43 protein-coding genes and 1 pseudogene (1 of these 44 running past the window's edge) are annotated in these 57,671 nt (G+C 44.8%); 29 read left to right on the forward strand and 15 right to left on the reverse strand.

What is annotated here, in order from left to right:
- Positions 1-25: 25 nt before the first annotated feature.
- The 9 genes and pseudogenes from B4G81_RS13500 to B4G81_RS13540 all read left to right on the forward strand — a co-directional run.
- A pseudogene (locus B4G81_RS13500) lies at positions 26-162 on the forward strand (IS1595 family transposase); the annotation flags it as partial.
- A 247-nt stretch (positions 163-409) separates the two neighbouring features.
- Positions 410-985, forward strand: a complete 576-nt coding sequence (locus B4G81_RS13505; RefSeq protein ID WP_294083360.1) for a C2 family cysteine protease — start codon at positions 410-412, stop codon at positions 983-985.
- A gap of 308 nt (positions 986-1,293) precedes the next feature.
- Positions 1,294-2,217 (forward strand): glycerophosphodiester phosphodiesterase family protein, encoded by a 924-nt coding sequence (locus B4G81_RS13510; RefSeq protein WP_414703208.1) that lies wholly within the window; start codon positions 1,294-1,296, stop codon positions 2,215-2,217.
- Positions 2,218-2,279: 62 nt separating this feature from the next.
- The gene (locus tag B4G81_RS13515; RefSeq protein ID WP_294083364.1) at positions 2,280-4,262 is read left to right on the forward strand and encodes a urocanate hydratase; all 1,983 of its coding nucleotides are present in this window, start codon (positions 2,280-2,282) and stop codon (positions 4,260-4,262) included.
- Positions 4,263-4,340: 78 nt separating this feature from the next.
- Entirely contained in the window at positions 4,341-5,237 is an 897-nt protein-coding gene (gene ftcD / locus B4G81_RS13520; protein WP_294083366.1) for a glutamate formimidoyltransferase, read from the forward strand.
- A 9-nt stretch (positions 5,238-5,246) separates the two neighbouring features.
- A complete protein-coding gene (hutI, locus tag B4G81_RS13525; RefSeq protein ID WP_294083368.1) occupies positions 5,247-6,497 on the forward strand; it encodes an imidazolonepropionase in 1,251 nt (416 codons plus the stop codon).
- A gap of 28 nt (positions 6,498-6,525) precedes the next feature.
- Positions 6,526-7,152, forward strand: coding sequence for a cyclodeaminase/cyclohydrolase family protein (locus tag B4G81_RS13530; RefSeq protein ID WP_294083370.1), 627 nt, complete (start codon positions 6,526-6,528; stop codon positions 7,150-7,152).
- Between the two features lie 9 nt (positions 7,153-7,161).
- Positions 7,162-8,661 (forward strand): histidine ammonia-lyase, encoded by a 1,500-nt coding sequence (hutH, locus tag B4G81_RS13535; RefSeq protein ID WP_294083374.1) that lies wholly within the window; start codon positions 7,162-7,164, stop codon positions 8,659-8,661.
- A gap of 144 nt (positions 8,662-8,805) precedes the next feature.
- Complete coding sequence (locus B4G81_RS13540) at positions 8,806-10,191, forward strand: MFS transporter (RefSeq protein WP_294083376.1); 1,386 nt, start codon at positions 8,806-8,808, stop codon at positions 10,189-10,191.
- A gap of 128 nt (positions 10,192-10,319) precedes the next feature.
- On the opposite strand, the gene B4G81_RS13545 is transcribed toward B4G81_RS13540, so the two are convergent.
- The 3 genes from B4G81_RS13545 to B4G81_RS13555 form a co-directional block, all read right to left on the reverse strand.
- Positions 10,320-11,858: a tetratricopeptide repeat protein gene (locus B4G81_RS13545; protein ID WP_294083378.1), complete on the reverse strand. Its 1,539-nt coding sequence runs from the start codon at positions 11,856-11,858 to the stop codon at positions 10,320-10,322.
- A gap of 194 nt (positions 11,859-12,052) precedes the next feature.
- Positions 12,053-13,306, reverse strand: a complete 1,254-nt coding sequence (locus B4G81_RS13550) for a carboxypeptidase-like regulatory domain-containing protein (protein WP_294083380.1) — start codon at positions 13,304-13,306, stop codon at positions 12,053-12,055.
- Positions 13,307-13,377: 71 nt separating this feature from the next.
- Positions 13,378-13,965, reverse strand: a complete 588-nt coding sequence (locus B4G81_RS13555) for an RNA polymerase sigma factor (RefSeq protein ID WP_294083385.1) — start codon at positions 13,963-13,965, stop codon at positions 13,378-13,380.
- 178 nt (positions 13,966-14,143) lie between these two features.
- On the opposite strand from B4G81_RS13555, the gene B4G81_RS13560 reads away from it, so the two are divergent.
- Entirely contained in the window at positions 14,144-16,039 is a 1,896-nt protein-coding gene (locus B4G81_RS13560) for a vWA domain-containing protein (RefSeq protein ID WP_294083386.1), read from the forward strand.
- On the opposite strand, the gene B4G81_RS13565 is transcribed toward B4G81_RS13560, so the two are convergent.
- Positions 15,999-16,901, reverse strand: a complete 903-nt coding sequence (locus B4G81_RS13565) for an aldo/keto reductase (protein WP_294083388.1) — start codon at positions 16,899-16,901, stop codon at positions 15,999-16,001. The genes B4G81_RS13560 and B4G81_RS13565 overlap by 41 nt on opposite strands.
- A 219-nt stretch (positions 16,902-17,120) precedes the next feature.
- On the opposite strand from B4G81_RS13565, the gene B4G81_RS13570 reads away from it, so the two are divergent.
- Positions 17,121-17,696: a DUF4256 domain-containing protein gene (locus B4G81_RS13570; RefSeq protein WP_294083390.1), complete on the forward strand. Its 576-nt coding sequence runs from the start codon at positions 17,121-17,123 to the stop codon at positions 17,694-17,696.
- 42 nt (positions 17,697-17,738) lie between these two features.
- Here B4G81_RS13570 and B4G81_RS13575 read toward each other — a convergent pair whose 3' ends face one another.
- The gene (locus B4G81_RS13575; protein ID WP_294083392.1) at positions 17,739-18,032 is read right to left on the reverse strand and encodes a hypothetical protein; all 294 of its coding nucleotides are present in this window, start codon (positions 18,030-18,032) and stop codon (positions 17,739-17,741) included.
- Positions 18,033-18,149: 117 nt separating this feature from the next.
- Between B4G81_RS13575 and istA the strand changes: the two genes are divergently transcribed.
- Entirely contained in the window at positions 18,150-19,745 is a 1,596-nt protein-coding gene (istA, locus tag B4G81_RS13580; RefSeq protein ID WP_294083394.1) for an IS21 family transposase, read from the forward strand.
- Positions 19,742-19,897, forward strand: coding sequence for an ATP-binding protein (locus B4G81_RS13585; RefSeq protein WP_294083396.1), 156 nt, complete (start codon positions 19,742-19,744; stop codon positions 19,895-19,897). Before istA ends, B4G81_RS13585 begins: the two co-directional genes overlap by 4 nt.
- A gap of 680 nt (positions 19,898-20,577) precedes the next feature.
- Here the strand turns inward: B4G81_RS13585 and B4G81_RS13590 are convergent.
- From B4G81_RS13590 to B4G81_RS13600, 3 genes are all read right to left on the reverse strand, one after another.
- A complete protein-coding gene (locus B4G81_RS13590; protein ID WP_294083398.1) occupies positions 20,578-21,711 on the reverse strand; it encodes a hypothetical protein in 1,134 nt (377 codons plus the stop codon).
- A gap of 169 nt (positions 21,712-21,880) precedes the next feature.
- Complete coding sequence (locus B4G81_RS13595) at positions 21,881-22,696, reverse strand: N-acyl homoserine lactonase family protein (RefSeq protein WP_294083400.1); 816 nt, start codon at positions 22,694-22,696, stop codon at positions 21,881-21,883.
- A gap of 197 nt (positions 22,697-22,893) precedes the next feature.
- A complete protein-coding gene (locus B4G81_RS13600; RefSeq protein WP_294083402.1) occupies positions 22,894-23,955 on the reverse strand; it encodes a linear amide C-N hydrolase in 1,062 nt (353 codons plus the stop codon).
- A 248-nt stretch (positions 23,956-24,203) separates the two neighbouring features.
- Between B4G81_RS13600 and B4G81_RS13605 the strand changes: the two genes are divergently transcribed.
- Both B4G81_RS13605 and clpB read left to right on the forward strand, forming a co-directional pair.
- Complete coding sequence (locus tag B4G81_RS13605; protein ID WP_294083405.1) at positions 24,204-25,274, forward strand: tyrosine-type recombinase/integrase; 1,071 nt, start codon at positions 24,204-24,206, stop codon at positions 25,272-25,274.
- Between the two features lie 274 nt (positions 25,275-25,548).
- Positions 25,549-28,137, forward strand: a complete 2,589-nt coding sequence (gene clpB, locus B4G81_RS13610) for an ATP-dependent chaperone ClpB (protein ID WP_294083407.1) — start codon at positions 25,549-25,551, stop codon at positions 28,135-28,137.
- A gap of 133 nt (positions 28,138-28,270) precedes the next feature.
- On the opposite strand, the gene B4G81_RS13615 is transcribed toward clpB, so the two are convergent.
- The 7 genes from B4G81_RS13615 to tig form a co-directional block, all read right to left on the reverse strand.
- Positions 28,271-29,737 (reverse strand): TrkH family potassium uptake protein, encoded by a 1,467-nt coding sequence (locus B4G81_RS13615; protein ID WP_294083409.1) that lies wholly within the window; start codon positions 29,735-29,737, stop codon positions 28,271-28,273.
- 46 nt (positions 29,738-29,783) lie between these two features.
- Positions 29,784-31,121: a Trk system potassium transporter TrkA gene (gene trkA / locus B4G81_RS13620; protein ID WP_294083411.1), complete on the reverse strand. Its 1,338-nt coding sequence runs from the start codon at positions 31,119-31,121 to the stop codon at positions 29,784-29,786.
- Between the two features lie 30 nt (positions 31,122-31,151).
- Positions 31,152-33,110 carry a 1-deoxy-D-xylulose-5-phosphate synthase gene (dxs, locus tag B4G81_RS13625; protein ID WP_294083413.1) on the reverse strand — a complete coding sequence of 653 codons (1,959 nt, stop codon included), beginning with the start codon at positions 33,108-33,110 and terminating at the stop codon, positions 31,152-31,154.
- A 98-nt stretch (positions 33,111-33,208) separates the two neighbouring features.
- A complete protein-coding gene (recQ, locus tag B4G81_RS13630; protein ID WP_294083415.1) occupies positions 33,209-35,407 on the reverse strand; it encodes a DNA helicase RecQ in 2,199 nt (732 codons plus the stop codon).
- Positions 35,408-35,664: 257 nt separating this feature from the next.
- Entirely contained in the window at positions 35,665-36,909 is a 1,245-nt protein-coding gene (clpX, locus tag B4G81_RS13635; RefSeq protein ID WP_294083418.1) for an ATP-dependent Clp protease ATP-binding subunit ClpX, read from the reverse strand.
- Positions 36,910-36,912: 3 nt separating this feature from the next.
- On the reverse strand, positions 36,913-37,587 hold the full coding sequence (gene clpP / locus B4G81_RS13640; RefSeq protein WP_294083420.1) for an ATP-dependent Clp endopeptidase proteolytic subunit ClpP: 675 nt from the start codon (positions 37,585-37,587) through the stop codon (positions 36,913-36,915).
- A 175-nt stretch (positions 37,588-37,762) separates the two neighbouring features.
- Entirely contained in the window at positions 37,763-39,265 is a 1,503-nt protein-coding gene (gene tig, locus B4G81_RS13645) for a trigger factor (protein ID WP_294083422.1), read from the reverse strand.
- Positions 39,266-39,451: 186 nt separating this feature from the next.
- Between tig and B4G81_RS13650 the strand changes: the two genes are divergently transcribed.
- From B4G81_RS13650 to carB (B4G81_RS13715), 14 genes are all read left to right on the forward strand, one after another.
- The gene (locus B4G81_RS13650) at positions 39,452-40,348 is read left to right on the forward strand and encodes a CPBP family intramembrane glutamic endopeptidase (protein ID WP_294083424.1); all 897 of its coding nucleotides are present in this window, start codon (positions 39,452-39,454) and stop codon (positions 40,346-40,348) included.
- A gap of 6 nt (positions 40,349-40,354) precedes the next feature.
- The gene (locus tag B4G81_RS13655) at positions 40,355-40,930 is read left to right on the forward strand and encodes a DUF3109 family protein (RefSeq protein ID WP_294083426.1); all 576 of its coding nucleotides are present in this window, start codon (positions 40,355-40,357) and stop codon (positions 40,928-40,930) included.
- Positions 40,931-41,028: 98 nt separating this feature from the next.
- Complete coding sequence (locus B4G81_RS13660; protein WP_294083428.1) at positions 41,029-41,661, forward strand: TetR/AcrR family transcriptional regulator; 633 nt, start codon at positions 41,029-41,031, stop codon at positions 41,659-41,661.
- 74 nt (positions 41,662-41,735) lie between these two features.
- Complete coding sequence (fabG, locus tag B4G81_RS13665) at positions 41,736-42,482, forward strand: 3-oxoacyl-[acyl-carrier-protein] reductase (protein ID WP_294083429.1); 747 nt, start codon at positions 41,736-41,738, stop codon at positions 42,480-42,482.
- A 4-nt stretch (positions 42,483-42,486) separates the two neighbouring features.
- Positions 42,487-43,155 carry an RluA family pseudouridine synthase gene (locus B4G81_RS13670; RefSeq protein ID WP_294083431.1) on the forward strand — a complete coding sequence of 223 codons (669 nt, stop codon included), beginning with the start codon at positions 42,487-42,489 and terminating at the stop codon, positions 43,153-43,155.
- A gap of 154 nt (positions 43,156-43,309) precedes the next feature.
- On the forward strand, positions 43,310-44,293 hold the full coding sequence (locus B4G81_RS13675) for an aldo/keto reductase (protein WP_294083433.1): 984 nt from the start codon (positions 43,310-43,312) through the stop codon (positions 44,291-44,293).
- A gap of 96 nt (positions 44,294-44,389) precedes the next feature.
- Positions 44,390-45,292 carry a nucleotidyltransferase gene (locus B4G81_RS13680; protein WP_294083435.1) on the forward strand — a complete coding sequence of 301 codons (903 nt, stop codon included), beginning with the start codon at positions 44,390-44,392 and terminating at the stop codon, positions 45,290-45,292.
- 7 nt (positions 45,293-45,299) lie between these two features.
- A complete protein-coding gene (locus B4G81_RS13685; RefSeq protein WP_294083437.1) occupies positions 45,300-46,619 on the forward strand; it encodes a hemolysin family protein in 1,320 nt (439 codons plus the stop codon).
- A 124-nt stretch (positions 46,620-46,743) separates the two neighbouring features.
- Positions 46,744-47,823: an aldose epimerase family protein gene (locus tag B4G81_RS13690; RefSeq protein ID WP_294083438.1), complete on the forward strand. Its 1,080-nt coding sequence runs from the start codon at positions 46,744-46,746 to the stop codon at positions 47,821-47,823.
- Positions 47,824-47,873: 50 nt separating this feature from the next.
- A complete protein-coding gene (locus B4G81_RS13695) occupies positions 47,874-49,199 on the forward strand; it encodes an MFS transporter (RefSeq protein ID WP_294083440.1) in 1,326 nt (441 codons plus the stop codon).
- Between the two features lie 97 nt (positions 49,200-49,296).
- Complete coding sequence (galK, locus tag B4G81_RS13700; RefSeq protein ID WP_294083442.1) at positions 49,297-50,445, forward strand: galactokinase; 1,149 nt, start codon at positions 49,297-49,299, stop codon at positions 50,443-50,445.
- 257 nt (positions 50,446-50,702) lie between these two features.
- The gene (gene carA, locus B4G81_RS13705; protein ID WP_294083446.1) at positions 50,703-51,773 is read left to right on the forward strand and encodes a glutamine-hydrolyzing carbamoyl-phosphate synthase small subunit; all 1,071 of its coding nucleotides are present in this window, start codon (positions 50,703-50,705) and stop codon (positions 51,771-51,773) included.
- Between the two features lie 15 nt (positions 51,774-51,788).
- Complete coding sequence (gene carB, locus B4G81_RS13710; protein ID WP_294083448.1) at positions 51,789-55,091, forward strand: carbamoyl-phosphate synthase (glutamine-hydrolyzing) large subunit; 3,303 nt, start codon at positions 51,789-51,791, stop codon at positions 55,089-55,091.
- Positions 55,092-55,167: 76 nt separating this feature from the next.
- Positions 55,168-57,671, forward strand: the 5' portion of a protein-coding gene (carB, locus tag B4G81_RS13715; RefSeq protein ID WP_294083449.1) for a carbamoyl-phosphate synthase (glutamine-hydrolyzing) large subunit. The gene runs 709 nt beyond the window's last position; the window shows 2,504 of its 3,213 coding nt (coding positions 1-2,504); its start codon is at positions 55,168-55,170; the stop codon falls past the right edge of the window.

Here is a 57,671-nt window from a genome sequence, read left to right on the forward strand (position 1 = left end):
AAAACATTAGTAGCTGTTGCCACCCTATTATTTGGATGAATTTGCTTTCCGCTTTAACAGGAAAATGTCAACATTCAGGGTAAATTATTCTATCGGTTAATACAACAGGCTGTTGAAACAGAACCGATCTCTCGAAATGAGCTTGTAAAATCAGCAACTTGACCGAAGGGGATAAGCAGTTAAATAAATATAGGAGAGAAAAGAGAGCTTACATTACTTACTTTTTGGGATATAACTTGTAAGCCGTGTATTGAAGAACTAATTGTATTTAATATTTTAGCCAACGAATATCCGGAAGTGAATTTCGTAGCAATAACTTCTACTCCAAAACAAAATGTCAATAAGTTTTTTCGAGAAAAAAGTTTTGAATGAAAGAATTTAATCGTTATCCCTGATTGTCTGGAATATTTTGAAAATCTCAAAATACATAGTGTCCAGCAAAAGCGACAAAGCATGCTGGAGCACTTTACTGGAGAAAGCGATTATCAAATATAATGCAATTTACGAAGTGGATACTGAGATTGGAGGAATTGGAAGTCATGTTGTTCCCCCACTTTTTACAGGTGAGGGCGAAAGTTTTGGTTTTCCCGCCAATGTATTGAATGCTGATCAACTTAAAGTAATGGTAGAAAATTCTTTAATGGAAGGCAAATTTGTAGTTGGAGGGTTTAATCAAGTAAAGCCTATTGGTAATACCAATACAGTAATTGGTCACGCTTATACATATTTGTTGTCTACTGATCCAAATGCACTTTTTTCCATGCGCAATCCCTGGGGAGGAAATCCCGGCACAAATGGTAAAGAGGATGGTGTATTGAATATACCCGATGATGGTATTATTCCAACTTTGATAGATATTGGAGTTACGGGCCCGGGAAAAGCAGCCCCCATGAAAAGAGATATCAAACCGTATACTCCTCCCACATACTCATTCACTACACATAAGATGCGTGTTAGTGCTGTTCTAATGAAGTCTGGAATGTAAATATGAAATCACTAGGCAGTATGGACGCACATATTCCTCATCCGGGATGCTGCAGAAGTCCATGCCGGCCAAGGTGTCGCTGATCTGTGGAGAACTTTTGATCGGCCCGGTGGGCTTTGTTTTTCAGTATCCACTTTTCTTGACTGACAGTTTCATAATATGGTAAATATAATATCGCCTAATTTTATTCTGTACCTTAAAAATCCTTGTTTTTTATCAGTTTAATAGGCCAAATATTAGTTTTTTCTATCAATATGTTATACTTTTGGGATGAGAATTTTTTAAGATAAAACTTGAATAATCCATCAATCGTTATGCTGAAAATCAACAACAATCTGTTTTTTACGATTTCTCTCTTATTGGTTTCGCTGTTTTTTTTACAAGGATGTAAGAGTCGGAAAGGTGAAGAGAATTATATTAAATTCAAGAAGCTCAAGGATACGCATCAGTATTTTGCCTACAAAGGGGATAGTTCGATACTGGTAAGTGGACATAGGGGAGGCCGTGAGGTTGGATTTCCCGAAAACAGCATCGAAGGATTCCAGCAAGTGCTGACACAAATGCCTGCATTCTTCGAGATAGACCCCCGCCTGACCAAAGACAGTGTTATTGTGCTTATGCATGATGCTACATTGGACAGGACTACGACGGCGAAGGGAAATCTCTCCGATTATACCTACGCCGAACTGCAGTCGTTGCGGTTGAAAGACCTTGAAGGGAATATTACAGCCGCTGAAATACCCACACTTGAAGAGGTGATCCAATGGAGTAAAGGTAAGACGGTTGTCAATCTCGATAAAAAAGATGTGCCGTTTGATATGATCGTGGATTTGATCAAGAAGAACAAGGCGGAAAAACATGTGATGCTTACCGTACATACAGGAGCACAGGCCAGATATTATTCCGACAGGTTGCCGGGAATTATGTTGTCTGTCTTCGCAAGGAATGACGAGGAATTTGAAGATATCGCCTTTTCCGGCGTTCCCTGGGAAAATATGATCGCTTATGTGGGACAAACCATTAACGATAAAAATGGGCATATTGTGGAACAACTGCGGGCCAAAGGTGTCAGGTGCATGGTGTCATATGCTCCATCGATCGACCGGTTGAGAACGCCGGAGGAAAGAGCGTCGGCCTATAAGGAAGCAATCACGATTAATCCGGATATCATTGAATCGGACTATCCGGCGGAAGTATGGAGAGTCCTGATGCCGGGCGATTCTATCCGGTGATATTTTGTACCGCTTTGGCTTTTGTGTTGTGCTGAATAACCTTACGACTAAAAAATATTCGTATGCAAATAACCTTATCCGATCAATTGCCCCCATATCCCACATTCCGCGAGGGAATCCGTCGTGCGCCTGACCGCGGGTACAGTCTCACGCCCGGCCAGACAAAAACGGCTTTGAAAAATGCATTGCGCTATATTCCCGCCGGATTACATGCAGAATTGGCTCCCGAATTTCTCGAAGAACTGAAAACACGTGGACGTATCTATGGCTATCGTTATCGTCCTGAAGGTGACCTGAATGCTAAACCGATCGACCAATATAAGGGTAAATGTGTGGAAGGAAAAGCTTTTCAGGTGATGATCGACAATAATCTCTGTTTTGATATCGCGCTGTATCCCTATGAGCTGGTCACCTATGGTGAAACGGGACAAGTGTGTCAGAACTGGATGCAGTACCGGCTGATCAAGATGTATCTGGAAGAGTTGACACAGGAGCAGACATTGGTAGTTGAGAGCGGGCATCCGCTGGGATTGTTCAAATCGAAACCGGATGCCCCAAGGGTAATTATCACCAATTCGATGATGGTAGGTATGTTCGATAATCTGCCGGATTGGGAAATCGCCGCACAGATGGGGGTCGCCAACTACGGACAGATGACTGCAGGCGGATGGATGTATATTGGGCCGCAGGGCATTGTACATGGTACGTTCAATACGCTGTTGAATGCGGGACGGTTGAAACTGGGTATTCCACAGGACGGTGATTTACGAGGACGGTTGTTTGTCTCTTCCGGTTTGGGGGGGATGAGTGGCGCGCAACCCAAAGCGGCTGATATTGCCGGTGCGGTGTCCCTAATTGCCGAGGTGGATGCGTCGCGTATCGAAACACGTCACTCGCAGGGGTGGATACAACGGGTCACAGGGGATCTGACGAAAGCATTCCACTGGGCAGACGAAGCGAGAAAACGTCACGAACCGCTCTCCATTGCCTATCATGGAAATATTGTCGACCTATTGGAATATGCCGTGGAACAGCATATCCATATAGAGTTATTGAGCGACCAGACTTCCTGTCATGAACCGTATACAGGTGGGTATTGCCCTGCCGGCATCACCTTTGAAGAGCGTACCCGTTTGTTGCATGAAGACAGGCCGACATTCAGTAAGTTGGTAGATGTATCACTGCGACGCCATTTTGAGGTGATCCGGAAGTTGGTGGAGAAAGGTACTTACTTTTTTGACTATGGGAACTCTTTTATGAAAGCAATATATGATGCCGGAGTAAAGGAGATATCGAAGAATGGTAGGGACGAGAAGGATGGTTTTATCTGGCCTTCGTATGTGGAAGATATCATGGGACCCGAATTGTTCGACTATGGTTATGGCCCTTTCCGCTGGATTTGTCTGAGCGGTAAGCCGGAAGACCTGGCGCTGACCGACCGGGCAGCGATGGAATGTATCGATCCTACCCGGCGGGGACAGGACCGTGATAACTGGATTTGGATCCGTGATGCGGAGAAAAACAAGTTAGTAGTCGGTACGCAGGCCCGTATCCTTTATCAGGATGCGGAAGGACGGTTGAAAATTGCATTGAAATTCAATGAGATGGTGCGTGACGGAGAGATTGGCCCTGTGATGTTGGGACGTGATCACCATGATGTGAGTGGCACCGATTCTCCCTTCAGGGAGACCGCCAATATCAAGGATGGCAGTAACGTGATGGCCGATATGGCGGTGCAATGCTTTGCCGGCAATGCTGCCCGGGGTATGAGCCTGGTTGCGCTGCATAACGGCGGTGGAGTAGGTATCGGAAAAGCAATCAACGGCGGGTTCGGCATGGTATGCAACGGTAGCGAGCGGGTGGATGAGATCTTGCGTTCTGCCATGCTGTGGGATGTGATGGGAGGTGTGGCACGCCGATCATGGGCACGTAACCCCAATGCTATAAGTACCGTGAATACCTTCAACCGTTCACATGCGGATGGATATCATATCACCGAACCTTATCTGGTGGATGATGAGATGCTGAATGATATTATTGCATAAATAAACCGAGATAGCTGAAATTATCACTATTTTTGTTTAAATATATTGGATGAAAAAAATTCAGATCAGTACCAAATTATGAACAAAATCATGGAATGTGTGCCCAACTTCAGCGAGGGGCGCGACAAACAGAAAATCGAGAAGATTGCGGATGCATTCCGCGGTAAAGAGGGTGTCAAACTCTTGGATTACAGTGGTGATGCCGATCATCACCGGTCGGTAATTACTGTGGCAGGCGAACCGGAAGCGTTGAAAAATGCGGTGGTCGAAGCAATAGGAACTGCGGTGGAGTTGATCGACCTTACCCGACATCAGGGGCAACATCCCCGCATGGGAGCGGTGGATGTGGTACCGTTCATCCCGATTAAAAATGTGACGATGGAAGAAGCGGTAGCCTTATCGAAAGAGGTGGCACAAACGGTGGGAAAGAGATTCGGACTTCCGGTCTACCTTTATGAAAAATCTGCTTCGGCAACCCATCGTGAAAATCTGTCCGTCGTACGCAAAGGTGAATTTGAGGGATTGGGCAATAAAATGAAGCAACCGGAATGGTTGCCCGATTTTGGACCATCAGAACCCCATCCCACGGCTGGAGCCGTGGCTATTGGCGCCCGTATGCCATTGGTGGCCTATAACGTAAATCTGGGAACAAATAATCTGGAAATTGCGACTGCCATCAGTAAGAAAGTACGCCATGTAGGCGGAGGATTACGGTTCTGTAAAGCCATGGGGGTGGCGTTGGAAGATCGTGGCATTACACAGGTATCGATGAACCTGACAGATTATACCAAAACGGCTATCTACCGCGCTCATGAGTTGGTGCGTATCGAAGCGCAGCGTTACGGGGTGCCTGTGGTAGGTGCCGAAGTGATTGGCCTCGTGCCGATGGAAGCGCTGGTAGACTCTGTTACCTACTATCTGGGATTAGAGAATTTCTCCGTCGGACAAGTACTTGAGACACAATTGATGGAATAGGAGAAAAATATGAGTAACCTGATCATCAAAAATGCCACCCAGGTAGTTACTTGCAGCGGTTTCTCAGGGAAGCGAGGAAAAGAGATGAGTGACCTGCATGTGATCGAAAACGGAACGGTGATTGTAACTGATGGTATCATATCTCATGTGCTCCGCGCCGGGGAAGAGGTGCCCGTCAATGAACGGGATTATACCGTGATTGATGCTACCGGTAAAGCATTACTCCCCGGATTTGTCGATCCGCATACCCATTTCGTATTTGGCGGATACCGGGAAGAAGAATTCTCTTGGCGGATGCGTGGCGAAAGCTATATGGATATTATGAATCGGGGTGGGGGGATTGTCAATACGACCCGTGCCACACGGGAAGCCTCGGAAGAAGAGTTGGTAGAGGTCGGCCGGCAACGGCTCGATGCGATGATGCGCCTTGGCATCACTACCGTGGAAGGAAAAAGCGGATATGGGCTCGACAAGGACACCGAGTTGAAACAACTCCGGGTGATGAACCGTCTCAACCAAACTCATCCGATGGATATCATGCCGACCTTTATGGGAGCACATGCCGTACCGGCAGAATGGAGAGGTAAAGAGGATGCGTTTATAGATTTTAATATCCGAGAGATGTTCCCGCTTGTGAAGCAGGAAAAATTGGCAGAAGCAGTCGATATATTCTGTGAAAAAGATGTTTTTTCCATAGAACAGTCACGCCGATATCTTTCTGCCGCACGGGAGCATGGATTCCTATTGAAGATACACGCCGACGAAATTGTATCTTTGGGTGGTGCTGAACTGGCTGCGGAGCTGCATTGCCTTTCTGCCGACCATCTATTACAGGTGTCGGACAAGGGAATCCGAGCCATGGCAGAAGCCGGTGTGGTGGCTACGTTATTGCCTCTCACCGCCTTCTCGTTGCGGGAGAATTATGCCCGGGGCCGGGAGATGATTGATGCGGGTTGTATAGTGGCACTGGCGACCGACCTTAATCCCGGGAGTTCATTCACTGCCTCGGTTCCTTTACTCTTCTCTATCGCCTGCATATATATGCGTTTGTCACCCGAAGAAGCAGTCACCGCTTTTACTATCAATAGTGCAGCGGCTATCAACCGGGCAGATCATATTGGTAGCATCAATGTGGGTAAACAGGGCGATCTGGTATTACTGCAATTTCCATCCTATAAATTCCTGCCTTACCATGTGGGGATGAATATTGTGGAGACGGTTGTAAAACGGGGAAAAATCATCTTTTCAATATGCCAATAAGACTAATGAGGATAATCATTTTAAAATTATGAAATTACAGGATTTAACTTTAAAACAATTTTTAGAAAGAACTGCTGCGAACGAAGCTATTCCGGGCGGCGGCAGTTCTTCGGCGTTAAATGGGGCGATCAGCTCGGCATTGGCCGGTATGATGGCTAACCTGACCATTGGTAAAAAAAACTATACTGATGTAGAGGAGCAAATGAAAAAGATCGTAGAAGAGATGGGAGAGAACAGAACCCATTTCATCAACGATATCGACCGTGATGCGGATGCATACAGTTTAGTGATGGACGCATATAAACTTCCCAAAGAGACAGATGAGCAAAAAAAACTGCGCAGTGAAAAAATTCAGGAAGCAATGAAAATCGCGTCGCTCATCCCGATGGAAGTGGCGGAACGTGCATATGGTATGATCGGTACGATTATCGAAACGATCCGGAAAGGGAATAAAAATGCGGTGACCGACGGGATGGTCGGACTAATGGCTTGTCGCACGGGCATCATGGGAGCACTCCTGAACGTCCGTACCAATTTGGGAGGTATCAATGATACTGTATTTGTGGCAGAATTACGAGAAAAATGTGATCGTATTGAAAAAGAGACGCTTATGAAAGAAAGTGAGATGATTGAATGGGTAAAATCAGTAATCTAATCATATAGGATGAAAAATATCTATTATATAGGGAAAGGAGAGCTTACACTGGATGACCTGAAATGGATCATTTCTGAGAATATTAAAGTGGCACTGGCGCCGGAAGCCAAGGAAAGGATACAGAAATGCCGTGATTACCTTGATAAGAAGATGGAGACCCAAACCGGACCGATCTATGGGATTACTACGGGTTTTGGTTCTCTTTATAACCGTACCATTCCTAACGATGACCTGAGTACATTGCAGGAAAATCTGGTGAAATCGCATGCCTGTAGTGTGGGTGAGGAAGTTGCGCCACTGATCGTCAAGCTGATGTTCCTGTTGAAAGCATATGCACTTTCATTGGGATACAGTGGTGTGCAGGTAGCAACAGTGCAACGGATGCTTGACCTGTTCAATAACGATATACTTCCTATAGTATATGACAAGGGGTCATTAGGCGCTTCGGGAGATTTGGCACCGCTCGCCAACCTTTTCCTGCCGTTGATCGGTGTAGGCGATGTCTTTTACAAGGGGAAGAAACAGGATATCGGTGTGGTACTGGATGAATTCGGATGGAAGCCGATCCGGCTGAAGAGCAAGGAGGGACTGGCACTATTGAACGGTACACAGTTCATGTCGGCCCATGGTGTCTATGCCATCATGAAAGCAGAAAAGCTTTCCAGACGAGCCGACCTGATCGCCGCCATGTCGCTCGATGCCTACGATGGCCACATCGAGCCATTCGATGAGAAACTGCAATTGATCCGTCCTCATCAGGGACAACTCGAAACGGGCAGGAATATTCGCCGTTTTCTGGAGGGAAGTGAGATCCATTCAGGAGAGAAAAAACATCTGCAAGATCCCTATTCTTTTCGTTGCGTACCGCAGGTACATGGTGCGTCGAAGGATGCCATCAATTATGTGAAATCGGTGGTGATGACGGAGATTAACTCTGTAACGGATAATCCTACTATCTTTCCCGATGATGATGAGATCATATCAGGAGGAAATTTTCATGGGGAACCTCTCGCCGTGTCTTTCGATTTTCTAGCGATTGCCCTGGCGGAATTGGGAAATATCTCCGAACGGCGTACAGCCCAGCTTATCCTCGGTAAACGGGAACTGCCAGAATTCCTTGTGGCCAATCCGGGGCTCAATTCGGGTTTTATGATTCCTCAATATGTGGCGGCTTCGGTGGTGAGCCAGAACAAGATGTATTGCGTCCCCGCAAGTACCGATTCTATTGTCTCTTCCAACGGTCAGGAAGATCACGTGAGCATGGGAGCCACTTCGGCAGTCAAACTACTCAAAGTGATGGACAACCTTGATATCATTCTCTCCATCGAACTGATGAACGCGGCACAGGCTATGGAGTTCAGGCGCCCCCTGAAATCATCTCCCTTAATCGAAAAAATATTGAAAGCGTATCGCAAGGAGGTACCGTTTATCGATGAAGATATTGTGATGTATAAGGAAATACGAAAGACCACTTCTTTTCTGAACCGTTTGGAAGTCGATGATATTTAAGTTTGTGCCTGGCTTTTCGTTCGGTTTTTACTACATTTCCATAATGTAGGATACACCTCAGAAAAACTCAATCAAACTTGGCTTTTCATTCGGTTTTCACTACATTTGCGTGTTCAAAAATAAAAATTGAAAAAATAACAAAATATGGTTGAAAAAGTTAGACAATCGCTCAGGGATTCTGCAGCGGCAAGGTGGACCGCACTTTTTATTGTATCTTTTACAATGATGTGCGGCTATTTTTTAACGGATATCATGGCACCTTTAGCCGGTTTGCTGGAAGGACAACTGGGATGGAGCCGTGCCGAATATGGAACATTTACTAGCTCTTATGGATGGTTTAACGTCTTTTTGCTGATGTTGATCTTTGGGGGAATCATCCTCGATAAGCTGGGTGTGAGGCTTACCGGTATGGGAGCCGCCGCGGTCATGGTGATCGGTGCGGCGATTAAATATTGGGCGATATCTAGTGATTCATTGCGAGGCACAACCCTACTAGGATTGGATGGCCAGGTGCTTATGGCCAGTATAGGCTTTGCAACTTTTGCCGTGGGAGTGGAAGTGGCCGGTATCACCGTCTCCAAGATCATCGTGAAATGGTTCAAGGGAAAGGAGTTGGCAACCGCCATGGGGATGGAGATGGCGATGGCCAGGATTGGTACCGCCTTGGCGTTGGGATTCTCCGTACCGATTGCCAAGGCGACAGGTATTGTGGATGTATCCCGTTCAGTGCTCGTAGCCTTGATCGGGTTATGTATCGGACTGATCGCTTTCTTCATCTATGTGGCAATGGATAAAAAACTGGATGCTTCCGAAGCTGCAGATGTAGTGGAAGAGAAGAATCTGGAGGATGAGTTCAAAATTGCAGATATTGGCAAGATTTTGAGTAACAGGGGATGGTGGTACATTGCCATCTTGTGCGTACTCTTCTATTCTGCCGTCTTTCCGTTTCTGAAATATGCGACCGACCTGATGGTAAACAAGTTTGGCGTGGAGGAAGACCTTGCCGGATTGATCCCTATGTTGCTCCCCTTTGGTAATATATTGTTAACTCCTTTGTTCGGAGGTATTTACGACCGGAAAGGGAAGGGGGCCACCATCATGATCATTGGTTCGGTATTGTTGATAATAGTCCATGCTCTCTTCTCCATACCCGGATTGAATAGCTGGATTTTTGCGATGGTGCTGGTGGTGATGCTCGGAATCGCCTTCTCACTGGTTCCTTCTGCTATGTGGCCTTCCGTGCCCAAGATCGTTCCCGAGAAACGCTTAGGTACTGCTTACTCCCTTATCTTTTGGGTGCAGAATTGGGGATTGATGGGAGTTCCTTTGCTGATTGGTTGGGTATTACAAAAATATTGTATTACGGGACAAACTGTTCGCGATGGACTTACCGTGAATACCTATGATTATACATTACCGATGATGATCTTTACCGGTTTCGGTGTGCTGGCACTGATCGTCGCTTTCTTATTGAAAGCTGAGGACAAGAAGAAAGGATACGGACTGGAATTGCCGAATATTCAAAAATAAGGTGGTTAAGTGGTTAGGTGCCTGAGTTGAAAGGCGAAATAGTTGAAAAGTGATTAAGTGGGAATGTAATGATGCCCAATTGATAAATTATCCCCAAAAGTTCTGATTAACTTTTGGGGGTTGTTTTATTAGTGACTAATACTTGATGAAGACACAAGTTCCATATCAGCATATTGCCATGCGTTATCAAAATCGGACTTGACGGATTGTGCTTCCGTGTCCTTATTTTGTCCAACCAATGCATGATACAATCCGATTAGCGCCCAACCATTCCTTTTCCATATTATTTGCAGGTCTTCGCGGTATACTTTTTCGGCTTCTTTGTATTTTCCCGCCTTGAGAAGTACTGCCCCCAAATGGTGCCTCACCGAGAAAAACCAGTTGGGTGGCTCATTATAATTGAGATGGTCTTCCAATTCCACCGCCTCTTTAAGCAAAGAAATGGAGGTGTCAAAACGATTTTGCCCGGCGGCTATCTCACCGGACAATACTTTTGTGGCAATTTGTACAAGGTCGGCCATAGTATTGATTCCCCAAATCGTTATTTCTTCCAGGGAAGTGTCGACTGACAATATTTTCAGCGTACCCCATTCCGGCTGATGCATGATATCGGTAGCCGTATGCTCCTGTACTTTTTTGGCGGCCTTCCAGGCTAATTGGGAATTGCCTTCAAGTGAGGCTGTAGCTGCCAGGAAATGATAATTATGGGGATATAGGGTGAGCGGATAAACGCCTTGTGCGTGGCAGGCAGTGGTGTATACGCTATCCACTTCCACAGCCCTCAGGTTGGCGAGGGTACCGAGATGGTAGTCACCGGTATTGATATAGATATGGGAAGGCATATGTACCAGGTGTCCTGCCCCGGGGACCAATGTATCCAGTAGGCTTGCGCTGGGTAGCGCTTTTTCCGGAGTCACTGAAGATTCCAGCGCATGGATATAGAAATGATGCGCACCCGGATGCATCGGATGGGTTTCTATCAGATGTTCCAGTACGGAAACCAGTTCCGGCGTCCAGGCTTTGGGTTTTTTTGTCTGCTTCTCATACAAATCCCACGGATGAAGATCCATCAACGATTCGGCATAAAGAGCGCCAATATCAGGATCGGAAGGATATTGCTCATATACTTTTTTCATCGCTGCCGCATAGGCGACATCCAGATGGGTCCTGTCGACAGGTGCTTTTGCTTCGTACCTCGTTGTCAAAGCGTGGATCAATGAAACCTCCAGGGGAGTGCAATTTTTCGAGAGGGATAACGCTTTAAGGGAGGCTTCGTAAGCAGGTGGATAATTGCCGTCTTCCATTGCGGCATTATAATTAGGGCCAAGGACATAGGCGTAACCCCAATGTGCCATGGCGCAGGTTGAATCTAACCGGTCGGCTTCGTAAAACGATCTTGCCGCTTCTGCATGATTGAATGCATAGGAGAGCATCATTCCCTGGTTAAAGTAGGCCTGGACTTCTTCACTGGCCGTGGATATTTTGAAATCGATCCCTTCTAATCCTTTAAACATCGGCGCTTTTTTGCCTGAAAGGTACCATTCATTATCGGTTGTTTGTGTGCTATGACAACCGGTCATTACGGATGTTTTTTCTTTTACCTCCTTCTTATTTTTACACGAAAAGATAAGTAAAACCGAAAGCACGAGGAATAGGAGCCTGGTCATGTCAATCAGTTTGAATGATTAATGAATTGAGAAAAGTAACATAACACCATTCGGCTTGGCGCTCAGTCGTTTGGCGGGAAGAAATACTGTGATTTACATCTTATATAGTTTAACAATAGTTTATGGAAATTTGTTTTCGTAAGTGTCAGGTTTTAACATAGTTATAGCCTTTTTGTGTGGGCGGGCAAGCATGACTAAGGCAATTCAATCTGTAAACTTATTTTTCTGTTTATTTTCGACCAAGGAGGGGATCCCAGCAAAAGCCTTTTAATTTCATAGTCCAACGCAGGGCAGGAATTTTCCTTGATGTCGATATTTGCCGGCCGTCCTATCGGATCGATGAAAAATTCGACAACAATGATGATTTTTTGTCCCTCACAAATCCCTTTGTCATAGTTTTCAATGAAATATTGCCTGAACTCTTCTTCCCCGAATATTTCTCCCGCTGTTACCGATGAAGCGGATCTGGCGAACAATCTCTTTTTTTGGACGCCGTATCCTATCACAACCGTTTCGTTCAGTGCCATCTCATTGGCTTTCATCGTGATATCCCCCGCGTCTTCCTTTAACGGGATTTCCGTCTCTTTCATTCCGATATAGGAGGCCAGAAGTGTTCCTTGTGCCTCTTTTGGAACGGTCAACCGGAAGTTTCCTGCTGTATCGGAAACAGTGCCGCTAAGGGTGTTCGGGAGTTGGATTATGGCACCCGCGAGAGGCTCGCCCGTTTCATCCACTATCCGCCCGGAAATGAATAATTTGTCCGACTGAGGTATTGATGGGGATATTCCCCTGATTCGGATGTTCTTGTCTTGCTCCCGCTCTGAAACAGCAATTCCTGCAACACGGCCGGCCAATGTTTCCACAATATTCCTTTGCGGTTCTTTGATGAGCATTTTTTCTGCTACGTCATCCTGAACGGTTGACAGCCGGAGCTCTTTATCCGGGGCACTTACACGATTTTCAGGGACTTCAAAAACTTCGGCAACCGGTTTGATGATTTCCGGATATGTTTCAGCGGGAAGGGAAGAGGAAGGTGTTTGCTTTGCTTTAGGTGTCGTATCATCCTCTTTTTTCGGTTCGAAATTATAGGCGGCCAGGACCGTATCTTTTTGAAGTAAAGGAGTCGTAATCTCTTTTTTCTGTTGAATGATATCGGACGATAGTCCGGTTATTTCTTCTTTTGTATAGGGTTTGTAAAGGAGGAGAGGAGTGCCGATAAGTAATATCATTACTGCTGCCACAGCCCATATCCACATCGTTTTATTGATGCGTTTTTTCGGTGAGGAAAGACGTTTTTCCAGATTTTCGATTACAGATAGATGGCCTCCTTCCACCGAATCGTAGCCGTCGATGGCATCCTGCAGGAAAGGATCATCCATAGCCTTCCTTTCCAGTTCGTTGGCTGCTTTCCCCTGCCGTTGTCCCCGTATGTAATCTTTTAAATTCACTCCGTTATCTTTATCTCCAGTATATTCACATTTTTCCCACGAATCCGATTGGGTAATTGATATCAGCAGAACTATTCTATCTTCAATACCCTTGTAATGCAATTCTTTAAATTCCGCTTTCCATTCTGGATATAGCTTTTCACTTTCTCGAGCGTATATCCGGTAATGGAAACGATATCGGCATACGATTTGTTTTCGTAATAAAAATATTCGATGCTCTTCCGTTGTTCCTCGACCAATTCACTCATACAGAACATCAATGCCGACTCTTCTTCATCCGACTTCTCCTTATCTAATAGAGTGAAAAAATCACCGTTTTCCATAACCATATCATCAATTTTTACAAAAAATGATTGCTTCGCTTTTCGTAAACGTAGCAGACAATGGTTTTTCGCTACACTGTAAAGCCATGTATGAAAATTCTGTATATCATATCGCTTAATCTTTTGTGACACTTCCTCAAAGATATCCATTACTGCATCCTGCGCCTCGTCTTCATCACCAAGGTATTTCAGACATAAACCGTATACCATCGGTATATAACGGCGGTATAGCTCACCGAAATAATCTGGTTGCTTTTCTTCTTTACAAAGAACAAACAACTCATCGTTTGATAGTGCAGTTATATCGCCTCTGTTTTTCAATTCTTTACCTGTCATTCGTGAGAAAAACCCATACAAAATTAAAAAATTATTCTTTCGATTATGGAATTCGGCGCATAATTGTATCTATAAAGTGGAAAGGTGGGAGACTAGGAGACTGGGGGAGTGGGAGAGAGGGGAGAGTGAAACATCTGTAAATAAATGAAAATCAGCAAATCATCAAATCAATTAAAGTATGAAGACAACAATTCAACAAATCAGTTTGACGCTCTTGGTAGCGGTGGTGTCATTATCGGTTTCCGCACAGGAAATGGTTGTGAAAGGAAAAGTATATGATGTCCAGGATAAATCGCCATTGATCGGTGCCACCGTTTTGGAAAAAGGAACCCATAACGGCACGGTGACGGATATGAACGGTGAGTTCAGCCTCAAAACCCGAAAAGGTAAAATATTGCAATTTCACTACATCGGGTATACATTCAAAGAAGTAAAAGTGGAGAGTGAATGGATGGAAGTCTGTTTACAGCAGGACGTAGCGCTATTGGAAGAGATGGTTGTCATCGGTTATGGGACACAAAATAAAGTGAGAAACATAACCGGAGCGGTTACGTCATTATTCCAGGGTCGTGCTGCTGGTATCCAGATACGGGGAAGGTCACAATACGATGCGGCAGTGTTCCCCGGATATCCATATATTGTGCGGGAAGCCAATACAGAAGAGTATGAATCATTCAGGGAGAACCGTTTTTTATCCGCTGAAAAGCAACCGTTATCCACTTTCTCGCTTGATGTGGATGCCGCTTCATACGGCAATATCCGGCGCATGGTCAACCAGGGACAAATGCCGCCAAAAGACGCCGTGAGAGTGGAAGAGATGGTCAACTATTTCAGTTATAATTATCCGCAACCTACGGACGGACATCCGGTAAGGATTGTCACTGAAACGGCTGTTTGCCCGTGGAATAAAGGACATCGGCTACTGCGTATCGGCGTGAAAGCAAAAGAGATTCCATCGGAAACTTTGCCGGCAAGCAACTTTGTCTTCCTGATCGATGTGTCGGGCTCCATGTACAGCGCTGATAAATTGCCTCTCGTGAAATCATCTATGAAGCTGCTGGTAAATAATTTGCGGCCGCAGGACCATGTGGCGATTGTAACTTATGCAGGAGCTGCAGGCGAAGTGTTGCCGTCGACAAGCGGAGCAGACAAGCAGAAGATCATGGATGCTCTGGAAGGCTTACAGGCCGGAGGTTCTACCGCCGGGGGGGACGGAATTCAATTGGCATACAAGATCGCCGGGAAGAATTTTGTGAAAGAGGGGAACAACCGGGTAATCCTGTGTACCGATGGTGATTTTAACGTGGGAGTATCCACAACGGAAGAATTGGAATCGTTGATCGAAGCCAAGCGTAAAAGCGGTATTTTCCTGACTGTCCTCGGGTATGGAATGGGGAACTACAAGGACAACAAGCTCCAGACTCTTGCACAGAAAGGCAATGGAAACCATGCTTATATCGATAATCTGCAGGAAGCCAACAAAGTGGTAGTGAACGAATTTGGGAGCACGATGCATACCATTGCAAAGGATGTGAAAATCCAGGTGGAATTCAATCCCGCATTCGTCAATGCTTACCGCCTTATCGGTTACGAAAGCAGGCTGCTCGACGATGAGGATTTCAACGATGACCTGAAAGACGCGGGAGAATTGGGCCCCGGCCACACTGTGACAGCACTCTATGAGATTGTCCCCGTGGGTGTGGAAGCACCTGTGGGCAGCGTGGATCCATTGAAATACCAATCTTCAGAAAAAGAAACGGTCACATCTAAGTTTACTAACAACAAAGAGTTGCTGACCGTAAAACTCCGTTACAAGAAACCGGATGAAGAGGTAAGTCGCAAAATGGAAATACCCGTATTGGCAAAGGATTTAGATAAGAATCCATCGGAAGAGCTGAATTTTATCATGTCGGTCGCCATGTTCGGACAATTGTTGCGTGATTCTGATTTCAAAGGCGATGCCACTTATGCAAAAGTGGTTGAGCTTGCCCGCAAAGGCCTGAATGATGATCCGAATGGCTACCGTCGCGAATTTATCCGTCTGCTCGAAGCGGTGGAGCAGTTGGAGAAGTGAATTTGAGTCCTGTGGAGTTTTCAATTCTGTCCGGCCATATATTGGGCAGTTCTCCACTAAATCCCATTTCCGGAAGCTCGTCTATCTGTTGCATCTCTTCTTCTGATAATGCAAAATCAAAAATATTGATATTTTCTTCGATTCGTTGAAGGGTGGTTGATTTCGGAATTACAATCACTTCGTGCTGGATTACCCAACGCAAACAAACTTGGGAAACTGATTTACTGTGCTTTTCTGCAATTGTTTTTAATGTTTCATTGCCAAAAACTTTTCCCCTTGCCAAGGGTGACCACGACTCAACGGTAATGCCATTCTCTTTACAAAAGGCAGTCAATCCGGGTTGCCAGTAACCGGGGTGAAATTCAATCTGATTAACCGCGGGAATTATGTTTGCAGTTTGAAAGAGTGCTTCTAAATGCTCTTGCCAAAAATTGCTTACGCCAATAGATTTTATTCTTCCCTCAACTTGTAGTTCTTCCATGGCACGCCAACTATCCGCATTTGCTTTTTGCCAGTTGGTGTAATTTCTTGCATTGGCCGGCCAGTGTATTAAATATAAATCGACATAAGTCAAGCCCAATTTTTTGAGCGATAGTTCAAGCGCTTTTTTTGTTTCTTTGTATCCTAAATTCTCTCGCCACAATTTTGTTGTGACGATGATTTCTTCGCGGCCAATTCCACTTTCAGCTATTCCTTTACCAACATCTTCCTCATTGTTGTAAGCAGCGGCTGTGTCAATCAACCTGTAACCTACTGCCAAGGCATTCTTTACTGATTGAACGCCATCTTCTTTCACGGACTTGTAGGTGCCAAAACCTATAATGGGTACCCTGTTCCCGTCATTTAAAACTATTTCTTTCATATCTCCGATAGTTAGAGCCAACGTGCAAATTCTGTTACCTGCTCATTTCTTTAAACATTGCATGAATAGCTATAGGGCGATCTTCTTCCAACAAACTTTTTGCAACGCTTCCCATGAGGTTAAACAATCTAATTGAATAAATTGTTGAATGAATGGCACATTGAGAATAAGCTCCCAGTCGGTCAAGTGAGATTACAGTCAATTATTAAAAATCAAGAAATGAAAAAATCAACCGGTAACACTATGAAATTGTCTCAGGAAAGGAAAGACGAATTATTCGATATACTACAAGGTCGCTTTGAGAAGAATATGGGCAGGCATAAAGGGTTGGAGTGGAATAAGCTGCAAATGAAACTTGAAAGCAATCCCGAAAAAATTTGGTCTTTGAATGAAATGGAGGAAACAGGAGGCGAACCGGATGTGATAGGGGTTGATCGGGAAACCGGCGAATATCTCTTTTGCGACTGTGTCCCCGAAAGCCCCAAAGGGCGGCGGAGTCTCTGTTACGACCCGGAAGCGCTGGCTTCACGGAAAGAGCATAAGCCTCAGGGCAGCGCGGTGGAAATGGCTTCCAGGATGAAAATCGAGCTATTGACGGAAGATCAGTATATGAAACTGCAGGAATTAGGGAAATTCGACACGAAGACCTCCAGTTGGATCATTACCCCTCCGGACATCAGGCGACTGGGTGGTGCGCTCTTTGGAAATTGGCACTTCGGCAGGGTGTTTATTTATCACAATGGCGCCGAATCATATTATAGCTCAAGGGGTTTCCGAGGGTTGCTACGGGTGTAGCTGTTTCAAAAATTGTTTCGGATCTTATTGTCTGTTTGTTGTTCATTTTTTCAGTTGTTCTTCCAAATATTTTTCTAATGTCGTGAGAAGTCTTATCGTATTGTTTGGTCGTTCGGGAATAGTTTTATTATCAATAACAGCTTGTGTCATATCCGAAAGGTTTGTCGCCGTGTTTTCCGTAAAGCCAACTGACAAAAGCATTTCTTTCCATTTGTATTGTGGTATGGATTGAACAGTTACCTTTTTGTTGAGTAATTTTGATAATGTATTTGCCACGTTGGAAAATTCATAGCGCAGTGACCCCGTTCGCCAGTCGTCGTTGACCCTCTTGACCATTTTATCATTGACCCTTTCCGCCAAAATAAAAATGCCCCTGTCAGGTTTAATACTTGACAGGGGTTTTTATGTAATTTCGGTTTTCGTCTTGGCCGACGGTATAAAACTGATAATAGAATGACAAAATTAAAAAATGTTCTCCGTTGCTACGCAATGGGAATGGGAATAAAAGGCATAAGCGGTGCCTTTGAGCTGTCCCGCAACACAGTGCGAAAGTATGTCCGGGCATACCAGGATAGCGGTCTTCCCCTTGAGAAAGTGTTAGCCATGTCCGACGAGCATCTTCATGAGATGTTTGTTGGTAGTAAATCACGTGTCAGAGAGCCTTCGCATCGCCGGGCAGAGTTGGATGCTCTGCTTCCGGAGTACGCCTCGCTCCTGAGCAGAAAAGGCGTCACGGTGCGCGAGCTCTTCGAAGAGTATGAACGCCAACACCCCGACGGTTACCGTCATGCGAATTTCGGCATCCTGCTGCGCCGATATATGCTCCAAACTAAGGTAATAGGTCATGTGGAACACTATGCCGGAGACCAGATGTACATCGACTTTGCCGGAAACCGTCTCGAGGTGACGGATGCCGTCACAAGCGAAGTAAAAAGAGTGGAAGTGTTCGTTGCTATCCTGCCGTGCAGCCATTATAGCTACTGCGAAGCAGTATGGTCGCAACGCAAGGAAGATCTTATCGGAGCTTGCCAGAACGCGCTGCATTTCTATGGTGGTGCCCCCATGGCAATAGTGCCTGATAACCTGAAGTCGGCAGTTACCCGCAGTGACCGCAATAAGCCGGTTATCAACGAAGAGTTCGCAGCCTTCGCCGAACACTACGGCTGCGCGGTATATCCTGCCCGTGTGCGCCATCCCAAGGACAAAGCACTCGTGGAGAACGCTGTCAAACTGATGTACCGTTCCGTTTATGCCGACATCGAAGGGTTGACGTTCCATGACCTGGTCTCCCTGAACAACGCCATACGGGTCTCACTTGATAAGTTCAACGATCGGCGCATGGCATCGCGCAAGCATTCCCCTCGCCAGCTGTTCGAGCAGACGGAGGCTGGATATCTGCGTCCTCTTCCGGCTATAGGCTACCAGATGAAAGAGCGCAAAACGGTAACGGTCATGCGTAACAGCTACGTCACGCTTCTCAAGCACCACTACAGCGTACCCAAAGAGTATATCGGCAAACGTGTGGACATCGTATATGACGCTGAAACACTGGATATTTTCCATGGACTCAGACACGTGGCCACGCATCACCGTGACGACACTCCTTATGGTTACACGCAGAAGCCCTCGCACAATCTGCCCGGCCGTCACGGCAGCTACGAGAAAGATATTGACGAGATCTTTGAGCGGGCCGCTTCCATCGACAACATCGTACTGGTATACCTGAAGGAGGTGGCTGTTCATAAGAAGTATCCGCCCATAGCGTTCCGTAGCTGTCGCGGCATTCTTTCGCTTGAAAAAAAGTTCGGGCTGGAACGGCTTGTAGCAGCGTGTGCATGCGCATCACAAGCGCGTCTTTACGGATATCAGGACGTGCTCGACATTCTGGAAAAGGGGGATGACGCCGACTTCCTGCCATCTGCCGACGATTGTGACACAGGCGGAGAGGCGCCGGTACTCCCACGCCATAAAAACATCCGCGGACGCGACTACTTCTCAAAATCAATCATATCAAACAACTTAAAAAAAGACAATAATGGAAACAAATGAAAAGACGGCACCTATCACTATCGAAAAAGACCGTAACAGACTGGTATGCTCTCTTCAAAAATGAGCTCATTGCAGAAGCTTGCCTCGACAGGATCATCCACAAAGCAACACGTCTCCAACTAAAAGGAGAGAGTCTAAGAAAAAAGTATTAACTTCGTAGCGAATATCTGTCTTTACTCGCTAAAAAGTGAACGGGTATCACCGGAACACTGAACGGGTATCGTCCGGAATAAGTAACTATATTCCTTTTTATGGGGAATATAGCTGAAAATCATCAAAAGTGTCCCAGTATGCTCCGGTTTTTAGAGCCGAGGCTCACTGCGCCAACGTTTTGCGCCGGTACCACTGTCCCAGTATGCTCCGGTTTCTTGTGCGGTATGGCATCGAAAACGGCTTTTGTCCCAGTATGCTCCGGTTTTTGAGAGCAGATACCCAATATCGAATCTGCAAATCACTGATAATCAATTATGACTCTCAGTACAAAAATGCCTGTTTCGACTCAGATTTAAGACCTTTATACTGTCCCAGTATACTCCGGTCTCTCCAGTCAGCATCACCGGAATATGCATACGGGGCAATATAGAAAATTTTTAGAGGGTCAACGACGACTTGGCGAACGGGGTCACTGCGCTATGGATTTTCCACATTCCACAAAGTTACAATTTTTATTCTTGAGTGAGGTTTTTTGTTGTCGGTTTTTGTCTGTTCGTTGATGTTGGCACGGTCGCTGGTGGCATTGTGCATAACGCCTGGCGGCTTGGCGCAGGGCGGAGGAACACAAATGTTTGCGCGGGTGTGAACGCTTGAAAGTCCGACAGGACTTTCTGCGGGCTTACACCCCGCCTTGTGCCAAACCGCTTGTTAGGCATAGGTTATATTTCTCTTTGAGTTCTTTCGTTATAAATTCTTTGAGTTTTTTCTTTGTTATTCCCTTAAAATCCATTTCAAAAAAGTTTTCTACTTCTTTTTTCGAAAATCTAATCGGTGAATCTAATTTGTTTTTCGAGGATAAATGAGCTGTGTCTCTTAATGTGTCATAATAGGCTCTCTGGGCAATTCTACCTCCTATAAAGTTAAAGTTTTCCTTTCTTTTTATATACCCCGATTCTTTTGCATTAACGTCTATTAGCCAAATAATGAAATCATTAAAGGTTTCGGGCAGTTCCTCCACTTTTGCACTTATTCTATGTTTCTTTAAAACGTAATCTTGAAAATATGTGAGATTATTACATAACCCAAGTTGTTCGGTCAAATACTCGTTTTCAATAATTCGTAACAAACAAAGAATTGATTCCTTTCGAGCAGGTGTAAAGTGTTGTTCTTCATCAAATTCTACAATACGGCTTCCGATTTTCGGGTGATTATATATTAATCCATCAATATTATGAGCTATGCTACTAGTAGAGAATTTATTTTGAGAATTTAATCTTTTTAGTATTTCAGAATAGCAATTATTTACGGATTCTTCAAATTCAAAATCAATATAATTTTTTGATAAAAAAACGAGATCCGAATTGATTGGTTTTCCTATGCTCTTAGAATACAAATAATCTTCTCCAACTACCTCTGCTAACGCTATAAAAAAAGAATCCTCATCTTTTAGTTGTGTTTTACTTGTTCTTGTTTTGTTAAGTATCAAAGGCTCGTTATTTGAAGTATTTCTCGGCGTAGAAGTTTCTTTATTCGATTGTTCTATTTTTGAAAACTCAATCAATAATGCAACTGCTGGCGATTGCACCCTTCCGCCAATATATTTTTTAGCTTCGCCTGTTTTTGTAATGTCATTCCCATTTAGATAAAAATCAAGCAATTCATCAATATAAATCTTTTCAATTTTTATGTTTCCTTCCCTTACAAACTCTATAACATTACCATTTACTTTAATTGAATGATAACTAGCTCCCCCTGTTTTACTTTTGACAGATTTAATCTTCGATAATTTTTCTTTGAATTCAACTCTATTCATAAACATTCTCTTTTGTACAACTTGTGCCTAACGTTTTGGCAGCTTTGCGTTCGGGCGGGATTTTCAACCGAAAATTCCGAGCGAGCGACAAAGCGTAAATTTAAGAAAAAATGTCGAACGGAAACGTTCGACCCGCCTGACGCAAAACTGCTTGTTAGTGGCTGTTTTTTCATAATTCAATTGTGTGTGGTTTTATGTCTGTGTCGTGGTTTGCAATAACTTCTATACAATTTTGTTGTTGGCTCATTTGTCTTACCCATTCCAAAGAACTAATTACTTTTTTCTTGTCAACCATAACGCCTGGCATTATCATTTGTTCCCACGATTTTTTGGCGTAACCCGTGTCGGCACACAGCAACACAAATTTTCCGTTGTTTTGAACGATTGTAGAAGCAAGTCCCATTGTATGTCCGGGCGTACTGACAAAAACAACGCTGTCGTCTCCAAACAAGTCAAACGCTAATTTTTCGTTTCCGTAATTTGATTGTTGGAATTTAAAAGTGTCAAATTTTACTCCGTCCCACATTGACGGAACATAAGCAATTTTGTTTTTCTGAGTGTCAAGAATTTCTATGTCGCTAACCAAAATTTTCTTTGCTTCTTTTACCAATTTCATACCACTTGCGTGGTCGCTGTGCAAATGACTCATTACTAAAAAGTCAATGTCGCTTGGTTTCAGTCCACGTTGTTCTAATTGTTCGGTAATTGCTTGTCCTTTTGGCAAGTCGGCTTTGTTGATGATATAATGTAAGAAACCCAAATGTTTCTTTTGGTCTGTTCTTACGTCTGTGTGCCAACCTGTGTCAATTAAAACAAGTCCTTTTGGGTGTTCTATTAAATACGCTGAAACAGGAAGCCACGTTTGGTGTCTTTTGCTTCGCAAAATTCCTGTGTAAGAAAATGGGTTGATTGTCTTTTCGTGAAATGGCAGTGAACTGTCAACTCTTACTTGTCCGCAATGTAAAACGTGAATTTTTATGCTCATTTCTGTTATCAATTTGTCTGGTTGCGTGTCGCTCGGAAATAGCCACTAACGTTTTGGGTATTGCCGAAGGCGGGGATTTTTAGCACAAAAGTTCAATAGAAGAACGAATGTTGAACCTTGTACTAATGTCCAATCGAAGCCGTTCAGCCCCGCTTTTGGCAATACCATGTTAGCTGCTCGTACAGTTCATCCTATTGTTAAATTCCTTGAAACACAAATGGTTTTGTAACTACAAATTTATTGGATGTTTCACCAGCATAAACTTGTTGTTTGTCCAAAGAGAGTTTTTTTACCTTTCCCGTTGATTGGCTGAAGTCCAAATTTTTAAAATCTACCCATACCGCATTGGGACTGAGTGCATCTTCAAAATAGTAAACCATATTCTTTTGGTCGGCGACTATTCTCCATCTGGTTGTCGATAAATTAGGGAATCCTTCTGTGGAAATTCCATAAGGAACAGAACAATTTCTTATTACACTGAATACACTTGCTACGGCAACTCGAGTATTGTCGGTTTGTGGAATTGCGTCGATATAATAAGATGCACGTACAAATCTATCGGCAGCTCTATTGGTGCCTGGAAGGAAAATTTTGCCTGGTATTTCTTTCCAATATTCATTTATGGCCAATTGTTCCTCAAAGATTGGGTCATTGGTCATAACCGTATAGGAAGGGTCGTGATGAATAAACAATTTTCCGTTGATGTATTCAAGGATTGCATTGTCTCCTGTTGGGTCGGACAATGAGAGGTGTATAGTCGTATATTTATCTGTTCCGGGAATAAAGTCCGTAACCACGACAAATTCTTCTTTTCTGAATTGTTCAACCGCTTCTTTCACGGTTGCAAAATTATCCAAAGCGTATTGCGCCCATAGTGATACTGCAAGCCCTTTGGTGTTACTATCTTTTACAAATGGTGGGTACTTTGAATTGTTCAACCATAACATATTCGCATTAAGTCCTTTTTCGTTCATCCCGTCAGAAACTGCAATATCCCACGAACTGACAACAATGCTTCCGTATTTGGAAGTCCACTTAACTGTGTTTGTTCCGGTTTGTCCCTCTCGTTTTATGCCACGCGGGAATTGCCATAAATTTGCGGGTATCTCCATTGAAAAGTCCATACTTCGAGCAGTGATAATAGTACCGTTTGGACCTTTATATACAACTCTAGTACAGGCTTCTGACCTTGTTGAAATGGTCAGAGTCACTATTGCAATGATAGCAGATAACGTGGTTTTGAAAAATAATTGTTTCATATACTCCTTATTTTAATTATAGTTATTTTTGATTGGTGTTGTCATTGTATGGCAGCTAACGCACAAATATACGCAATAATATTAAAAAACAATCATTTGTTTCAATAAAAATTAAAATGGGTTTTACATCTATGTGAATCAGTTGATTGAAAACAGATATTTTGTTGCGTATTTCGAATTATTATACTATCTTTCAACTCCAACAGAGATTTAAAAGTGGATGTTTAACATATCTGAAATACGCAGTTATGGATTTTAGAGATAAAAGATATCATTTTGAGCCGGGTGAATATAACGGCAAGCAGGTGATTTGGATTAGGTTCGAAAAAGACAACCAACTTATCTCCTATCTGCGCAATCATACAAAAGCAAGATGGTCGGCATCGAAGAAATCATGGTATGTTACCGATAACCGATATTATCGTGAGTTATTTGGTTTGAAGCCGGTGATTGCCGGTAAAGAAGTACTGAGCAAAATTCATGCTAAAAACCTACCAGCTCTAAAACGGTTTCAGGAACAGATAATACTGAAAGGATACAGCGAAAATACGCTTAGAACCTATACATTGGAATTTGCTCAATTGCTGTACATCCTTAAATCGTATCCGGTCAATGAGCTTACTCCTGATCGGTTACGTGGTTATTTTCTTTATTGTCACCGGACACTGAAATTGTCGGAAAGTGAAATCCATAGCCGTATCAACGCAATAAAATTCTACTATGAACAAGTGTTACACCGCGAGAAAATGTTCTTTGATATTCCACGTCCCAAAAAACCGCAGACACTTCCAAAAATGCTCAATAAGAAAGAAGTGCAAAAAATTATTGAAGTTACCCAAAATCCGAAACATAAACTGATGTTGAAACTTGCTTATGGTATGGGGTTACGTGTCAGCGAACTGGTCAGCCTGAAAATTTCGGATATCGACAGTACCGCCATGTTAGTCCGAATAGAACAGGGTAAAGGGAAAAAAGACCGTGTGGTTCCCCTCCCGGAATCAGTACTTGAAGATATGCGAAGTTATTATAAGGACTATCGTCCTAAAATATATTTCTTCGAAGGACAGGATGGAGGGCAATATTCCATCCGGAGTGCCCAACAAGTTTTTAAATCGGGATTAAAAAAGGCTGGAATCAAAAAACAAATCGGCATACATGGGCTGCGCCACAGTTATGCCACACACCTGTTGGAAACCGGTACAGATATACGTTTTATCAAAGATTTGCTTGGCCACCAATCTGTTAAAACGACCGAAATCTATACACACGTGACCGACCTGTCGAAGTCAAAAATAAAAAGTCCGCTCGATTCACTGTAAGAATATGTATAGCGGAATAAGCCAGGCTGCATAAATATGGCTTGCCAGACCGAGTAACACAAATAGATGAAAAACGGTATGGACAAATTCCCTTTTGGCCGTGGCGTATATGATCGCTCCTGCCAAAAAGTCAGAGGATATGTTTTGGCAAAGATTTTGACGACACTATGATAGAAATAACGTGAGGCAGGTTTGGATCTCCCCATCCAATAATATGTGGAACTTTTAACTGGTTGTCACGTTTATCAATAAGAAAAGAAAGGAGACAATATATATGAACTTTAATAATTTTACAATAAAAGCGCAGGAGGCGGTACAGAAGGCGATTGACTTGGCGCAGGGCAACAGCCAGCAGATGATTGAGCCGGCCCACCTGCTCAAAGGAGTGATGATGGTGGGTGAAAATGTAACCGGTTTTTTGTTCCAGAAACTGGGTGTGAATCCCCAAAACCTGGAGAGGGTGCTCGATAAGGAGATCGAGTCGTTTCCTCGTGTATCCGGGGGCGAGCCGATGTTGAGCCGGGAGACGAATGCGGTGTTCCAGAAAGCTACCGGTTTCACCAGCAAGATGGGCGACCAGTTCGTGTCGCTGGAACATCTGCTGTTGGCGATACTGGATGAAAAGAACAGTGCTTCGCAGATGATGAAAGATGCGGGTATCTCGCTGAACCAATTGCAGGCTGCCATACAGGACCTGCGCAAGGGGGAGAAGGTGACCAGCCAGTCGGCGGAGGACACTTACCAGTCGCTGGGCAAATATGCGGTGAACCTTACGGAACGGGCGCGTAACGGTAAACTCGATCCGGTGATCGGGAGGGATGAGGAGATCCGCCGTGTGCTGCAGATACTGAGCCGGCGTACCAAGAACAATCCTATCCTTATCGGTGAGCCGGGAACGGGTAAGACGGCCATTGCAGAAGGGTTGGCATACCGTATCGTGCGGGGTGATGTGCCGGAAAACCTCAAAAGCAAACAGATATACTCTCTGGATATGGGAGCACTGATTGCCGGTGCGAAATACAAGGGTGAATTCGAGGAGCGGTTGAAATCGGTAATCAACGAAGTGGTGAAGTCGGAAGGGGAGATTATCCTTTTCATCGATGAAATCCATACATTAGTCGGTGCCGGAAAGAGCGAAGGAGCGATGGATGCAGCCAATATCCTGAAACCGGCGTTGGCGCGTGGAGAGCTGCGTGCTATCGGTGCTACCACGCTGGATGAATACCAGAAATATTTCGAGAAGGATAAAGCGCTGGAACGCCGTTTCCAGACGGTGATGGTGGATGAACCGAGTGAATCGGACAGCATCTCGATCCTTCGTGGGTTGAAGGAGCGGTATGAAAACCACCATAAGGTGCGTATCAAAGACGAAGCGATTATTGCTGCCGTACAACTTTCAAGCCGTTATATCACCGACCGGTTCCTGCCCGACAAGGCAATCGACCTGATGGACGAGGCGGCTGCCAAACTGCGTATGGAGGTAGACTCCGTTCCAGAAGAGCTGGATGAAATCATGCGCAAGATCAAGCAGTTGGAGATAGAACGTGAAGCAATACGTCGTGAAAACGATACCCAGAAAGAGGAGTTGCTTACCAGGCAGATCGAAGACCTGAAGGCGGAGGAATCGGAATACAAAGCCAAATGGCAATCCGAAAAAGAGATCATCAATAAAATACAACAAGACAAGATTGATATTGAAAATGCCAAGTTCGAGGCAGAACGTGCCGAACGTGAAGGCGATTACGGCAAGGTGGCCGAGTTGCGCTACGGAACGATCAAGGAGAAGGAGAGCGAGATAGAAGCGCTGCAACAGCAGTTACACGAACGCCAGGGTGGCCGTGCGATGATCAAGGAAGAAGTGGACGCGGAAGATATTGCCGATGTGGTATCGCGGTGGACGGGTATTCCCGTAAGCAAGATGATGCAGAGCGAACGGGAGAAACTGCTTCATCTCGAAGACGAACTTCATAAGCGTGTGGTCGGCCAGGATGAAGCCATCACTGCCGTGGCAGATGCCGTGCGTCGTAACCGCGCCGGGTTGAGCGACCCGAAACGGCCGGTCGGCTCTTTCATATTCTTAGGGACGACAGGTGTGGGTAAGACCGAATTGGCAAAAGCATTGGCAGAGTACCTATTCGATGACGAGAATATGATGACCCGTATCGATATGAGCGAGTACCAGGAGAAATTCAGCGCCACGCGATTGATCGGTGCGCCTCCGGGATATGTGGGATACGATGAAGGGGGACAACTTACCGAAGCCATCCGCCGCAAACCTTATTCAGTCGTACTGTTCGACGAAATAGAAAAAGCGCATCCCGATGTGTTCAATATTCTCCTGCAGGTGCTGGATGATGGGCGGTTGACTGATAACAAGGGTAGGGTGGTGAACTTCAAGAACACGATCATTATCATGACCTCCAATATGGGATCGAACCTGATCCGTGAGAATTTCGAAAGGATCACTCCTGCCAATAGGGACGAAATCATCGATAAGACCCGGAATCAGGTGATGGATATGCTGAAAAAGACGATCCGTCCGGAATTCCTGAACAGGATTGATGATATCATCATGTTTGCACCGTTGACAGAGGATGAAATTGAACAGATTGTTCGCATACAGCTCAATGGAGTGGAGAAGATGTTGTCGGAAAACGGTATTGAGTTGAAATATACTGATGAAGCGGTCAGAAGTATTTCAGCAGCAGGTTTTGACCCTGAGTTTGGAGCTCGCCCCGTAAAGCGATTGATCCAGCGGAAAGTACTCAATCAACTCTCAAAAGACTTACTTGCCGGACAAGTGGACAAGACCAAGCCGATTACCATCGATGCGATAGACGATACGGTATTTTTTAGAAATTAATTCTTCAAGATCTCAGCTTATGACCGGGGCACCCGTTTGTGAATCGAAAACGGGTTGGTTATAAGATGTGGACGAAAAAGAGTTAATGATATACTGGTAGAGTAATGCAGTGATAAAATGATGTAAGAACGGATTATCTTTTCCAAAAGCTGGGGATAAACAGCGAGAGCACGGTAAATATCTCAAGACGTCCTACCAGCATAAGGAAACTGAGGTAATATTTAATGAAAGGTGTGGCCGATTCAAATGTGCCGCTGGGACCATAAGACCCTAATCCAAATCCGTAATTGCTGATGGATGAAAGTGAAACGCCGACCGACTCTTCGAAGTTCATCCCCGTAAGACCCAAAATAACGGCACTGATTACCGCAATGGATACATAAAGGAAGACAAAGGCGAACAGCCGCGAAAGTGTTTCTCCGGTAATCACTTTCCGGTTTATCTTTACCACATAGAGGGCGTTGGGATGTACCTGACGCTTGAAGACAAGCAATGCATTTTTGGAAAGTGCGATCAGGCGTGATATCTTCATACCGCCCGATGTAGAGCCTTCACTTCCGCAAAAAAGAATCATCACCAGAAAAAGGAGCCAGTAGGCGGAACCCCATAACTGGAAATCGACCGTGGCAAATCCGGTAGTGGTGACTGCCGCAACTACCTGGAAAAGTACTGTCCGGAAGGTCTGTTCTATGTCACTCATCTGCCCGGTAATCAAAAGAGCCATTGTAATTCCCACGGTAAAAAGAATGATAATCAAAGAATACCACCGAAATTCTTCATCCTTAAAAAGGGATGGATTGAACCGTGTGACAAGCGTTGAAATAAGAAGGAAGTTTGTGCCACCCAGAAACATAAGAAGGGTAATCAGGTATTCTGTATAGGGTGAGTTGAAAAAGGCGATACTGGCTTGCTTTGTGGAGAATCCGCCGGTAGAGATGGCAGTGAGGGTGTGACATGCGGCATCGAACGCATCCATAGGACCGGCCCAGAGAAAGAAAAATCCAAGAATGGTAAGACCGAGATATGTCAATGACATTTGTTTGGTGATTTCACTGATGCGGGGACGGAATTGGTCTTCGGCGATACCGGTGGCCTCAGCTTCATAGAACTGGCTCGAGATTCCACCGAAGATAGGCATAAAAGAGAGGACGAAGATAATAATCCCGATCCCTCCAATCCATTGAGTGAAGCTGCGCCAGAAATGGAGTGACTTGGGGAATGCTTCGATATTGACCAATGTGGAACTGCCGGTAGTGGTAAAACCACACATACTCTCAAAAAAAGCGTTTGTAAAAGAGGGTATGGCTCCGCTGAACAAGTAAGGGAGCGTGCCAAACAATGCCATCGTCAGCCACGACAGGGTAACAGTGAGAAATACTTCCCGTTTGGTGACATTCCCTACAGTACGCCTGCGTTTTCTTACCATGAGGGAGGTGAGTGCTCCTGAGGAAAAACAAATCACAGCCGAGAGATAGATACTCCTTACAGCTGTTTCATTGTAATACTCACCTACCAGGGCGGAAAAGAGCATGAAGACCGCTTCAATAATCAGGAGCAACCCAAGAGTGCTCAGAATGAATTGATAATTAAATTTCTTCATGTGTTCTTATTTCCGGATACTGGAAACTGGCGCTAGAGTTTTCATATTAGTTAAAGAGTTTCTCGATCACTTTCAGTGATTTATTGAGGAAGAAAACAACAACCTGGTCATATGGCTCTATCAGGGTATCTCCATCTATCAACATCGGTTCCCCGTTCCTGATGAGCGCACCGAAAGTAATATCGGAAGGGAGGTTGAGGTTTTTGATCAGTTTTTTTGTCACTTTGGAATTGGGTTTAGCAATAACTTCTCCCACATTGGCGTCGGCAATGGTAAGACTTTTTATATTGGATGCATCGGCTCTCAATAATAATTCGTATATCTTGCTGGCGGCAATCAGCTTTTTATTGATCACTGTACCGATATCAAACCGTTCCGCCATAGCAATATAATCGATATTCTCTACTTCTGCGACTGTCCTTTTTACACCATACTGTTTAGCCATTATACATCCCAGGATATTGGCCTCGGAATTGCCGGTAAGAGCGAGAAAAGCATCAGTATCAGCTATGCTTTCCCGGAGAAGAAATTCTGTATTACGGGCGTCTTCCCAAAAAACGGTAACGTTGGAAGGTGCCACTTCCACCAGCGCCTGGGCACGTTCCTTATCCCGCTCAATAACCTTTATGCTAATGTTTTGCGGTAGTTGCTGGATGGTACGCATCGTGATGCGACCACCTCCCATGAACATAACTTTCCTGGCTTCGAATGATTTTTTTCCGAACAGTTCCGGCAAAGAATCGATATACTTTCTCAGGGTTGTAAAATAGAGGATGTCGTCGGGTAATATCTGGTCGCTCCCCTTGGGTATGAGGGTGGTTGAATTGCGTTTGATGGCTACCATATGGAACCGTTTATCTGTCAGCGCCAAATCATATAGGTATGTGCTTACGATAGGCGCATTCTTTCTTACTTTGGCGGCGGCAAGGATTACTGTGCCATTGCATAATTCCCACCAGAAACGGGCCCATGGCGTTTTGAGCGACATGGCGATCTCCCGCGCCGCAATCAGTTCCGGATAAATCATGGAGTAGATACCCAGTTTTTCGAAGAATTCTTTGTTCTTGGGAAGCAAGTATTCATAATTATCTATCCGCGCAAGTGTTCTCTTTGCACCTAAATTGGATGCGAGCATGCAGGAAGTGATATTCCCGGATTCTTCCGGGGTTACGCCTATATAAAGGTCGGCATGGGCCGCTCCTGCTTCGGTAAGGTCCTTGATTGACGTGCAGTTGCCAATATAGGTAAGTATATCGCTGTTGTCACGGATGATGGCAAGCCGGTCTTTATCGCCATCGATGAGTGTTATGTCGTGATTTTCCTGTCCCAGAAGTTTTGCCAGATGGGTTCCGACTTCACCCGCACCTGCTATTAAAATCTTCATTACATCCTTTACAGTTAATAATTCTCTATCTTACCGGTTATGGATCTGTATGACAGGGTTTATCATATTTTGCGATAGCATTGAATTCCTTGTCATATCGTTGTACAGATGGATGATTTGTTCCAGAATACCGGCCGCATCGATTCCGGTGATTTGCTGAAGTTCACTGATGGATCCGTGAGTGACGAATTCATCGGGAATACCTACGCGGTGTACGTAGGTTTCGGTATAATTGTTTTCCGACAGGAATTCCAGAACGGCACTTCCCAGGCCACCCTTCAGAACACCATTTTCCACGGTGATGATATATTTGAATTTACCTGCTATCTTATTAAGCATCTCTTCGTCAATAGGTTTTAGAAAAACCATATCGTAATGAGCTACACTGATGCCCAATTTCTCCGCCTCGTCGATAGCCTTTGCGGCCTTGTTGCCGATGGCTCCGAGGGAAAGCAGCGCGATGTCTTTTCCCTTCCTGAGTTTTCTTCCTTTACCGATTGGCAGGATTTGGGGTTCGTTCTGCCAATCGGTCATTTCACCCTGGCCGCGAGGATATCGAATGACGAACGGGCCGTCATTGCCATATACAGCCGTATGCATCAGGTTTCGCAGTTCATGCTCATTGTAAGGTGCCGAAATTACAAGGTTGGGTATGGGGCGTAGATAGGCCAGATCGAATACACCATGGTGTGTGGGACCGTCCGGACCGACTAATCCGGCTCTGTCGAGACAGAAAACCACTTTCAGTTTTTGCAATGCTACATCATGGATTACCTGATCATATGCCCGTTGCATGAATGATGAGTAGATATTGCAAAACGGAATCAATCCCTCTTTTGCCATGCCGGCCGAAAAAGTAACGGCATGTGCTTCGGCAATACCCACGTCAAACGCTCTGGAAGGAAACCGTTCTGCCATGAAGGTCATGGAACAACCGGTGGGCATAGCAGGGGTCACCCCTACGATATTTTCATTTTTTTCAGCCATCTCCACAAGAGTATGACCAAATACATCTTGATAAAGTTGAGGTTGGTTGGTATTGTCTTTTATAATACGTTCTCCCGTATCTTTATTGAAAAGGCCGGGAGAATGCCAGATGGTTGCCGATTTCTCTGCCGGTTTAAATCCTTTGCCTTTCACCGTTTTGATATGCAGTAACTTGGGCCCTTGCATATCTTTGATATTACGGAGTATACGGATCAGTCCCGGCAGGTCATGCCCATCCACCGGACCGAAATAACGGATATTGAATCCTTCAAACAGGTTTTGCTCTTTGGTGATCAGTGACTTGACGCTATTATTGAAGCGTAGTACCAGATTTTTTTCATTTTCCGAAATGAGATTTCGTTTTTTAAATCCCTGATATATATTATTCCGGACCTTGTTATATTTAGCTGAGGTAGTGAGCTTCACCAAATAATCCTGCATTCCTCCCACATTGTTGTCAATAGACATATCGTTGTCATTGAGGATAATCAGCAGGTTATTCGGTTGTGAGCAGGCGTTATTGATTCCTTCATAAGCCAGTCCCCCGGTCATTGACCCGTCGCCGATGATAGCCACTATATGCCTGTTCCTCTCTCCCCGGAGATTGGCAGCCACGGCCATACCCAGTGCAGCTGAGATAGAAGTGGAAGCGTGTCCGGCGATAAAAGTATCATATTCGCTCTCCTTGGGATTGGTAAATCCGGAGAGTCCCCCCAGTTTGCGGTTGGTAGAAAAACGGTCGCGGCGCCCGGTAAGGATTTTATGTCCATAAGCCTGATGCCCTACGTCCCAGACCAATCGGTCGTAGGGTGTCTGATAAAGGTAATGCAGGGCCACGGTTAACTCTACTGTCCCAAGGCTGGAGCCGAAATGCCCCGGATTATGGGATAATTGCTCGATGATAAATTCCCTCAGTTCCGCACAAACTGTTTCCAGCTGGTCTATACTAAGTTTTTTTAGATCATCAGGGCTGTTTATATGTTGCAAATAGTTCATTGTCATTGTATGCCGGTTTCTATGTAATAACGGATACCGGCCCTAAATAGTTTTTAAATGCCAGCGTCATTTTCATCTGTTGGCACATGGGCATATTAGCACATTTAATTCGCCATATCCGAGAAGAACTTGATACGTACAAGGCGTATCTCGGTTTCAGTGTAATCCGATAACTCTTCCTGTGCCTTCTCCAAGTCATCTATTTCTGTCTCTTTGAAATAGGAATATATATCCTGCAGTACATCCTGATCCATCACTTCATTGAGGAAATAATCGATATTGATTTTTGTACCTGAATATACAATAGCTTCTACTTCTGTCAGCATTTCATTGAAGTCTATTCCTTTTGATTCAGCCAGGTCATCGAGCGCCACCTTCCTGTCGATAGCCTGTACGATGGAAACTTTTAGTTTCGATTTGTTGGCGACTGTTTTCACACGGAGGTCTTCGGGACGGGTAATATCATTTTCCTCCACATGTTTCTTTATCAGGTCCACAAATTCTTTTCCGTACCGTTTGGCTTTTCCTGCACCCACACCGGGGATGTTCTGTAATTCGTCGAGAGTGATGGGATAAGAGGTTGCCATGGCTTCGAGCGATGAAGGCTGGAAAATCACATAAGGAGGAACATTCAATTTCTTGGATAGTTTCTTCCTCAAGTCTTTCATCATAGAGAAGAGCACGGGGTCGGCAGCCCCCCCGCTGCCGGCGGCAGAGATCACATCCGAATCATCATTTTCAGGATCGGTCACGCCGTCTTCATCCTCATCATCTTTGGTGATTTTAAAAGATACGGGATTCTTCAGGAAATCCTTTCCTTTTTTTGTAATCTTCAGAATGCCGTAGTTCTCAATATCTTTTTTCAAATAGTTATCGAGCAATGCCTGACGGATCACCACTTCCCAGGTGCTTTCTTCCTCATCGGCGCCCGATCCGAATTCTTCGAGTTCGTTGTGCCCATAAGTCTCTATATCGGATGATTCTTTCCCTATAAGGAAATCTATAAGATAATCGGCCTTTTGTTTTTCTTTGAGAGCGCTAACCGCTTCTAATACAGTAATAAGTAACTCTTTCGCTTCCACTTTCTTCTTGGGATTTAAACAATTGTCACAATGTTCACAATTATGTTCGTTATATTCTTCGCCGAAATAGTGCAGCAGCACTTTTCTCCGGCAGACGGATGTCTCTGCGTAAGCCGCTGTTTCCAGCAGCAGTTGCTTTCCGATCTCCTGTTCCGAAACCGGTTTTCCCTGCATGAAACGTTCTAATTTCTGCAGGTCTTTTTCCGAGTAAAATGCAATACATTTTCCCTCCCCGCCGTCACGACCGGCACGCCCGGTTTCCTGGTAATAACCTTCAAGGCTTTTGGGTATATCATAATGAATCACATAGCGCACGTCGGGCTTGTCGATACCCATACCAAAGGCAATGGTGGCTACAATCACATCTACTTTCTCCATTAGAAAAGCATCCTGGTTATAGCTACGGGTGGCGGCATCCATTCCCGCATGGTAGGGTAATGCCCTTATATCGTTAGCTTGCAATATCTCTGCAAAATCGTCTACTTTTTTTCTGCTCAGGCAATAAATAATCCCTGATTTTCTCCCCTGGGAGAGAATATATTTGATGATATCCCTGTCGATCTTATCGCTCTTGTGTCGGACCTCATAATAGAGGTTAGGACGGTTAAAAGATGATTTGAATACTGCGGCATCGCTCATCCCGAGATTTTTCTGGATATCATGTTGCACCTTCGGTGTAGCCGTGGCTGTTAGTGTGATGATGGGGCGGACGCTGATTTCGCTGATGATGGGCCTGATGCGCCGGTATTCCGGACGGAAATCGTGCCCCCATTCTGAAATACAATGCGCTTCGTCCACAGCATAAAAAGAGATGGGGATGTTCCGGAGAAACTCTATGTTTTCGGCTTTTGTAAGCGACTCGGGTGCCACATAAAGCATCTTTGTCTTTCCTGAAAGCACATCCTTTTTCACCTCTTCAATTTCTTGTCTGTTAAGGGACGAATTCAGAAAATGAGCGATACCATCTTCTTCACTGTAGTTGCGCATGGCATCTACCTGATTTTTCATCAATGCAATAAGGGGAGAGATGATGATTGCCGTACCCTCCATCAGCAGAGCCGGAAGTTGGTAACAGAGCGATTTTCCGCCACCTGTAGGCATCAATACAAAAGTGTCCTTCCCGGATAAGATACTTTCTATGATGGCTTCCTGATTACCTTTGAAAGTATCGAACCCGAAATATTTCTTTAGCCCCTTGTATAATAAATATTGTTTTTCCATTGAGTAAGTCACTCTGTAGTCATGCCCTCTTTACTGAAAGGCAAACACAAAATTAGGAAAGTATTTTATATTTCCAAATAAAGATTGTAGTAATACAAAATGAATATCTGCATTTGTGTTGTGAATCTGTTCATTTTCAATGATGAACAGTTAGATATTTGCATGAAAAAAACGCAAGCTGAACATGCGTTTTTTTCATTCATTCCCTTCAGGCTTTATCGGAATAGGATTCTTAAAGTCGTCAATGGATTTGTCTGTCAAGCCACTCTCAAATGGTGTAGATCAGAATTTTCCAATTGGTGAGCGGCATACTCGCGGGTAACGTGCATTTTCTTTTTCTCCTCAGTGGTTGGAAGAGTGAACATGGCTTCTATCATGATTGCTTCCACAATAGAGCGTAGTCCGCGGGCACCTAATTTAAATTCAATGGCCTTATCGACTATATATTCGTAGGCATCAGAAGCGAAAGTAAGCGTCACTCCATCCATTTCGAATAGCTTCTGGTATTGCTTGATGATGGAATTCCGGGGTTCTACCAATATACGCAATAATGCATCTCTGTCGAGCGGTTCGAGATAAGTCAGAACGGGAAGGCGCCCGATAATTTCAGGGATCAGTCCGAATGATTTCAGATCAAGCGGAGTGATATATTTCATCAGGTTACTCCGGTCGATAACCGCAGTCTGGTTGCTGGCGGCATAACCCACCACACGCGTATTAAGGCGTTGGGCAATCTTTTTCTCTATCCCGTCGAATGCTCCGCCGCAAATAAAAAGTATATTTTTGGTGTTTACGGAAATCATTCGTTGTTCAGGATGTTTCCGGCCCCCCTGGGGCGGTACGTTTACCACAGAGCCTTCCAGTAGCTTCAATAATCCTTGTTGTACCCCCTCGCCACTCACATCGCGGGTAATGGAGGGATTGTCACTTTTACGGGCAATTTTGTCGATCTCATCAATAAAGACAATCCCCCGTTCAGCCGCACTCACATTATAGTCGGCTACCTGCAACAGTCGTGTGAGGATACTTTCGATATCCTCTCCCACATATCCTGCCTCGGTAAGCACTGTGGCATCCACAATTGTAAAGGGAACCTGCAGCAATTTAGCGATCGTCCTTGCCAGCAACGTCTTTCCCGTCCCCGTTGCCCCTACCATGATGATATTTGATTTTTCGATCTCTACATCATCCTTGGTAGTTTTCTGTAAGATGCGTTTGTAGTGGTTGTAAACCGATACCGACAGAAACCGTTTCGCACTATCCTGGTTAATCACATACTGGTCCAGAAACTCCTTGATATGGGTAGGTTTGGGTAGTGAGGAAAGGGTGAGTCCGATATCTGATTTCTCATTGCCTTTGAATGAGTCATTTACAATTTCATGTGCCTGCTCGGCACACATATCGCAAATAAAACCGGTCATACCCGAAATAAGCAGATTCACTTCCTGCTCACTTCTACCACAAAAACTGCAGTGATTGCTGCTATTCGCCTTTTTTGCCATTATTTATTTCTTTTTAGACAGGACTTCATCCACCATACCGTATTCCTTGGCTTCGATTGCTGTCATCCAAAAATCACGGTCGGAGTCTCTCGCTACATCTTCCACCGGTTTACCCGAATGAGTGGATATGATGGCATAGAGTTCCTGTTTGATCTTTGCAATTTCACGGGCGGTGATTTCGATATCCGATGCTTGTCCCTGCACGCCTCCCAACGGTTGGTGGATCATCACACGCGAGTGGTTCAGGGCGAATCGTTTCTTATCGGTACCTGCTACCAGCAAAACGGCAGCCATGGATGCGGCAATACCTGTACAGATAGTGGATACATCACTCGATATGAACTGCATGGTGTCGTAGATACCCAATCCTGCATAGACAGACCCACCCGGTGAGTTGATGTAGATAGAGATATCTTTTCCCGGATCGGAAGAATCGAGATAAAGTAATTGGGCTTGGATCACATTGGCCGTATAATCATCAACGGCAGTGCCGAGGAAGATGATACGGTCCATCATCAAACGGGAGAAAACATCCATTTGTGCCACGTTGAGCTGACGTTCCTCGATGATGGTGGGGGAGATATAACCACCCTGGCTGGTGATGTTCATGTAACTGTCCAATCTGGCACCATTCATGCCCAGATGTTTCACCGCATATTTTCTAAAATCGTTATGCATAATATTATTTTTATTTGTTCATAATTCATTACCGAATCAATACACTGCAAACAAGGTGCCAAAATTGCACCTTGAAGCATTTGCCGGCATTTAAATTACAGAACAAATGTATAACGAATTATCGGATTACAAAATAAATTATTGATAAACAATCTATAGATCGATCCTCCAACGATTATTTTTTATCCGAAGCCTTTCTTTTTCTTGCCGGTTTTTTGTTTTCTGCCGCCTCTTCCTTAGTGTCAGCCGTTTCTTCTGCCTCTCCTCCGGTATGTTCGTCATTACTATCCGTATCAGCATGTTCGCCATGCTGGTGCGTATGTCCGGTCATTAATTCACTAAAATCTTTCGAAGAGATTTCTTTTTCGAGGATGTTTACATTTTCCTTTAGCCAGTCTATGATCTTGTCTTCGGTAGCCCTGTCAAACAGGCTGCGGACAGTCTCCTCTTTTTCGAGAAGACTTTTCGTATAGTTTTGCAATACATCGGCCGGAAGGTTGGTCATTCCGTATTGCGCAAATTGGGCTTTTGCCACTTGTACCGCCAGCGCTTCTATATCAGCGAATTCAACCTTGATATCGTTATCTTCCACGATTTTCTGTCTTGCCACCTGAAATTTCAGGTCCTCCAGTATTTTAGGGAAATCGTCTTCAATCTCTTCTGCAGTGCGGTTCTTATCTGCTTCGAGCAGCCAGCGTTTCAACAGTTCCTCGGGGAACGTTACATCATCCATCATCTTCACGATCAGGTCACGTGCTTCATGAATGAAGAGGTGGTCGGCATCCGGTTTATATTGTTTTACCAGTTCTTCCTCTACTTTTGTCCTGAACTCCTTTTCCGAAGAAGCCACCCCTTCGCCCAGTATGCGGTCGAACAGTTCCTGGTCCATTTCCGCTTCTTTATAACGGGTTACCTCTTGAATGTCGAACCGGAAATCTGCCTCTATCTTTGCAACGTCTTCTTTGGTGGTTTGTAGCAGGGACGCAATTTCAGCTTCATTATTATCGTATGCTTTTCTGGGGTTGAATACCACGTTGTCGCCCATTTTTACCCCGATAAAGTTGGTTTTTGTCGCTTCATCCTTTATATAGGAAGGCATCAAAATAGCGTTTTCAATCACCTGCCCGCCTTCTTTCTCCTTGCCACCCTCCATCTCCGTAAGCGTGCCTTTGATGAGGTCGGTATCTTTGGCCTCTTCTTCTACCGAGACGTATGTGCCGTAGTTTTGCTTATAGGCATTTACCTGTTGGTCAAGCAAGTCGGGTTCGAGTTGTACATTATAATAGGTCAGTTCCACACCTTTGTCGAACTTCAGGTCAAACTCAGGGGTAAGTGCCACGTCGAAAGAAAATTTTAACGCCTCATCTTTTTCCAGGTCAATTTCTTCGTCGAGGTTATCAGCCGGCATAGGTTCACCAAGCACTTTGAGTTTGTTGTCGCGAATAAAATTTCCTATCTCGTCGGAGACCATCTTGTTGATCTCATCCACCAATACAGCTTTGCCGTACATTTTTTGGATCAGGCTCTTGGGTACTTTTCCCTGGCGGAAACCGGGAATATTGGCCCTTTGACGGTATTGGTTGAGTGACTTATCTACCTTTTCCTGATAATCTGCTTTTTCCAGTTCAATGACGATGGTTCCATTTACATCGTTCGTTTTGTTCAGTGTTGACTTCATTATAATATATGAAAATGATTGTTTTTTGTTGAAAGTCCGTAAAATTCAACTGATTGTAACATTTAAAAAAATAAGATTGCAAAATTAGTGTTATTCTTTCAAATTGCAAAAAATATTTTACACAACCCTTTACAATTCTGTTACCGGATTATTGTGTTACCTTTGCACTTTTAATGACACCGATAAATGAGACCTCTTTTTTCATCGTTCACTCCGGGCAATAAAATAGCCTGGCTTTTTTTATTTCTACTGATCGGTATAGTAATGGCCGGTACCCTGACGAATCTTATTCTGTTAATACCCGCGGTAAGCAGTGGAGGAGATGTGGTGCCCATCTACGTGGGGTCGGTGATGCAATCGGTATTGGCTACTGCCTTGCCGGCATATTTTATAGTGGCATTGACGCAGGAATATCCGGTAGATTATCTCAAGTTGAGGCCCAACGGCAAGATGGGAGAGGAAGTATTGCTGGCCATATTGGCATTTATCTTTTCCTACTTCCTGGCTTCATTCCTGGCCCAATGGAATAAAGGTATGGAACTTCCCTCATCGATGCGACAAGTGGAACAGCTGTTCCGCTCTATGGAAGATGCTGCTCTCGAGACTACTGATTTATTGTTATCCGGTAAAACTATCGGCAGGCTTCTGCTCAACCTCGTTATTGTGGGCGGATTGGCTGCGGTATCGGAGGAGATGTTTTTCCGTGGGGCTTTACAACAATTTATACAGGAGAAATTTTCGAACGGACATGGAGCGGTGTGGATCACGGCATTGGTATTCAGTCTGGTGCATTTTCAATTCTATGGATTTCTTCCCCGGCTTCTTCTGGGTGCACTGCTGGGGTACCTGTTCCTTTATACCCAAAACCTTTGGGCACCTATCATCTTTCATTTTATCAATAATGCGTTGGTGGTAGTGCTACATTATTTTTTTGGTGGTTCTGAATGGATGCAACAGATGGAAGAGATGCCGATCGACGGTCGGTTTGCACTTGCCGCCTGTCTGAGTGCCTTGTGCACAGTCCTGTTATTTTGGGGCTACGCTAAGAAGCGGAACATCCAACATTCAACTTCTAACTTTTAAACTTATATGATACAAATTCAACATACGCTTTTGTCGGACGATATATTCGAAGAGCAATTTATTTGCGACCTCTGTAAATGTAAGGGGCAATGCTGTGTGGAAGGAGAATCGGGAGCGCCCCTGACGAAAGAGGAATCTGCGCTGATAGAAGGAATCCTTCCTGAAATATGGAATGACCTCTCTCAAAAGGCGCAGCAGGTAATCAGTGTTCAGGGAATTGCCTATACCGATTACGATGGGGAATTGGTTACATCCCTGGTGGACGGAAAAGAGTGTGTATTCACCTCTTTCGATGAGGAGGGTATTTGTAAATGTGTCATCGATACAGCTTATCGTGAAGGAAGGATATCCGTTCCAAAACCGGTATCCTGTCATCTTTATCCTGTCAGGCTGACAGAATACAATGATTTCACGGCTGTGAATTATCATCGTTGGTCTGTTTGCAGGCCGGCGGTTAAATTAGGGAAAAAAGAGGGAGTGCCCATTTACCGCTTCCTGAGAGAGCCACTGATTCGAAAATTTGGTGAAGAATGGTATGAGGAGGTTTGTGAAGCTGCGCGGTTATTGAAAAAAAAGGAATAACCGGAGAAATCGCCGATTTATGATTTTTTAGATCATTTACTTTCGAAATTTAGAATCTTATGCTATTTTTGCACAGACTTATATGAAATGTGCAAAGTATGACTTCAGCAATCTCCAAGACAAGGAAAAATTTGATCGATGTGGCACAACGTCTTTTTGCAAGAAAGGGCGTTGATAATACTACGATGAACGATATTGCCGAAGCGTCACAACGTGGTCGGCGTACTCTCTATACCTATTTCAGCAGTAAATATGATATTTATAAGGCGGTCATTGAGTCGGAACTAAATGAATTATACAGTCGGCTTGAGGAAGTGATTAAACGCGATATTCCTGCTGATGAAAAGCTTATATTACTGGCTTTTAACCGTCTCAGAGCAGTTAAAGAGGTAGTCTCGCGGAACGGTACGTTACGGGCTGATTTTTTCAGGGATATATGGCAAGTGGAGAATGTACGTAAAGAATTCGATAAAAAAGAGATCCATTATCTCGAAGAAATTATACAGGATGGATGTGACAATGGAATTTTCGAGATAAAAAATGTAAAGCAGACTGCGGAATTATTGCACTATGCTTTCAAAGGCCTCGAAGTACCGACGATCCGCGGTACGATGCAACTCGATTACAATAAGAAAGAGGATAGGGATATTATCGCCGGACTTCTTTTTAAAGGATTGTATAAGAGAAATGGAAATGTTGATTTCATGATCCCGATAAATCGGGACAGGTAGTGTTGATTTAATGATTAGGTAGTCGGAAAGTGGAAATTAGAAATTTATAATTTATAATTCATAATTAAAATAACATGAAGTTATTAGAAGGAAAGACAGCATTAGTAACTGGAGCTGCCCGTGGTATTGGGAAAGCGATTGCGTTAAAATTTGCCTCTGAAGGTGCGAATATCGCCTTTACAGACTTGATAATTGATGAAGTGGGGACAGCTACCGAACATGAAATCGCTTCAATGGGCGTAAAGTGTAAAGGTTACGCGTCCAACGCGTCCAATTTCGAGGAAACGCACAAGGTGGTTGAACAGGTTATGCAGGATTTCGGGCGTATAGATATCCTGATTAATAACGCCGGTATCACCAAAGACGGTTTGATGATGCGGATGAGCGAACAGCAGTGGGATGCAGTGATCAACGTCAACCTGAAGTCGGCTTTCAACTTCATACATGCGGTAACTCCCGTGATGATGCGCCAGAAATCAGGTAGTATTGTGAATATGAGTTCGGTGGTAGGTGTATCCGGAAATGCCGGTCAGGCAAACTACTCCGCATCGAAAGCTGGAATGATCGGTCTGGCAAAATCTATGGCCAAAGAATTGGGATCACGCGGTATCCGTGTCAATGCCATTGCCCCGGGATTTATCATCACCGAAATGACCGGACAACTCTCGGAAGAGGTGCGCAACGAATGGGCAAAACAAATCCCATTGCGACGGGGAGGCACACCGGAAGATGTTGCGAATACGGCATTATTCCTTGCATCGGACCTCTCTTCGTATGTGAGCGGGCAGGTAATCAACGTATGCGGTGGCATGAATACCTGATTAAATGACGGTTCTTTACGAAGATAACCACATCATCATTGTCAACAAGGCAGCCGGTGAGATCGTGCAGGGCGATAAGACGGGCGACCAACCGTTGTCTGAAATGGTGAAGGAGTATCTCAAAGAGAAATACAATAAGCCCGGCAACGTTTTTTGTGGTGTAACGCACCGGCTCGACCGTCCTACGAGTGGAGTAGTGGTGTTTGCAAAAACCAGCAAAGCGTTGTCGCGGCTCAACGATATGTTCCGCAATGGGGAAGTGCAGAAAACCTATTGGGCCATTGTGAAGGATCGTCCCCCGAAAGAGGAGGACCGATTGACCCATTATCTGGTCAAAAACGAAAAGACCAATAAATCTACTGCTTATACCATTGAAAAACCACATACCAAAAAGGCAGTATTGCATTACCGGCTTATTGGCACCTCCCAGAATTATTCCCTACTGGAAGTAGATCTGGAGACCGGGCGTCACCATCAAATCCGGGTTCAGTTGTCCAAGATTGGATGCCCGATCAAAGGCGATCTCAAATACGGTGCACCCCGATCGAACCCCGACGGAAGCATCAGCCTGCATGCACGGACTATCTCGTTTATCCATCCCGTTTCCAAAGAAAAGATTCTGGTCTCTGCTCCGCCGCCCGACGACAATCTCTGGAAAACATGGAAGGCCTGAGAAAAATTCACGAGATTAGAATCAAAAGATAGAAAAAGGAGAGTAATGAAATATCCATTATTCTTCTTTAACATCAATTCACGACTGCAATACCTGTTTATTCGCCTACTTTTGCGATATTCGAAGTTTATTAATCAAAATAAATATTCAGGATATGCAATACAGGAAATTGGGAGAAACAGACTTGTCGGTCTCAATCATTACGTTCGGGGCATGGGCTGCCGGAGGATGGATGTGGGGTAAAACGGAAAGAAATGACGCTGTAGAAGCTATCAGAGCGGCTTATGACCTGGGAGTTACCTCTATAGACACTGCTCCTGTATACGGACAGGGTACGAGTGAAGAAATTGTAGGCGAAGCTATAAAAGGAAAGCCTCGCGATAAGGTACAGATACTTACCAAATTCGGTATGCGGTGGAATCTGGCGAAAGGTGATTTTGCTTTTCCGAGCAAGGATAACAGTGGCAATGATATTGATATCTATAAATATGCCGGAAAAGAAAGTGTGATCAAAGAATGCGAGGACAGTCTGCGACGCCTCGGTACGGATTATATCGACCTCTACCAGATCCATTGGCCGGAGAGCACTACCCCTATTCATGAGACTTTTGAGGCAGTAGGAAAACTTATAGAGCAAGGAAAGGTCCGCTATGCCGGGGTATGTAACTACAATGCAGCGCAGATGACGGAAGCGGAACAGACCTTGAAACTGGTCTCCAACCAAATACCTTATAGTATGGTTAACCGGGGTATAGAAGAAGAAACAATTCCTTATTGTATTGGGCATCACAAGTCTATACTGGCTTACAGTCCGTTGGAAAGGGGATTGCTTACCGGTAAAATAACTTCCGGTTATCAGTTCCAACCGGGCGATCACCGTGCTAACCATCCACATTTTCAACCCGGATTTATTGAACGTACCAATAAATTATTGCAGAAAATTAAACCTATTGCCGATGAAAAAGGTGCTACTCTTTCGCAATTGGTACTGAGATGGACGGTGGAAAGACCGGGCATTACCATTGCGCTGGCCGGTGCACGCAACGCTGCACAGTCCGTACAGAACGCCAAGGCAATAGATTTTGAATTAACGCGCCGGGAATTTGATTTTATCGATAAAGCGATAGATGAATTTTAAGATAAAAACCTTACATTTGCACATCGGTGCACAATCCCGATTTTATGAATATAAATCTACAAATCAATAAATCATTAAATTATCAAATCAATTTAAATGAAACCGACTTTATTTGTATTGGCAGCAGGAATGGGAAGCCGTTACGGAGGACTGAAACAATTGGATGGATTAGGCCCGAATGGTGAAACCATTATGGATTATTCTATTTATGATGCGGTGAATGCCGGCTTTGGGAAGCTGGTCTTCGTGATCCGCAAATCATTTGAAAACGATTTCAGAGAGAAGATTGTCAGTAAATATGAGAAAAAAATACCGGTAGAACTGGTTTTCCAGGAACTCGATACGCTACCGGAAGGTTTTACACCTCATCCCGATCGGGTGAAGCCGTGGGGTACCAACCATGCTGTGATGACGGGAAAAGAGGTGATCAATGAGCCGTTTGCGGTGATCAATGCCGACGATTTTTATGGTCGTGAGAGCTACAAGGTGCTGTCAGACTATCTTTCATCATTGGGAAAGAGTGAAAATAAATACTGCATGGTAGGCTACCGTGTAGGAAATACCCTCTCTGAAAGCGGTACCGTGGCACGTGGTATTTGCGAGACCGACCGGGACCGCAACCTCACCGGCGTGGTAGAACGTACCCAGGTTATGCGGGTAGACGGAAAAGTGAGTTATAAGGATGAAAACGACCAATGGGTAGCTATTGATGATAATACACCTGTATCGATGAATATGTGGGGCTTTACACCCGACTATTTCAAATATTCCGATGATTATTTTGTACAGTTCCTGAAAGAGAATGCGGAGAACCTCAAAGCCGAATATTTTATACCGTTACTGGTCAATCATCTGATTGTTAACGGTAAAGCTTCAGTGAAAGTACTCGACACCCCTTCCGGATGGTTTGGCGTGACTTATGCCGAAGACCGGTCGGGAGTAGTGGCCCGGTTGAAGAAACTTGCTGACGAGGGAACTTATCCTTCACCATTGTGGTAAGTGATTTATGTGGATAGATATCGTCATCATTCTTGTACTGATCCTTTTGAACGGTTTCTTTGCCTTGTCGGAGATCGCCATCGTATCTACGAAAAAAAACAAACTCGAGGCAGAACAGAAGAAGGGTAAGTCGGGAGCCAAATGGGCATTGAAACTACGCTCCGATCCGGGGGATTTCCTCTCGTCGGTACAGGTGGGGATCACGTTGATTGGTATTGTCAACGGTGCTTACGGGGGACAGGCATTTACTGCCTACTTAGCACCTTTCTTCCAACAATTCCCTGCCATAGCACCTTTTGCCGAAGGTATCGCCATGGTGATAGTGGTATTCCTTATTACTTATGTTTCCATCGTGATAGGTGAATTGGTACCTAAAACCATTGCGTTGAACAATCCCGAGAAGATGGCAATGGCCGTGGCTCCTACCATTCACGTGGTGAGCATTATTTTCTATCCGTTTGTGAAGCTCCTGTCGGTATCCACTGATTTCGTCAACCGTCTAATAGGTTTGACGCCGAAAGAAGAGGTGGTGTCGGAAATGGAATTGAGGGCAATGCTCAGGACCGCTTCGCATGAAGGGGTAATTGACGCCGAAGAAAATATCATCCATGAACAGGTTTTTTATTTTTCCGATAAACGGGCCATCCATCTGATGACACACCGTACTGATGTGGAGTGGGTGGATATCAGCAAGAGCCGGGAAGAGATCATTGAAGATCTGCTACAGACCAAACATAGTAAAATATTGGCCTGCAAGAAGAAGATAGATGATTTTATAGGTACTATTTCAATGAGGGATTTCCTGCTACGGTTGAATAAAAAGGATCAGTTCTCCATAGAAGAACTGATCATGGAACCTATTATTGTCCCCAATAATTTGCTGGCACAAAAAGTATTGGAGAATTTCAGGAATAACCATAAATTTGTAGCTGTGGTAGTGGATGAGTATGGGAGTCTCGATGGTATCATCACCATTCATGATATTTTCGAGAACCTGGTAGGTGCGATTCCCGAGGAGACCGACGATGAGTGGTCGGATCCCCTTATATTTATGCGCGACGATCATTCTGCCTTGGTAAGCGGGGAGGCACCTATTGAGATATTGTCACAAATAGACGAAGATTTTATTGTGGATTTTGATAAAATTGATTATTCCACTGTCGCCGGTTTTGTGTTTGAATGTATTAATAAGATTCCGGCAGTGGGAGATCGGTTCGATTATGAAAATCTTCATTTTGAGATAGTTGATGTGGATGGAAACAAGATAGATAAGATTTTGGTGACAAAAAAGAGAATAGAAATTGGCGCGGATCGAAATGTTAATTAAATAGTTTTATGTTATATAACACAAAAAAAAATGAGGTTAGATCAAAAATCCGTGGTAATTTTACGGCGATTTTAAGAAAGAATCAATCTTCATCAATATCTTATTTTTAAACCCAGAAAATTACATGAACGAAATGTATAGCAAATCCGGTTTGCTTGTCGACGCTTTTCAAAAAACAGTAGATGGCAGGCAAACCGGGTTATACACTCTGACAAATAGTAAAGGGTGTGAACTCACTGTTACCAACTATGGTGCAAAAATAGTATCGTTAATGGTGCCCGATAAAAACGGAAATTTAGTTGACGTTGTTTTGGGGCATAATTCAATAGATGAATATCTGACTTCGGAAGAAGCTTACTTTGGCGCTATATGCGGCAGGACAGCCAACAGGATCGCCAAGGGGCACTTCATTCTCGAAGGAAAAGAATACCAATTGGTAGTTAATAACGGTCCGAACTCACTCCACGGAGGAATAAAGGGGTTTAATGCTGTGGTATGGGAAGTGAAAAAACAGACCGACCAAAGTATTGAATTATTTTATCTCTCCCCGGATGGAGAGGAAGGGTTCCCCGGTAGTCTATCCGTTACAGTTACTTATACTTTGACCGATGATGATGCTTTGGATATTCATTACAAGGCGACAACCGACAAGACCACCATCCTGAATCTCACCAATCATTCCTATTTCAACCTTTCCGGCCAAGGGGATTCATCGGTCAACGACCATTGGCTTGTGGTGAATGCGGACAGTTATCTTCCTACCGATGATACGGCCATTCCTTATGGGGCGCCGGAACCGGTGAAGGGTACTCCGTTCGATTTTACCGAACCCCACACCATCGGAGAGCGGATAGAGGATGATTTCGAACAACTGCATTTCGGGAAAGGATATGACCATACATTTATCCTGAATAAGAAAACGCCGGATGAATATGGATGCGCCGGTTATTGTACCTCGCCCAAGACGGGCATTAAAATGGAGATCCATACCAATCAACCCGGCATGCAATTATATACGGGCAACTGGATGACCGGCAACTTTACCGGGAAATTGGGGAAACGGTATCCGGCCAGGTCGGCTGTATGCTTTGAAACACAACATTACCCCGATAGCATCAATAAGCCGCAGTACCCTTCGGTGGTTCTGCATGCGGACGAGACTTTTGAATCCAACACAACGTACCGTTTTTCAATCGGAGAGTAAAATGATGATTTATTAGACAATTAACAATTAATAAACTAACAATTAATTTTATGACGGAGCAAAAACAACAAAAAAATGTTGTAGCAATTATCGCGATGATCTTTCTCTTCGGAATGATCTCTTTTGTTACAAATTTGGCGTCACCAATGGGTGATATCCTGAAGTATCAATTTAATGTTCCTAACTGGATGGGTACATTAGGCGTACTCTGTAATTTTATCGCTTATGCGGTAATGGGTATTCCTGCCGGTAATATGCTTCAAAAGTATGGCTATAAAAAAACGGCACTTGCTGCCATTGTAATCGGTTTTGTGGGAGTAGGCATTCAAACTATCTCCGGAACCATTTCAAGCAGCACTGCATTTGGAGTCTATCTGTTAGGGGCGTTCGTAGCCGGTTTATCAATGACACTGCTTAACACAGTAGTGAATCCCATGTTGAACTCTCTGGGAGGTGGTGGTAACAAAGGGAACCAGTTGATCCAATTGGGAGGATCATTCAATTCTTTGATGGGAACGACAGTGATCATACTGACAGGTATTCTTATTCCCCAAGGTATCAAGAATGCCGAAATCAGCAATGTATTTCCGTTGATGTTCGCTGCTTTAGCCATTTTCTTCTTTGCATTTATCATTATCTCGATGGCAAAGATCCCAGAAAAGCAAAAAGAACAGACGGTTGTCGCCGAAAAATCCCAGTACAGTCCTCTCTCTTTTCGCCATTTTGTATTGGGAGCTGTCGGTATTTTCGTATATGTGGGAGTTGAAGTGGGCATTCCGAATGTATTGCAGAAATGGTTACAGAACGCCGACCTGGATGTGTTGAACCTCGGGGCAATGGGCGGAGCTGAAGCTATTGCCGGGTCAGTAGCGGCGACCTATTGGTTGATGATGCTGTTCGGACGTCTTATTGGTGCCGGTATTGGCAGTAAAGTCTCCGCCAAATCAATGTTGTCAGTAGCCTCATTGATAGGAATAGTATTGGTATTGGCAGCCATGTTTACTCCTACAGACAGTTTTGTAAATCTCCCCGTATTCAAGAATAATGCAGAGGGACTTTTCGGCTTGGCAAATGTTCCCCTTAGTGCTGCGCTATTAGTGCTTTGTGGATTATGTACTTCAATCATGTGGGGAGGTATATTCAACTTAGCCGTAGAGGGACTTGGAAAATATACTGAAAAAGCTTCCGGTTATTTTATGGTACTCGTTTGCGGTGGAGGTATATTGCCGTTATTACAAAACGGGATTGTTGACATGACAAATGGTGGATTGGGATATCTCACAAGCTATTGGGTAATTGTTGCAGGATTGGCTTACTTGCTTTATTATGCCCTCGTGGGTTCGAAGAATGTAAACAAAGATATTCCGGTTAATTAATAGACATTATATTGATTAAGAAATAAGATAATTGGTAATCAGATATCTAAAATCTTATTCTATATAAACTCTAATAGAGTAACAAAAAATATAAATAATGACGAAAGAACAAGTAATTAAAATATTTTTAGAGAAATTCGGTAATGAAACTCCGGAGGTATATGCATCCCCGGGGCGTATCAACCTGATTGGTGAGCATACCGATTATAACGGAAGCTTTGTATTCCCCGGTGCGATCGATAAAGGGATGATTGCCGCCATCCGATTCAATGGAACCGACAAGGTGAGAGCTTATGCGATCGACCTTGGTGATAGTGTTGAATTCGGATTAAACGAAGAAGACTTGCCCAAGGAGGGTTGGGCAAAGTATATTTTTGGGGTATGCCGTGAAATCATTAAAAGAGGTGGTACGGTGAAAGGTTTTGATACTGCATTTTCGGGAGATGTGCCCCTCGGTGCCGGCATGTCTTCTTCGGCTGCATTAGAAAGTACCTATGCTTTTGCGTTGAACGATATGCTGAACCTTGGCATCGACAAATTCGAACTGGCGCGTATCGGGCAATCCACCGAACATAATTATGTGGGTGTGAAATGTGGCATCATGGACCAGTTTGCTTCCATCTTTGGAAAGAAGGGCAATCTGATCCGCCTCGACACCAAGTCGATGGAATATGCCTACTTCCCGTTCGATCCCAAGGGATATAAGCTGGTGCTGCTTGACACGGTGGTGAAGCATGAACTGGCATCATCGGCATATAACAAACGGCGTGAATCGTGTGAACATGCCGCCAGGACTATCGCCAAACGTCACCCCGAAGTGGAATTCCTGCGTGACGCTTCCATGGAGATGCTCAACGAAGTGAAAGGTGAGATCTCGGAAGAGGATTATATACGTGCCGAGTATGTGATCGAGGAAACCCAACGGGTACTCGACGTGTGCGACGCGTTGGAAGCAGGTGATTATGAAACCGTGGGACAAAAGATGTTTGAAACGCACCATGGCATGAGCAAACTCTACGAAGTAAGTTGCGAAGAGCTCGACTTCCTGAACGATGTGGCCCGTGACCATGGCGTGACCGGTTCACGTGTAATGGGAGGTGGTTTTGGCGGTTGTACCATCAACCTGGTGAAAGATGAGTTGTACGATTCGTTTATCAATGATGCCAAAACGCAGTTCAAAGCCAAATACGGCCACGAACCCAAAGTCTATGACGTGGTAATCAGCGACGGCGCGCGCAAATTGTAAAATCCTTCAGATAGATATAGGATAAGGTTGGAAGAAGGGGATAAGCCCCGCTTCCAACCTTTTTTGCTTTTACCCGTTCTATCTAATTACCAATATTTCTCCTTCGCTTCTACATTTTATTGTTTTTCAAATTTAAAATCCCATTTCTAAATTCTTAAATCATAAATCCTAAATTTATTGCATTATTTCCGGATTTTTTCTAACTTTGTATCCTAATATCATACAATTATCAACTTTACAAAATAATGTAGCGCACTATGCACAAATATAAACCGGTGCGGTTGATCCTTGAAAACGGGATGGTTTTTCATGGACAATCTTTTGGAGCCGAAAAGGCAACATCGGGAGAGGTAGTTTTCAATACGGCAATGGTCGGTTATCCCGAAAGCCTGACAGACCCCTCCTACGAAGGACAGATTTTAACACCCACATATCCCATTATCGGAAATTACGGAGTTCCTGCTTACAGCGAAACAGACGGAATTTCCGATTTTTTTGAATCTGGACGTATCCACGCCTGGGGTTTGATCCTACAGGATTACTCCGAGGAGTATTCCCATTGGAATGCGGTGAAAAGTCTGGGCGACTGGCTCAAGGAAGAGGGTGTGCCCGGTATCACCGGGATTGATACCCGGATGCTCACCAAAGTGCTCCGGGAGAAAGGATCCATGCTGGGAAAGATAGTCTATGAGGACGATAACGAAGTGGATTTTTATGATCCTGAGACTGAAAACTTGGTCGCCAAAGTCAGCTGTGGTGAAGTGGTGGAGTACGGGCAGGGTGAGAAGAAGGTGGTGCTGGTGGATTGCGGCGCGAAGTTGAATATTATGCGGGAATTGCTCCGACAGGGAGTCCGCCTTATCCGCGTGCCATGGGATTATGATTTCACCGGGATCGATTACGATGGGGTGATGATTTCCAACGGACCGGGAAATCCCGACCATTGCGGAATCACCGTCCACCATATCCGGGAGGCGATGAAGAAAGAAAAGCCCATCTTTGGCATTTGCATGGGGAACCAGCTCCTTTCAAAAGCCGCCGGAGCCAATACCTACAAACTGAAGTACGGGCACCGCAGCCATAATCAGCCGGTACGGCAGGTAGGAAGTAGCCGATGCTTTATCACTTCTCAAAATCATGGTTATGCGGTGGACGAATCGCTGTTGGGCACCGATTGGCAACCCTGGTTTGTGAATATGAATGACGGTACCAACGAAGGAATCCGCCACAAGACAAAACCTTTCTATTCGGTGCAGTTCCATCCCGAAGCGGCAGGTGGACCGACCGATACCCGGTTTTTCTTTGAGGAGTTTGTGAGGATGATTTAAGACTAAGAACTAAAAATGAACAACAATATATTTATCCAAGATATAGCATCGTTTGCCGGGGAAGGCCGGCTGAAGGTGAAAAAAGCGCTGATCCTCGGTTCCGGTGCATTGAAGATCGGGGAGGCGGGCGAATTCGACTATTCCGGCTCGCAGGCGCTAAAAGCATTACGGGAAGAAGGAGTAGAAACTATCCTGATCAATCCGAATATCGCCACGGTGCAGACTTCGGAAGGATCGGCCGATAAGATTTACTTCCTGCCGGTAACACCTTACTTTGTGGAAAAGGTGATCGACAAGGAACGGCCCGACGGTATCCTGTTGGCTTTCGGGGGACAGACCGCGCTCAATTGCGGCGTGCAGTTGTACACCGCAGGTACGCTCGAAAAATATAACGTGGCTGTATTGGGCACACCGGTACAGTCGATTATGGATACCGAAGACCGGGACCTGTTTGTGAAGAAACTCGATCAGATCGAAGTGAAGACTATACAGAGTCATGCCGTCTCCACCATGGAAGATGCGGCACAGGCGGCAAAAGCACTGGGATACCCCATTATTGTACGTGCCGCTTATGCCCTTGGAGGATTGGGCTCGGGCTTCTGTAACGATGAAGAAGAACTCAGGGGACTGGCTTCGAAAGCATTCAACTACTCCGACCAGCTACTGATAGAGAAGTCCCTCAAAGGGTGGAAAGAAGTGGAATATGAAGTGGTTCGAGATCGGTACGACAATTGTATTACGGTCTGTAATATGGAGAACTTCGACCCGCTGGGTATCCATACCGGCGAGAGTATCGTGGTTGCTCCTTCGCAAACGCTGACCAACTCGGAGTATCACAAATTGAGGGAGCTCTCCATCAAGATTGTCCGCCATATCGGTATCGTGGGGGAATGTAACGTGCAGTATGCTTTCGATCCCGCCTCGGAAGATTACCGGGTGATCGAGGTTAATGCCCGATTGAGCCGTTCTTCCGCACTCGCTTCCAAGGCAACCGGATACCCGCTGGCGTTTGTGGCGGCTAAGCTCGCATTGGGATATGGATTATTTGACTTGAAGAATTCAGTGACACGGTCGACCAGTGCTTTCTTTGAACCGGCACTCGATTATATTGTCGTAAAAATACCCCGTTGGGATTTGGGGAAATTCAGTGGGGTCTCTAAAGAAATCGGCTCTTCGATGAAATCGGTGGGTGAGATCATGGCAATTGGCCGCACCTTTGAAGAAGCTATACAGAAAGGGCTCCGCATGACCGGACTGGGGATGCACGGCTTTGTGGAAAACAAGGAACTGAAGATCGACGATATCGACAAGGCGCTCCGTGAACCGACGGACCAACGCATTTTTGTGATCAGTAAAGCTTTCAGAAAAGGATATACCATCGACCAGATTCATGACCTGACTAAAATAGACAGCTGGTTTCTGGAGAAACTATACAATATCATCGAAACGGCGGAGTCACTGGAGAATTACCCGGTGGAGTCGATTGATTTTCAGCAGGCGAAGAATGGTGGTTTCGATGAAATATTGAAAATTGCCAAACAGCAGGGGTTCTCCGATTTTCAGATAGCACGGGCTATCTATAAAGATAGAATGGACGACGATGAATTCCTCCGGATACGTGCTTACAGAAAAAAATTGGGTATCACCCCTTTTGTGAAACAAATTGATACACTTGCGGCGGAATACCCTGCGCAGACCAACTATCTTTACCTTACCTATAACGGTGCGGAAAATGATGTCCATTACTTGGGCGACCACCGTTCGGTGATCGTACTGGGGTCGGGGGCGTACCGTATTGGTTCCTCCGTGGAGTTCGACTGGTGTTCGGTCAATGCCCTAAATACCGTCCGTAAGGAAGGATACCGCTCGGTGATGATCAATTATAATCCTGAAACGGTGTCTACCGATTACGATATGTGCGACCGGCTTTATTTCGATGAGCTGTCTTACGAACGGGTGATGGATATCATAGAACTGGAAAATCCGCATGGAGTTGTCCTCTCGGTGGGGGGGCAGATTCCCAATAACCTGGCGGTAAAACTGGATCGATCGGGAGTGAATATTCTTGGTACTGGCGCCAAAAGTATAGACAATGCCGAAGACCGCCATAAGTTCTCTTCGATGCTCGACCGGTTGGGGATCGATCAGCCGCGCTGGAAAGAACTTACCACACTCAGTGAGATACATCTGTTTGCCGATGAAGTGGGGTTTCCGCTATTGGTGCGCCCTTCCTACGTGTTGTCGGGTGCGGCTATGAATGTCTGCTCCAACGAGAATGAATTGGCACATTTCCTTACGTTGGCTACGGAGGTATCCGATAAGTACCCGGTGGTGGTGTCTGAATTTGTGGAGAATGCCAAAGAGATAGAGATGGATGCGGTGGCACGCAATGGCGAATTGATCGTCTATGCCATCTCGGAGCATGTGGAATTTGCCGGTGTGCATTCGGGAGATGCGACCATCCAGTTTCCGCCGCAGAAAATATATGTACAGACAGTAAGGAGAATAAAACAAATCACACGGGAGATTGCGAAAGCCCTTCAAATTACAGGGCCGTTTAATATCCAGTTTCTGGCAAAAGATAATGCCATCAAGGTAATTGAATGTAACCTGAGGGCTTCAAGATCATTCCCTTTTGTATCTAAAGTTCTGAAAATTAATTTTATAGATCTAGCGACTAAAGTGATGCTTGATATTCCGGTGGAAAAGCCGGAGAAATCGGCGTTCGAGCTCGATTATGTGGGTATCAAGGCACCCCAGTTCTCCTTTACCCGCTTGCAGAAAGCAGATCCCGTGCTGGGGGTGGATATGGCCTCCACCGGTGAAGTAGGGGCCATTGGTACCCATTTCGATGATGCGTTGCTCACTTCCATGCTGTCGGTCGGTTACCGTATCCCGGGAAAAAATATCATGGTCTCATCCGGAGGATCGAAGTCGAAAGTGGACCTGCTGGATGCCTGTCGCCTTTTGCAGCAACATGGCTATAACCTGTATGCTACTGGTGGAACACAGAAATTTTTGGAAGAGAATGGTGTCAAGAGCCAATATGTGGCTTGGCCCGATGAACCGGGTAATGAAAAGAACAACGAGTTGAAAGTGGACAAGATGATCGCGCAGAAAAAATTCGACCTGATTATTAATATCCCTAAAAATCTCACAGAGAGGGAATTGACCAACGGTTATAAAATCCGCCGCGGCGCCATCGACTATAATATACCGTTGATCACCAATGCCCGTCTGGCCGGCGCCTTTATCAAGGCTTTTTGCAGAATGACACAGGATGAGATAGAAATCAAACATTGGGGAGAGTATAATTGATGTGATGATTAGTTGATGTGTCTCAATCTACATCAATCAATAAATCAGCGAATCAGTAAATCAACAAATCAACAGAATGAATAAGTCAATCAAGAAAGTTATTTTATTGGGTTCCGGCGCTTTGAAGATCGGACAGGCTGGAGAATTTGATTATTCCGGTTCACAGGCTTTGAAAGCGATGCGGGAAGAGGGTATAGAGACGGTGTTGATCAATCCGAACATTGCTACTATCCAGACATCGGATGGGGTGGCCGACCGGGTTTATTTCCTTCCCATTACTCCTTATTTCGTGGAAAAGGTGATCCGGAAAGAACAACCGGATGGTATCCTGCTGGCTTTCGGGGGGCAGACGGCATTGAACTGCGGTGCGGAGCTTTATCAGAACGGAATACTTGATAAATATGGTGTGCGGGTGCTGGGCACGTCGGTAGAAGCAATCATGATCACCGAAGACCGGGATTTGTTTGTGAAAAAACTGGATGAAATTGAAGCCAAGACTCCTGCGTCAAGAGCGGTGGAAAGTCTGGAGGATGCGTTGTCCACAGCCCATGAGATGGGATTCCCTATCATGGTACGTTCGGCATATGCATTGGGTGGACAGGGTTCCGGTATCTGTACCAATGAGGAGGAGTTTATCGAATTGTGCAAAAGCGCCCTCTCTTTCTCCAACCAGATACTGGTGGAGGAAAGCCTGAAAGGGTGGAAAGAGATTGAGTTTGAGGTGATCCGCGACAAGAACGACCACTGCTTCACCGTAGTGCCGATGGAGAATTTCGACCCGCTGGGTATCCATACCGGTGAGAGTATCGTGGTGGCACCCATCATCACGCTCAACAAAGAGCAGATTGCCATGCTTGAAGATATCGCACAGCGGGTGGTACGACATATTGGTATCGTGGGTGAATGCAATATCCAGTATGCTTTCAATGCGGAGACCAATGATTACCGTATCATCGAAATCAATGCCCGCCTGAGTCGTTCATCGGCACTTGCTTCCAAGGCATCGGGTTATCCGCTCGCTTTTGTGGCGGCAAAGCTGGCTTTGGGCTACACTCTTGATCAGATAGGGGAGATGGGGACACTTAATTCTGCATATACGGCGCCAAAGGTAGATTATATGATCGTGAAGATACCCCGCTGGGATCTTAATAAGTTCTATGGCGTAAGTCACGAGATTGGCTCCTCCATGAAATCCGTCGGTGAAATCATGTCTATTGGACAGTCGTTCGAGGAAATCATCCAGAAAGGGCTGCGTATGATCGGGCAGGGGATGCACGGTTTTGTGGGTAACCGGGAGATGACTTTCGACAATGTGGAAGAAGCACTCTCGAAGCCGACCGATATGCGTATTTTTGCTATTGCTGATGCTTTTGAAAAAGGATATTCGGTTGGGCAGATTGAGACATTGACCAAAATCGATCCATGGTTCCTGGGACGTTTGGAGAATATATACAATTACTCGAAGGTGCTTGAGTCCTATAATAAGATCGAAGATCTGTCGGAAGAGGTGCTCAGTGAAGCAAAACGCCTTGGCTTTTCCGATTTCCAGATCGCTCGGTTTGTGGAAAATCCGCAAGGAACCCTCGAGGATGACCTGATCAGGGTGCGAAATAGGAGGAAAGCGTTGCGGGTTACACCGGTGGTGCGACGTATCAATACGGTTGCCTCCGAAAATCCTGAAAAAACCAATTATCTCTATTTTACCTATGATTCGGACAAGGCATTCACGCCACTGAAAAGTGGAAAAGAACCGGTGATCGTGCTGGGATCCGGAGCATATCGCATTGGCTCGTCGGTAGAATTTGACTGGTGTTCGGTCAATGCGGTGCAGACCGCACGGGAACTGGGTTACGAGTCGGTGATGATCAATTATAATCCCGAAACGGTATCTACCGACTATGATATGTGCGACCGGCTCTATTTTGATGAGCTGTCGTTTGAGCGAGTGCTTGATGTGATAGATATCGAGAATCCCAAAGGAGTGATTGTTTCGGTCGGAGGACAGATTCCCAACAACCTCGCCATGAAATTGCACCGGCAGCATGTATCTATCCTGGGAACTTCTCCCCTGTCAATCGACAGGGCTGAAAACCGGCATAAATTCTCCGCTATGCTGGATGAGTTGGGTATCGATCAACCGCGTTGGAAAGAGATGACCAGCTTCGGGGAGATTGATGCCTTTATAGATGAGGTGGGGTTTCCTGTGCTGATCCGTCCTTCTTATGTGCTTTCAGGGGCAGCGATGAACGTATGTTACGACAAGGAACAGATGCATACCTTCCTGAAAATGGCAGCCAATGTTTCCAAGGAATACCCGGTGGTGGTTTCTTCCTTCCTCCAGAATGCCAAGGAGATTGAATTCGATGCGGTGGCCCGTGATGGAGAGGTGGTGGAGTATGCTATTTCTGAACATGTGGAATTTGCCGGTGTACATTCGGGTGATGCTACTCTCGTTTTCCCTGCACAGAAGCTCTATTTTGAGACTATGCGCCGGGTAAAAAAAATATCGAAACGGATCGCGAAAGAACTGAATATCAGCGGACCGTTTAATATCCAGTATCTGGCCAAAAACAACGAGAT

The organism is Proteiniphilum sp. UBA5384, assembly GCF_002410825.1.
Classification (GTDB): Bacteria; Bacteroidota; Bacteroidia; order Bacteroidales; family Dysgonomonadaceae; genus Proteiniphilum.

Bases quoted from the DNA above. Each gene is read 5' to 3' on its own strand.
- B4G81_RS13515 (WP_294083364.1), top strand. From the start codon at position 2,280: ATGCAAATAACCTTATCCGATCAATTGCCCCCATATCCCACATTCCGC.
- ftcD (WP_294083366.1), top strand. From the start codon at position 4,341: ATGAACAAAATCATGGAATGTGTGCCCAACTTCAGCGAGGGGCGCGAC.
- hutI (WP_294083368.1), top strand. From the start codon at position 5,247: ATGAGTAACCTGATCATCAAAAATGCCACCCAGGTAGTTACTTGCAGC.
- B4G81_RS13530 (WP_294083370.1), top strand. From the start codon at position 6,526: ATGAAATTACAGGATTTAACTTTAAAACAATTTTTAGAAAGAACTGCT.
- hutH (WP_294083374.1), top strand. From the start codon at position 7,162: ATGAAAAATATCTATTATATAGGGAAAGGAGAGCTTACACTGGATGAC.
- B4G81_RS13540 (WP_294083376.1), top strand. From the start codon at position 8,806: ATGGTTGAAAAAGTTAGACAATCGCTCAGGGATTCTGCAGCGGCAAGG.
- B4G81_RS13545 (WP_294083378.1), bottom strand. From the start codon at position 11,858: ATGACCAGGCTCCTATTCCTCGTGCTTTCGGTTTTACTTATCTTTTCG.
- B4G81_RS13555 (WP_294083385.1), bottom strand. From the start codon at position 13,965: ATGACAGGTAAAGAATTGAAAAACAGAGGCGATATAACTGCACTATCA.
- B4G81_RS13560 (WP_294083386.1), top strand. From the start codon at position 14,144: ATGAAGACAACAATTCAACAAATCAGTTTGACGCTCTTGGTAGCGGTG.
- B4G81_RS13565 (WP_294083388.1), bottom strand. From the start codon at position 16,901: ATGAAAGAAATAGTTTTAAATGACGGGAACAGGGTACCCATTATAGGT.
- B4G81_RS13570 (WP_294083390.1), top strand. From the start codon at position 17,121: ATGAAAAAATCAACCGGTAACACTATGAAATTGTCTCAGGAAAGGAAA.
- B4G81_RS13575 (WP_294083392.1), bottom strand. From the start codon at position 18,032: ATGGTCAAGAGGGTCAACGACGACTGGCGAACGGGGTCACTGCGCTAT.
- istA (WP_294083394.1), top strand. From the start codon at position 18,150: ATGACAAAATTAAAAAATGTTCTCCGTTGCTACGCAATGGGAATGGGA.
- B4G81_RS13585 (WP_294083396.1), top strand. From the start codon at position 19,742: ATGAAAAGACGGCACCTATCACTATCGAAAAAGACCGTAACAGACTGG.
- B4G81_RS13590 (WP_294083398.1), bottom strand. From the start codon at position 21,711: ATGAATAGAGTTGAATTCAAAGAAAAATTATCGAAGATTAAATCTGTC.
- B4G81_RS13595 (WP_294083400.1), bottom strand. From the start codon at position 22,696: ATGAGCATAAAAATTCACGTTTTACATTGCGGACAAGTAAGAGTTGAC.
- B4G81_RS13600 (WP_294083402.1), bottom strand. From the start codon at position 23,955: ATGAAACAATTATTTTTCAAAACCACGTTATCTGCTATCATTGCAATA.
- B4G81_RS13605 (WP_294083405.1), top strand. From the start codon at position 24,204: ATGGATTTTAGAGATAAAAGATATCATTTTGAGCCGGGTGAATATAAC.
- clpB (WP_294083407.1), top strand. From the start codon at position 25,549: ATGAACTTTAATAATTTTACAATAAAAGCGCAGGAGGCGGTACAGAAG.
- B4G81_RS13615 (WP_294083409.1), bottom strand. From the start codon at position 29,737: ATGAAGAAATTTAATTATCAATTCATTCTGAGCACTCTTGGGTTGCTC.
- trkA (WP_294083411.1), bottom strand. From the start codon at position 31,121: ATGAAGATTTTAATAGCAGGTGCGGGTGAAGTCGGAACCCATCTGGCA.
- dxs (WP_294083413.1), bottom strand. From the start codon at position 33,110: ATGACAATGAACTATTTGCAACATATAAACAGCCCTGATGATCTAAAA.
- recQ (WP_294083415.1), bottom strand. From the start codon at position 35,407: ATGGAAAAACAATATTTATTATACAAGGGGCTAAAGAAATATTTCGGG.
- clpX (WP_294083418.1), bottom strand. From the start codon at position 36,909: ATGGCAAAAAAGGCGAATAGCAGCAATCACTGCAGTTTTTGTGGTAGA.
- clpP (WP_294083420.1), bottom strand. From the start codon at position 37,587: ATGCATAACGATTTTAGAAAATATGCGGTGAAACATCTGGGCATGAAT.
- tig (WP_294083422.1), bottom strand. From the start codon at position 39,265: ATGAAGTCAACACTGAACAAAACGAACGATGTAAATGGAACCATCGTC.
- B4G81_RS13650 (WP_294083424.1), top strand. From the start codon at position 39,452: ATGAGACCTCTTTTTTCATCGTTCACTCCGGGCAATAAAATAGCCTGG.
- B4G81_RS13655 (WP_294083426.1), top strand. From the start codon at position 40,355: ATGATACAAATTCAACATACGCTTTTGTCGGACGATATATTCGAAGAG.
- B4G81_RS13660 (WP_294083428.1), top strand. From the start codon at position 41,029: ATGACTTCAGCAATCTCCAAGACAAGGAAAAATTTGATCGATGTGGCA.
- fabG (WP_294083429.1), top strand. From the start codon at position 41,736: ATGAAGTTATTAGAAGGAAAGACAGCATTAGTAACTGGAGCTGCCCGT.
- B4G81_RS13670 (WP_294083431.1), top strand. From the start codon at position 42,487: ATGACGGTTCTTTACGAAGATAACCACATCATCATTGTCAACAAGGCA.
- B4G81_RS13675 (WP_294083433.1), top strand. From the start codon at position 43,310: ATGCAATACAGGAAATTGGGAGAAACAGACTTGTCGGTCTCAATCATT.
- B4G81_RS13680 (WP_294083435.1), top strand. From the start codon at position 44,390: ATGAAACCGACTTTATTTGTATTGGCAGCAGGAATGGGAAGCCGTTAC.
- B4G81_RS13685 (WP_294083437.1), top strand. From the start codon at position 45,300: ATGTGGATAGATATCGTCATCATTCTTGTACTGATCCTTTTGAACGGT.
- B4G81_RS13690 (WP_294083438.1), top strand. From the start codon at position 46,744: ATGAACGAAATGTATAGCAAATCCGGTTTGCTTGTCGACGCTTTTCAA.
- B4G81_RS13695 (WP_294083440.1), top strand. From the start codon at position 47,874: ATGACGGAGCAAAAACAACAAAAAAATGTTGTAGCAATTATCGCGATG.
- galK (WP_294083442.1), top strand. From the start codon at position 49,297: ATGACGAAAGAACAAGTAATTAAAATATTTTTAGAGAAATTCGGTAAT.
- carA (WP_294083446.1), top strand. From the start codon at position 50,703: ATGCACAAATATAAACCGGTGCGGTTGATCCTTGAAAACGGGATGGTT.
- carB (WP_294083448.1), top strand. From the start codon at position 51,789: ATGAACAACAATATATTTATCCAAGATATAGCATCGTTTGCCGGGGAA.